At 29.5% G+C, this 56,363-nt stretch carries 71 protein-coding genes and 3 riboswitches (2 of these 74 running past the window's edge); of the genes, 61 read left to right on the top strand and 10 right to left on the bottom strand.

Annotated features, from left to right (window positions below; all coding sequences use genetic code 11):
* The 31 genes from KQI86_RS05665 to KQI86_RS05520 form a co-directional block, all read left to right on the top strand.
* A protein-coding gene (locus tag KQI86_RS05665) for a YlbE family protein (protein ID WP_216438179.1) crosses the window boundary here: on the top strand, positions 1-706 show its 3' portion. It extends 545 nt beyond the left edge of the window; 706 of the gene's 1,251 nt are visible here — the last part of the coding sequence; the start codon falls outside the window, past its left edge; it ends in the stop codon at positions 704-706.
* A 164-nt stretch (positions 707-870) separates the two neighbouring features.
* Positions 871-1,812, top strand: a complete 942-nt coding sequence (gene arcC, locus KQI86_RS05660; RefSeq protein WP_216438177.1) for a carbamate kinase — start codon at positions 871-873, stop codon at positions 1,810-1,812.
* 68 nt (positions 1,813-1,880) lie between these two features.
* Positions 1,881-3,248, top strand: coding sequence for a hypothetical protein (locus KQI86_RS05655; RefSeq protein ID WP_216438175.1), 1,368 nt, complete (start codon positions 1,881-1,883; stop codon positions 3,246-3,248).
* Positions 3,249-3,350: 102 nt separating this feature from the next.
* A complete protein-coding gene (locus KQI86_RS05650; protein WP_216438174.1) occupies positions 3,351-4,574 on the top strand; it encodes an amidohydrolase family protein in 1,224 nt (407 codons plus the stop codon).
* A gap of 135 nt (positions 4,575-4,709) precedes the next feature.
* Positions 4,710-5,948, top strand: coding sequence for an amidohydrolase (locus KQI86_RS05645; RefSeq protein ID WP_216438173.1), 1,239 nt, complete (start codon positions 4,710-4,712; stop codon positions 5,946-5,948).
* A gap of 410 nt (positions 5,949-6,358) precedes the next feature.
* A complete protein-coding gene (locus KQI86_RS05640) occupies positions 6,359-7,096 on the top strand; it encodes a flavodoxin family protein (protein WP_216438172.1) in 738 nt (245 codons plus the stop codon).
* Between the two features lie 89 nt (positions 7,097-7,185).
* Positions 7,186-7,767: a hypothetical protein gene (locus tag KQI86_RS05635; protein ID WP_216438170.1), complete on the top strand. Its 582-nt coding sequence runs from the start codon at positions 7,186-7,188 to the stop codon at positions 7,765-7,767.
* Between the two features lie 113 nt (positions 7,768-7,880).
* Positions 7,881-8,003: a hypothetical protein gene (locus KQI86_RS20345; RefSeq protein ID WP_281417208.1), complete on the top strand. Its 123-nt coding sequence runs from the start codon at positions 7,881-7,883 to the stop codon at positions 8,001-8,003.
* Positions 8,004-8,412: 409 nt separating this feature from the next.
* Entirely contained in the window at positions 8,413-8,871 is a 459-nt protein-coding gene (locus KQI86_RS05630; RefSeq protein WP_216438169.1) for a PIN domain-containing protein, read from the top strand.
* A 33-nt stretch (positions 8,872-8,904) separates the two neighbouring features.
* Positions 8,905-9,783 carry an SPL family radical SAM protein gene (locus KQI86_RS05625; protein ID WP_216438167.1) on the top strand — a complete coding sequence of 293 codons (879 nt, stop codon included), beginning with the start codon at positions 8,905-8,907 and terminating at the stop codon, positions 9,781-9,783.
* Positions 9,784-9,846: 63 nt separating this feature from the next.
* Positions 9,847-10,281 carry a dUTP diphosphatase gene (dut, locus tag KQI86_RS05620; RefSeq protein ID WP_216438165.1) on the top strand — a complete coding sequence of 145 codons (435 nt, stop codon included), beginning with the start codon at positions 9,847-9,849 and terminating at the stop codon, positions 10,279-10,281.
* Between the two features lie 100 nt (positions 10,282-10,381).
* Positions 10,382-10,606 (top strand): DUF2164 domain-containing protein, encoded by a 225-nt coding sequence (locus KQI86_RS05615; RefSeq protein WP_216438163.1) that lies wholly within the window; start codon positions 10,382-10,384, stop codon positions 10,604-10,606.
* 137 nt (positions 10,607-10,743) lie between these two features.
* Positions 10,744-11,238, top strand: coding sequence for a prolyl-tRNA synthetase associated domain-containing protein (locus KQI86_RS05610; protein ID WP_216438162.1), 495 nt, complete (start codon positions 10,744-10,746; stop codon positions 11,236-11,238).
* Positions 11,239-11,348: 110 nt separating this feature from the next.
* Positions 11,349-11,512, top strand: a riboswitch (Lysine riboswitch).
* A 99-nt stretch (positions 11,513-11,611) separates the two neighbouring features.
* Positions 11,612-11,775: riboswitch (Lysine riboswitch) on the top strand.
* Between the two features lie 114 nt (positions 11,776-11,889).
* Positions 11,890-13,095, top strand: coding sequence for an aspartate kinase (locus KQI86_RS05605; protein WP_216438160.1), 1,206 nt, complete (start codon positions 11,890-11,892; stop codon positions 13,093-13,095).
* A gap of 31 nt (positions 13,096-13,126) precedes the next feature.
* Positions 13,127-14,116, top strand: a complete 990-nt coding sequence (locus tag KQI86_RS05600) for an aspartate-semialdehyde dehydrogenase (protein ID WP_216438158.1) — start codon at positions 13,127-13,129, stop codon at positions 14,114-14,116.
* 279 nt (positions 14,117-14,395) lie between these two features.
* Complete coding sequence (locus tag KQI86_RS05595; protein WP_216438156.1) at positions 14,396-15,823, top strand: amidohydrolase family protein; 1,428 nt, start codon at positions 14,396-14,398, stop codon at positions 15,821-15,823.
* A gap of 11 nt (positions 15,824-15,834) precedes the next feature.
* The gene (locus tag KQI86_RS05590; protein WP_216438154.1) at positions 15,835-17,085 is read left to right on the top strand and encodes a M20/M25/M40 family metallo-hydrolase; all 1,251 of its coding nucleotides are present in this window, start codon (positions 15,835-15,837) and stop codon (positions 17,083-17,085) included.
* Positions 17,086-17,124: 39 nt separating this feature from the next.
* Positions 17,125-18,483 carry a C4-dicarboxylate transporter DcuC gene (dcuC, locus tag KQI86_RS05585; protein ID WP_216438152.1) on the top strand — a complete coding sequence of 453 codons (1,359 nt, stop codon included), beginning with the start codon at positions 17,125-17,127 and terminating at the stop codon, positions 18,481-18,483.
* Between the two features lie 51 nt (positions 18,484-18,534).
* Positions 18,535-19,122 (top strand): NUDIX domain-containing protein, encoded by a 588-nt coding sequence (locus tag KQI86_RS05580; RefSeq protein WP_246582658.1) that lies wholly within the window; start codon positions 18,535-18,537, stop codon positions 19,120-19,122.
* Between the two features lie 169 nt (positions 19,123-19,291).
* Positions 19,292-20,356 (top strand): bifunctional GNAT family N-acetyltransferase/class I SAM-dependent methyltransferase, encoded by a 1,065-nt coding sequence (locus KQI86_RS05575; RefSeq protein WP_216438150.1) that lies wholly within the window; start codon positions 19,292-19,294, stop codon positions 20,354-20,356.
* On the top strand, positions 20,356-20,922 hold the full coding sequence (locus KQI86_RS05570; RefSeq protein WP_246582657.1) for a nucleotidyltransferase family protein: 567 nt from the start codon (positions 20,356-20,358) through the stop codon (positions 20,920-20,922). Before KQI86_RS05575 ends, KQI86_RS05570 begins: the two co-directional genes overlap by 1 nt.
* An 88-nt stretch (positions 20,923-21,010) precedes the next feature.
* Positions 21,011-21,466, top strand: a complete 456-nt coding sequence (locus tag KQI86_RS05565; protein ID WP_216438148.1) for a DIP1984 family protein — start codon at positions 21,011-21,013, stop codon at positions 21,464-21,466.
* A 340-nt stretch (positions 21,467-21,806) separates the two neighbouring features.
* Positions 21,807-22,343, top strand: a complete 537-nt coding sequence (locus KQI86_RS05560; RefSeq protein ID WP_216438146.1) for a GNAT family N-acetyltransferase — start codon at positions 21,807-21,809, stop codon at positions 22,341-22,343.
* 152 nt (positions 22,344-22,495) lie between these two features.
* Positions 22,496-22,954 carry a GNAT family N-acetyltransferase gene (locus tag KQI86_RS05555; RefSeq protein ID WP_216438144.1) on the top strand — a complete coding sequence of 153 codons (459 nt, stop codon included), beginning with the start codon at positions 22,496-22,498 and terminating at the stop codon, positions 22,952-22,954.
* 68 nt (positions 22,955-23,022) lie between these two features.
* Entirely contained in the window at positions 23,023-23,610 is a 588-nt protein-coding gene (locus KQI86_RS05550) for an AAA family ATPase (RefSeq protein WP_216438143.1), read from the top strand.
* A gap of 215 nt (positions 23,611-23,825) precedes the next feature.
* Positions 23,826-24,281 carry a peptide-methionine (R)-S-oxide reductase MsrB gene (gene msrB, locus KQI86_RS05545; protein ID WP_216438141.1) on the top strand — a complete coding sequence of 152 codons (456 nt, stop codon included), beginning with the start codon at positions 23,826-23,828 and terminating at the stop codon, positions 24,279-24,281.
* Positions 24,282-24,303: 22 nt separating this feature from the next.
* On the top strand, positions 24,304-25,008 hold the full coding sequence (locus KQI86_RS05540) for a hypothetical protein (RefSeq protein WP_216438139.1): 705 nt from the start codon (positions 24,304-24,306) through the stop codon (positions 25,006-25,008).
* Positions 25,009-25,116: 108 nt separating this feature from the next.
* The gene (locus KQI86_RS05535) at positions 25,117-25,707 is read left to right on the top strand and encodes a DUF5673 domain-containing protein (protein WP_216438138.1); all 591 of its coding nucleotides are present in this window, start codon (positions 25,117-25,119) and stop codon (positions 25,705-25,707) included.
* Between the two features lie 145 nt (positions 25,708-25,852).
* Entirely contained in the window at positions 25,853-26,827 is a 975-nt protein-coding gene (locus KQI86_RS05530; RefSeq protein ID WP_216438137.1) for a S66 family peptidase, read from the top strand.
* Between the two features lie 155 nt (positions 26,828-26,982).
* Positions 26,983-27,303: a putative heavy metal-binding protein gene (locus KQI86_RS05525; protein ID WP_216438136.1), complete on the top strand. Its 321-nt coding sequence runs from the start codon at positions 26,983-26,985 to the stop codon at positions 27,301-27,303.
* A gap of 273 nt (positions 27,304-27,576) precedes the next feature.
* Positions 27,577-27,999, top strand: a complete 423-nt coding sequence (locus KQI86_RS05520; RefSeq protein ID WP_216438135.1) for an NUDIX hydrolase — start codon at positions 27,577-27,579, stop codon at positions 27,997-27,999.
* Between the two features lie 38 nt (positions 28,000-28,037).
* Here the strand turns inward: KQI86_RS05520 and KQI86_RS05515 are convergent, their stop codons facing one another.
* Complete coding sequence (locus tag KQI86_RS05515; protein ID WP_216438134.1) at positions 28,038-28,367, bottom strand: L,D-transpeptidase; 330 nt, start codon at positions 28,365-28,367, stop codon at positions 28,038-28,040.
* Positions 28,368-28,557: 190 nt separating this feature from the next.
* Between KQI86_RS05515 and KQI86_RS05510 the strand changes: the two genes are divergently transcribed.
* Positions 28,558-28,881: a thioredoxin family protein gene (locus tag KQI86_RS05510; RefSeq protein ID WP_216438133.1), complete on the top strand. Its 324-nt coding sequence runs from the start codon at positions 28,558-28,560 to the stop codon at positions 28,879-28,881.
* 18 nt (positions 28,882-28,899) lie between these two features.
* A complete protein-coding gene (locus KQI86_RS05505; protein ID WP_216438132.1) occupies positions 28,900-29,289 on the top strand; it encodes a hypothetical protein in 390 nt (129 codons plus the stop codon).
* 203 nt (positions 29,290-29,492) lie between these two features.
* On the opposite strand, the gene KQI86_RS05500 is transcribed toward KQI86_RS05505, so the two are convergent.
* The 4 genes from KQI86_RS05500 to KQI86_RS05485 all read right to left on the bottom strand — a co-directional run bounded on the left by KQI86_RS05500 (position 29,493) and on the right by KQI86_RS05485 (position 32,761).
* Positions 29,493-30,116, bottom strand: a complete 624-nt coding sequence (locus KQI86_RS05500) for a hypothetical protein (RefSeq protein ID WP_216438131.1) — start codon at positions 30,114-30,116, stop codon at positions 29,493-29,495.
* A gap of 31 nt (positions 30,117-30,147) precedes the next feature.
* Positions 30,148-30,501 (bottom strand): helix-turn-helix domain-containing protein, encoded by a 354-nt coding sequence (locus KQI86_RS05495; RefSeq protein WP_216438130.1) that lies wholly within the window; start codon positions 30,499-30,501, stop codon positions 30,148-30,150.
* Between the two features lie 106 nt (positions 30,502-30,607).
* Positions 30,608-32,035 (bottom strand): sensor histidine kinase, encoded by a 1,428-nt coding sequence (locus KQI86_RS05490; RefSeq protein WP_216438129.1) that lies wholly within the window; start codon positions 32,033-32,035, stop codon positions 30,608-30,610.
* A 9-nt stretch (positions 32,036-32,044) separates the two neighbouring features.
* A complete protein-coding gene (locus KQI86_RS05485; protein ID WP_216438128.1) occupies positions 32,045-32,761 on the bottom strand; it encodes a response regulator transcription factor in 717 nt (238 codons plus the stop codon).
* A 183-nt stretch (positions 32,762-32,944) separates the two neighbouring features.
* On the opposite strand from KQI86_RS05485, the gene KQI86_RS05480 reads away from it, so the two are divergent.
* The 7 genes from KQI86_RS05480 (at position 32,945) to KQI86_RS05450 (ending at position 38,343) form a co-directional block, all read left to right on the top strand.
* Positions 32,945-33,856 carry an ABC transporter ATP-binding protein gene (locus tag KQI86_RS05480; RefSeq protein ID WP_216438127.1) on the top strand — a complete coding sequence of 304 codons (912 nt, stop codon included), beginning with the start codon at positions 32,945-32,947 and terminating at the stop codon, positions 33,854-33,856.
* A complete protein-coding gene (locus KQI86_RS05475) occupies positions 33,853-34,617 on the top strand; it encodes an ABC transporter permease (RefSeq protein WP_216438126.1) in 765 nt (254 codons plus the stop codon). The genes KQI86_RS05480 and KQI86_RS05475 overlap by 4 nt, the downstream gene beginning before the upstream one ends.
* Before the next feature lie 18 nt (positions 34,618-34,635).
* Positions 34,636-35,370, top strand: coding sequence for an ABC transporter permease (locus KQI86_RS05470; RefSeq protein WP_216438125.1), 735 nt, complete (start codon positions 34,636-34,638; stop codon positions 35,368-35,370).
* 317 nt (positions 35,371-35,687) lie between these two features.
* Positions 35,688-36,065, top strand: a complete 378-nt coding sequence (locus KQI86_RS05465) for a hypothetical protein (protein ID WP_216438124.1) — start codon at positions 35,688-35,690, stop codon at positions 36,063-36,065.
* A 103-nt stretch (positions 36,066-36,168) separates the two neighbouring features.
* The gene (locus KQI86_RS05460) at positions 36,169-37,095 is read left to right on the top strand and encodes a DUF2268 domain-containing putative Zn-dependent protease (protein ID WP_216438123.1); all 927 of its coding nucleotides are present in this window, start codon (positions 36,169-36,171) and stop codon (positions 37,093-37,095) included.
* Between the two features lie 144 nt (positions 37,096-37,239).
* Positions 37,240-37,938 (top strand): hypothetical protein, encoded by a 699-nt coding sequence (locus KQI86_RS05455; RefSeq protein WP_216438122.1) that lies wholly within the window; start codon positions 37,240-37,242, stop codon positions 37,936-37,938.
* A gap of 36 nt (positions 37,939-37,974) precedes the next feature.
* Entirely contained in the window at positions 37,975-38,343 is a 369-nt protein-coding gene (locus KQI86_RS05450; RefSeq protein ID WP_216438353.1) for an ACT domain-containing protein, read from the top strand.
* Between the two features lie 125 nt (positions 38,344-38,468).
* Here the strand turns inward: KQI86_RS05450 and KQI86_RS05445 are convergent, their stop codons facing one another.
* Positions 38,469-39,098, bottom strand: coding sequence for a hypothetical protein (locus tag KQI86_RS05445; protein WP_216438121.1), 630 nt, complete (start codon positions 39,096-39,098; stop codon positions 38,469-38,471).
* Positions 39,099-39,342: 244 nt separating this feature from the next.
* Between KQI86_RS05445 and KQI86_RS05440 the strand changes: the two genes are divergently transcribed.
* The 5 genes from KQI86_RS05440 (at position 39,343) to KQI86_RS05420 (ending at position 42,764) form a co-directional block, all read left to right on the top strand.
* Complete coding sequence (locus KQI86_RS05440; protein WP_216438120.1) at positions 39,343-40,023, top strand: FlxA-like family protein; 681 nt, start codon at positions 39,343-39,345, stop codon at positions 40,021-40,023.
* A 154-nt stretch (positions 40,024-40,177) separates the two neighbouring features.
* Positions 40,178-41,008: a PhzF family phenazine biosynthesis protein gene (locus KQI86_RS05435; protein WP_216438119.1), complete on the top strand. Its 831-nt coding sequence runs from the start codon at positions 40,178-40,180 to the stop codon at positions 41,006-41,008.
* Between the two features lie 11 nt (positions 41,009-41,019).
* Complete coding sequence (locus tag KQI86_RS05430; RefSeq protein ID WP_216438118.1) at positions 41,020-41,484, top strand: pyridoxamine 5'-phosphate oxidase family protein; 465 nt, start codon at positions 41,020-41,022, stop codon at positions 41,482-41,484.
* A 91-nt stretch (positions 41,485-41,575) separates the two neighbouring features.
* On the top strand, positions 41,576-42,271 hold the full coding sequence (locus KQI86_RS05425; RefSeq protein ID WP_216438117.1) for an alpha/beta hydrolase: 696 nt from the start codon (positions 41,576-41,578) through the stop codon (positions 42,269-42,271).
* Between the two features lie 73 nt (positions 42,272-42,344).
* A complete protein-coding gene (locus KQI86_RS05420; protein WP_216438116.1) occupies positions 42,345-42,764 on the top strand; it encodes a PPC domain-containing DNA-binding protein in 420 nt (139 codons plus the stop codon).
* Positions 42,765-42,828: 64 nt separating this feature from the next.
* Here the strand turns inward: KQI86_RS05420 and KQI86_RS05415 are convergent, their stop codons facing one another.
* Complete coding sequence (locus KQI86_RS05415; protein ID WP_246582656.1) at positions 42,829-42,942, bottom strand: YjbQ family protein; 114 nt, start codon at positions 42,940-42,942, stop codon at positions 42,829-42,831.
* A 225-nt stretch (positions 42,943-43,167) separates the two neighbouring features.
* On the opposite strand from KQI86_RS05415, the gene KQI86_RS05410 reads away from it, so the two are divergent.
* A complete protein-coding gene (locus KQI86_RS05410; RefSeq protein WP_216438115.1) occupies positions 43,168-43,725 on the top strand; it encodes a hypothetical protein in 558 nt (185 codons plus the stop codon).
* Positions 43,726-43,827: 102 nt separating this feature from the next.
* Positions 43,828-43,992 (top strand): hypothetical protein, encoded by a 165-nt coding sequence (locus KQI86_RS05405; protein ID WP_216438114.1) that lies wholly within the window; start codon positions 43,828-43,830, stop codon positions 43,990-43,992.
* 52 nt (positions 43,993-44,044) lie between these two features.
* Here KQI86_RS05405 and KQI86_RS05400 read toward each other — a convergent pair whose 3' ends face one another.
* Entirely contained in the window at positions 44,045-44,449 is a 405-nt protein-coding gene (locus KQI86_RS05400; protein WP_216438113.1) for a secondary thiamine-phosphate synthase enzyme YjbQ, read from the bottom strand.
* Between the two features lie 185 nt (positions 44,450-44,634).
* Between KQI86_RS05400 and KQI86_RS05395 the strand changes: the two genes are divergently transcribed.
* The gene (locus KQI86_RS05395) at positions 44,635-45,879 is read left to right on the top strand and encodes an SH3 domain-containing protein (RefSeq protein ID WP_216438112.1); all 1,245 of its coding nucleotides are present in this window, start codon (positions 44,635-44,637) and stop codon (positions 45,877-45,879) included.
* A 248-nt stretch (positions 45,880-46,127) separates the two neighbouring features.
* Here the strand turns inward: KQI86_RS05395 and KQI86_RS05390 are convergent, their stop codons facing one another.
* On the bottom strand, positions 46,128-46,910 hold the full coding sequence (locus tag KQI86_RS05390; RefSeq protein ID WP_216438111.1) for a LysM peptidoglycan-binding domain-containing protein: 783 nt from the start codon (positions 46,908-46,910) through the stop codon (positions 46,128-46,130).
* Positions 46,911-46,914: 4 nt separating this feature from the next.
* A riboswitch (cyclic di-AMP (ydaO/yuaA leader) is annotated at positions 46,915-47,042 on the bottom strand.
* 169 nt (positions 47,043-47,211) lie between these two features.
* Here KQI86_RS05390 and KQI86_RS05385 point away from each other — a divergent pair.
* From KQI86_RS05385 to KQI86_RS05345, 9 genes are all read left to right on the top strand, one after another.
* Complete coding sequence (locus KQI86_RS05385) at positions 47,212-47,625, top strand: hypothetical protein (RefSeq protein WP_216438110.1); 414 nt, start codon at positions 47,212-47,214, stop codon at positions 47,623-47,625.
* A 51-nt stretch (positions 47,626-47,676) separates the two neighbouring features.
* Positions 47,677-47,871 (top strand): YwbE family protein, encoded by a 195-nt coding sequence (locus tag KQI86_RS05380; protein ID WP_216438109.1) that lies wholly within the window; start codon positions 47,677-47,679, stop codon positions 47,869-47,871.
* 22 nt (positions 47,872-47,893) lie between these two features.
* Positions 47,894-49,075 (top strand): S41 family peptidase, encoded by a 1,182-nt coding sequence (locus tag KQI86_RS05375; protein ID WP_216438108.1) that lies wholly within the window; start codon positions 47,894-47,896, stop codon positions 49,073-49,075.
* A gap of 191 nt (positions 49,076-49,266) precedes the next feature.
* On the top strand, positions 49,267-49,971 hold the full coding sequence (locus tag KQI86_RS05370; RefSeq protein WP_216438107.1) for an MBL fold metallo-hydrolase: 705 nt from the start codon (positions 49,267-49,269) through the stop codon (positions 49,969-49,971).
* Positions 49,972-50,060: 89 nt separating this feature from the next.
* The gene (locus tag KQI86_RS05365; RefSeq protein WP_216438106.1) at positions 50,061-50,615 is read left to right on the top strand and encodes an SMI1/KNR4 family protein; all 555 of its coding nucleotides are present in this window, start codon (positions 50,061-50,063) and stop codon (positions 50,613-50,615) included.
* Between the two features lie 100 nt (positions 50,616-50,715).
* Positions 50,716-51,180 carry an acetyltransferase gene (locus tag KQI86_RS05360; protein WP_216438105.1) on the top strand — a complete coding sequence of 155 codons (465 nt, stop codon included), beginning with the start codon at positions 50,716-50,718 and terminating at the stop codon, positions 51,178-51,180.
* Between the two features lie 102 nt (positions 51,181-51,282).
* Complete coding sequence (locus KQI86_RS05355) at positions 51,283-51,663, top strand: ankyrin repeat domain-containing protein (RefSeq protein WP_216438104.1); 381 nt, start codon at positions 51,283-51,285, stop codon at positions 51,661-51,663.
* Positions 51,664-51,941: 278 nt separating this feature from the next.
* The gene (locus KQI86_RS05350; RefSeq protein ID WP_216438103.1) at positions 51,942-52,583 is read left to right on the top strand and encodes an MBL fold metallo-hydrolase; all 642 of its coding nucleotides are present in this window, start codon (positions 51,942-51,944) and stop codon (positions 52,581-52,583) included.
* Positions 52,584-52,796: 213 nt separating this feature from the next.
* Positions 52,797-52,961: a hypothetical protein gene (locus KQI86_RS05345; protein ID WP_216438102.1), complete on the top strand. Its 165-nt coding sequence runs from the start codon at positions 52,797-52,799 to the stop codon at positions 52,959-52,961.
* A 65-nt stretch (positions 52,962-53,026) separates the two neighbouring features.
* On the opposite strand, the gene KQI86_RS05340 is transcribed toward KQI86_RS05345, so the two are convergent.
* Positions 53,027-53,449, bottom strand: a complete 423-nt coding sequence (locus KQI86_RS05340; protein ID WP_216438101.1) for a GNAT family N-acetyltransferase — start codon at positions 53,447-53,449, stop codon at positions 53,027-53,029.
* A 169-nt stretch (positions 53,450-53,618) separates the two neighbouring features.
* Here KQI86_RS05340 and KQI86_RS20340 point away from each other — a divergent pair, with 169 nt between their 5' ends.
* The 4 genes from KQI86_RS20340 to KQI86_RS05325 all read left to right on the top strand — a co-directional run.
* A complete protein-coding gene (locus tag KQI86_RS20340; RefSeq protein WP_281417207.1) occupies positions 53,619-53,750 on the top strand; it encodes a hypothetical protein in 132 nt (43 codons plus the stop codon).
* Positions 53,751-54,040: 290 nt separating this feature from the next.
* A complete protein-coding gene (locus tag KQI86_RS05335) occupies positions 54,041-55,237 on the top strand; it encodes a hypothetical protein (RefSeq protein WP_216438100.1) in 1,197 nt (398 codons plus the stop codon).
* A gap of 103 nt (positions 55,238-55,340) precedes the next feature.
* Positions 55,341-56,141, top strand: a complete 801-nt coding sequence (locus KQI86_RS05330; protein WP_216438099.1) for a hypothetical protein — start codon at positions 55,341-55,343, stop codon at positions 56,139-56,141.
* Positions 56,142-56,173: 32 nt separating this feature from the next.
* A protein-coding gene (locus KQI86_RS05325) for a DUF4272 domain-containing protein (RefSeq protein ID WP_216438098.1) crosses the window boundary here: on the top strand, positions 56,174-56,363 show its start. The gene runs 989 nt beyond the window's last position; only the first 190 of its 1,179 coding nucleotides appear in the window; its start codon is at positions 56,174-56,176; the stop codon falls past the right edge of the window.

Here is a 56,363-nt window from a genome sequence, read left to right as displayed (position 1 = left end):
TGAAATGCATCAAAGAAATATAGCAGCATCTTCAATATTTGTTAGAACAATAATGCCTCATTTAGTAAGAGTAGTAGAAAATAAGGAAGAACTTGAGCAAATAACAGACTTTATCACTGGTAATGAACAGTTTTTCTTAAACATTGCCATGGCAAATGCTAAAGCTACTATGGACCCAGTTAAAAATATAGAAGGTTGTACTATTGTAACTGCAATGAGCAGAAATGGTACTAACTTTGGAATTAAGGTTAGTGGATTAGGTGAACAATGGTTTGAAGCTCCAGTTAATATGCCAGAAGGATTGTATTTCCCAGGATATAGTGAAAAGGACGCAAACCCAGATATGGGGGACAGTGCTATCGTTGAATGTATAGGACTAGGCGGATTTGCTATGGGAGCTGCTCCAGCTGTAGTTCAATTTGTAGGTGCAGCATCAGTACAAGCGGCAATACAATACACAATGGATATGGAGGAGATTACAGAAGGAACAAACCAAGCATATCAAATGCCAAACTTAAATTTCCAAGGAGTACCTACTGGAATTGACATAAGAAAAGTTGCAGAAACAGGAATATTACCTGTAATCAATACAGGAATGGCTCATAAGGAACCAGGAGTTGGACAAATAGGAGCTGGTATTGTAACAGCACCACTAGATTGTTTTGTAAAGGCAGTAATGGCCTTTGGTGAGCTAATAGAAGAATAAATTAACTAAAAATAAATCAATATAAATTCTCTAATCTTAAAATATTACTATGGGAGCCTTTGCAAATAAAGGCTCCACCTAACACATAAAGAGAAAATTTATTTTACGAAAAATTGTATGAATATTTACAAAAATAATCGCTGAATATATTGGAGGAAAAAACTATGAAAGAAAAAATAGTATTAGCCATTGGGGGTAATGCAATACTAAAAGAAGGTCAAAAAGGCAGTATAGAAGAACAAAAAGAAAATATCAATGACAGCTGTGATGCTATTTTAGATCTAATGGAAAAGGATTACACCCTTATAATAACTCACGGAAATGGACCACAAGTTGGAAATACATTAATAAAAACTGAACTGGCTGCAAGTGTGGTACCTAAATATCCACTTGATGTGTGTAATGCAGAAACACAGGGAAACATAGGTTACCTTATTCAACAGGCGTTCTACAATAAAATGAAAGATAAAGGAATAAAAAAGGATATTGCTACTGTTGTTACTCAAGTTGTGGTAGATAAAGAAGATTCAGCATTTAATAATCCAACAAAGCCAATTGGACCATTTTATACTAAGGAAGAAGCAGATAAACAGGCAGCAGAAAAAAATATATCCTTTGTTGAAGACAGTGGTAGAGGATATAGAAGAATTGTACCATCACCTATGCCAAAGAAAATAGTAGAAAAGAATACTATAGAAGCATTAATAGAAAAAGACATGTTAGTTATAACAGCTGGTGGTGGAGGAATTCCTGTAGTTGAAGAAGAGAATGGAAAACTTCAAGGAGTAGAAGCGGTTATAGATAAAGATTTTGCAAGTGCATTACTTGCTGCTGAGATAAAGGCAGATTACTTCTTTATATTAACAGGAGTAGAGCAGGTAGCAATAAACTTCGGCAAACCAAACCAAGAAAATTTATTAGAGCTTAAAATTGAGGATGCTCTAAGATACATGGAAGAAGGACAATTTCCAAAAGGCAGCATGAGTCCTAAAATTCATGCAGCAATATACTTCCTAAAAAAGGGAGGAAAAAATGTAATAATAACTTCAATTGATAAACTAGAACAGGCTTTAAAAGGACAAACGGGCACAAGGCTTATTTTATAAAGTTCCACAGTAAATACTCGAGTATTATTTAAAAATTATATGAAAAAATAATGAATGGGAGTGAGAATATGAATATAAATAAGAAAAAGAATTTCTTACAAGGCATTTTTGCATTAATGGTGATGCTTTTTATAACACAAACTCCAGTATTAGCGGCAGAAGTGACAAAGCAGGCAGCTGCACCAGAAGGTTTTAAAGCAGTATTGACAGTTATTCCTTTGATTGTAATCTTAATATTATTATTTAAGAAGGTAGACATGTTGGTAGCAGGCTTGATTGGTGGAGTAATGGCAATGATAATAGGCGGAATCACTCTTGCTCAAGCAAATGACTTCTTTTTAAAAGCCATACCTTCCATGCTTACAATAACTGTCCCTATAATTAACTCAGCAGTAGCTATGGCAGTATTTAAGTCTGGTGGTTACACATCAGCTCTAACTCTTGTTAGACGTGGAATCAAAGGAAGAGTTGAATTTTTCGCAGCATTTATAGTAATACTACAAGCAGCAGCTACTTATATGTCAGGTATAGGTGGAGGAAGTGCCATGGTTATAGCGCCACTTGCCTTTGCTGCAGTTGGAGCAATTCCAGAGCTTATAGCTGCAATGGCAATTGCCGCAGCAGTTTCATTTACAACATCACCGGCATCTTTGGAATCAGGAGTTGTATCACAACTTGGAAATATACCAGTAGCACAATACGTTGATTCAATGAGAATATACTGGATAGGGTTCGTAATTTTAGCAATCATTATAGGATACTACGGAGCAAAAAAGAGAAATGCAATATTTACAGGGGAAGAAAATGAAGAAGTTAAGAATATGACAAATAAAGAATTATTCAAAAGTACAATACCAGTAATATTCTTATTATTCGCAGTAATTTTTGGACCTTTCGTAAACAAAGCAGTAGGAGTACCAATTCTTTCCCCATTAGTTTATACAGTAGTTACAGTAGCTTTAATATTTATATGCACTAAGTTTAGTTTATCTGAATCTGTTAATGCTATGGTAGATGGATCAAACTATATACTTGTAAAATTGTTTAGCGTTGGTATATTCTTAGCATTTATAAATATGATTGGTGAAACTGGAGCCTTTACAGCAATAGTTAGTGTAGCTAAACTTGCACCACCAGCTTTAGTTGTTCCGGCAACAGTACTTGCAGGATTCCTAGTTGGGGTACCAGCAGGAGCATATGTTGGATCAGTATTAACACTAGTATTACCAGTAGCAGTTTCTCTTGGATTTACACCAATGGAATTAGGATTTGTAGCCATGGGGGTCGGCTTAGGCAGTCAAATGAGCTTTGTTAATATCACAATGCAAGCATTATCCTCAGGATTTCAAATTCCGATTATTGATGTGGTTAAAGGTAATACAAAATGGGTTGGAGGTTGTGTAGCATTATTATTGATAATATCGTTTATATTCTAGAACAGAATCTATTTTAAATATAAATTGGTTTAAATATAATCTATTAATCAAAATGTAATCTAATTTCTAAATATAAGACTCATTAAAAAGGGAGGTATTTCTATGGATATAATTTTAAGAAAAGTTAGGATTAAAGATGGAGAAGAGCTACAAGATGTGGCTATAGAAGGTGGTAAGATAGTAGCTATTGCTCCACACATAGAAGGAAATGCTAAAAGGGAAATAGAAGGTGAAGGAAGAGTGCTTATTCCAGGGCTTGTAGATGCCCATATACATCTTGATAAGGCATTGATTGCAGATAGATTACCAAATAAATCAGGTACTTTATGGGAAGCAATACAGGTTACAGGGCAGTTAAAGCCGACTTTTACTAAGGAAGATGTAGAAAATAGAGCAAGAAAAGCATTGATGATGTTAATAAAAAATGGAACAACTCACATAAGAACTCATTCAGAGTTTGATCCATCACAGGGATTTACAGGTTTTGAAACTGTTATGAAACTAAAACATGAATTTAAAGATGTGATAGATATTCAAGTAACCGCTTTTCCACAGGAAGGTATATTTAAATCACCTGGTACTGAAGAAATGATGTTCCAAGCTATGGAAATGGGTGCAGATGTAGTTGGAGGTATACCATATAATGATGCTCCAGCTATGGATCACATAGATCTAGTATTTGAAATAGCTAAAAAGTATAATAAGCCAATTGATTTTCATCAGGATTTCAAAGATGATGCAGAAGGAATAACAATAGAATATATATGTGATAAAACTATAAAAGAAGGATATCAAGGCAGGGTTTCAGTAGGTCACTTAACAAGTTTAGGAGCGTTATCAAAAGAAAAATTAGCACCAATTGTAGAAAAGATGCGTGAAGCTCAAATCAGTGTAATGAGTTTACCTGCTACAGATCTTCATCTTGGAGGAAGAAAAGACGAATATAATGTAAGAAGAGCATTAACTCCAGTACGTACATTGCGCGATGGCGGTGTTAATATGTGCATAGCTACAAACAATATAAGAAATGCATTTACACCATATGGAAATGGAGATTTAATTCAAATTGCTATGCTTGCTATACCTACAGCACATCTTGGAGGAGCAGATGACCTTCCAACTGTATTACCAATGATTACAACAAATCCTGCTAAGGCTTTAGGACTTAAAGATTATGGTTTGGAAGTTGGTAAAAAAGCGGACATGGTACTTTTAGACACAAAAGTTATTAATGATGCGATAATAGATATTCCAGATAGATTATATGTAATCAAAAATGGTAAAATAACAGTGGAGACAGAAAAGAAAGTTAAGCTTAATTTTTAGTTAATATCATAATATTTCTCTAAAAATTAATAAAAAAGAGTTGAGGCTTTGAAGTGCACCCCAAATGTTAGATAAAAAACTAACATTTGGAGGTGTATTTTTGCTATGAACATTTAAAAAGTGAGGGTGTTAGGAATGAATAAAAAATTTTGGTTAACTAATGTTTTGCTTGAAGATGGTTTTACTTATAATGAAAATGCGGTTAGTACAAACAGTGGAGAGGTAACTAGTACAAAAACTAGCATATATCATATTTTAATTGAAGGTGGAAAGATAATAAAAATTAAAAAAGGCGAGAAGGAGCAGGATGAAAATCCAGTTGTAGATGCAAAGGGACTTTTAGCATTACCATCCTTTACAGAGAAGCATATACATCTTGATAAAGGTCATCTTGGAGGGCCGTGGAAGGCAAGTACACCTTTTAAAAGTGTTACTCACAGAATCAAAGAGGAAGAAGAATTTCTACCTAAATTTTTGCCCATTACAACAAAAAGAGCTGAGAAATTGTTAGATTTAATTACATCTAATGGAGTAACTCATGCTAGAGTGCAATGCAATGTTGATCCTGTTGTAGGTTTGGGCAATTTAGAAAAAGTAATTGCAGCTCTAGAAAATTATAAAGATAAACTAACTTATGAATTAGTAGCTTTTCCTCAACATGGCTTACTAAGAAGTAATTCAGTACCAATAATGAAGGAAGCTATGAGAAATGGTGTTAATGTAGTGGGAGGACTTGACCCTGCGACTATAGATAATGATATTGAAAAATCTCTTCATACTATGATGGACATTGCTGTAGAATTTAATTCTGATGTGGATATTCATATACATGACGGTGGAAAATTAGGAATGTATACTATAAATAGGCTAGCTCAAATGGTGGAAGATGCTAAATGGCAAGGAAGGGTAAATATAAGTCACGCATATTGTATGGGGGACAGTCATATTGAAGAAGTAAGGGATTTAGCAGATAAACTTGCATCTCTAAATATAAGTATCGCTACTACAGTACCTATTGATATACCATCACCTCCTGTTCCGCTTCTTCATGAAAGAGGAGTTAGGGTATATGTGGTAAATGACAATATTAACGATCACTGGAGCCCCTTTGGTACAGGAGATATGCTACAAAAGGCTAGTAGAATGGCAGAAAGATTTGGCTGGATAGATGAATACTTACTCACCAGAGCTTTAAATTTTATAACCAATGGAGTAACTCCACTAGATAATAAAGGTAATAAAACATGGCCCAAAGTAGGAGATGAAGCTAATATAGTATTTACAGAAGCATCTTGCTCTGCGGAAGCTGTAGCAAGAAGAACTAAGAAAAATGCAGTTATGTTTAGAGGAAAAATCGTTTCGGGCGAATTATAAGATAATAACTGTCACTTAACTATACTAACTCCTATAAACTATAATAACTGTCCCCTAACCATCCTTTGATTTTCCAATTAAAGGATGGTTTTGTTGTTTTAATTGGAAATATAATGTAAAATTAACTTAAAACGTCTATTCATAAATATTAAAAGAGATATTAAGCTTATAAAACAAAATTAGATTTCTACTATTCTAATAAAAAATATTACAAGATATAAAAAACAATTTGATTTATTTTTATATAAAACTTTAAAATTTGTGCCAATGTTTTCTTAGGTAAACTATGAATATATTTTATATAAAATATACGAAAAAAGAATTGGTATTACTAAAGAAAATAATTGACAGTAAAACAATGGACTACATGGTATATTAGTATTTCAAATAAAAGTAGGGGGAGTGGGGATATGAAAATAACAATATTCAATGGAAGTCCAAAAGGAAAGTTTAGCGCTACTAATATTATGGTGGAAGAATTTTTAGCAGATGTAAAAAACAACTTTAAAAGTTTTGAGAATATATTTTTAACAGAAAAAAATATAAACACCTGCAAGGGATGTTTTTCATGTTGGGTAAAAACTCCAGGAAAATGTATCATTAAAGATGACATGGAGGAATTATTAAATAAATATATTTCATCAGATTATGTAGTATTTGCAAGCCCACTTTATGTAGATAACGTTACAGGTATTATGAAGAAATTCTTTGATAGACTTATACCTTTAATAAATCCACATATAGAGGAGGATTTTAAGGGTGAGAGTATACATAGAAAGCGTTATGAAAAATATCCTAAAATAATAGTGATTTCAAACTGTGGATTTAGTGAGCAAAGTCATTTTCAGGTAGTTAGTTTAATGTATAAGAGAATATCTAGAAACATGCATTCAAAACTTATAGCAGAAATTTATAGAGGGGAGGGACCTCTATTAGTTATGGACAATGAAACTTTACATCCCTATATTGATAACTATAAAAGATTGTTAAGAAAAGCAGGAACTGAACTATTTGAAGGAAATAAAATTTCAGATAAAACCATGTGTGAACTAGAAAAACCTATTATTTCACATGAGGTGTACAAATCAATAATTAATCAGAATTGGGAGAGCCGTCTGTTACTTAAAAGGAGAGAAATTTCAGATTGAATTATGATGAAATTAAAAGAAGTAATAAAAAAATTGAGAGATTTAATAAGGGTGAGCTATGCACTGCTCATAATTAGGAGTTGAAAAATATGGACCATAATATTGAGCAAAGGAAAGATAATGAATTTATCAAAGTTTATTTCAAGAGTTTAAGAATAAAGTGGATATTATTATGGGGAGTTCTGTGCTTTATACGAACGTTGATAACTACAGGGAAGAATAATGTAGTTATAGATTTTATAATATTAATTACAGTTAGTATACTGATATATTTTCTAACACCAAAATATCTATATAAAGGAACAAAAGTAAAAGTTGATAAATTTTATGAGGATTTAAAGAATTATGATAAAAAGATGAATTTATTGATGTTTATATGCAACCTTAAAAAATTAGATGGGCCAACCTTTGGAGTTTTATATGTTTCAAAGGAAGAAATAAAATTTACTCCCTTTAGAGAAAACCTAAAGAGTGAAAGTATAATAATTAAAAATAATGATATGAAAGATATAGATATATCTAATGAAATTAATAAATTCTCCTTATTTGATAGAGTATTTTTTAAGGAATTATGTAAAGGAATAAAAATTTCATATAAAGGTAAAAATAAAGTTTTTCAATTAGCCCAGGCTAATTATGCTATGGAAAAAATAGATGAAACTTTAAAGTAAATATTAAAATATATTTTCTAGGAGTATTAACTTAACCTTTCATAAGTTAACTTGTTGTGATAAATAAAAATAAGTTAAGTGTGTTAATATTATAAAATATTTGGAGGGACAGTATGGGGGATATGGGTGATACAGGAGATAGGGGAAAAAGAAGATCTATAATAAAAAACATATTGATATTTTTTATAGGCTTTATAGTTGGCTTTCTTATAAATATAATTTCTAGAAGGAGATAATATATATTTATTTTTACACATAGAGGGACAACCATAGAAATCAATAAAATCTAAGGGACAGTCATTTGAAAATTATAGAAATTATATATAGGAAATTTAAATTGTATAAATTGGAGACAGTTATATAAAACGCATTAAAGGATCCTCATTTGGAGTAATTACAGACATATATTAAGAATATAAAGACATGTAATGAATATTTAGCATTACATGTCTTAACTTTATAAAAATTAGAGTATAATTTACCATCACATATAGTAATAAAATATGTTTTTCTGTGTTATATGTATACAATATCTTACCATTAGGAATACATAAAATACCTTAATAAATTTTATAATATAATGTATTTTACATATTATAAAAAGCAAATGATATAGTAGTATATAAACACAGAAGGAGAAAATATATGATTAATAAAGTGTATATTTTAGATTCAAATATTATTATAAAAATATGGAATGAATGTCCAGAGATATTAGAAAATATAGAAAAAGCTGAGGGGATAGATTTTAAGATATCTAATAATGTAGCAGGAGAGTTATCACAAAAGGAATTTAAAGATTTTAATGGAGTTCCTGTACTAACCAATAAATTTATGAAGCTATTAGACCATATAATTGATGAAAATTCATATGGGTTGCAATGCGAGATTGATAAACCGTTTTATTCTATAGAAGGAAATAAAATATCTAAAAATGATTATGAATTAATTTGCATTTGTCAAAACAATGAAAATTATATTTTGGTTACTGAAGATAAAAGATTATTTAATAGTGGTAGATTTTTATTAGAAAACTCTAAAATAATAGGGTTTAATGAATTTTTAGATGAGCTATATAAAGTTAATATTGGGGGACAGTTATAAAGTATTATATAATATATTATGGGTGAAAAATAAATGATTAAAGAAATATATGCTAAAACTATACTTTCTACAATAAAAAATGGTCCTGATAAATATTTTGGTTTAAGTTATAATATGAATTTATATCGTGGTTGTCAACATGGTTGTATCTATTGTGATTCAAGGAGTAGCTGCTATGGTATAGAAAAATTTTCAGATATTCTAATAAAGAAAAATGCAATAGAATTATTACAAAAAGAATTAAAATCCAAGAGAAATATAGGAACCATAGGCACAGGAAGTATGAATGATCCTTACATGCAAATTGAAAAAGAATTGTGTATCACAAGAAAAGCTTTAGAGGTTATAAATCTATATAAATTTCCTATTCACATTATTACTAAAGGAAATTTAATTACAAGGGACAGTGATATTATAAAAGAGATAAGTAAGATATATGCTGCGGCATCTATAACTATAACAACAGCGGATGATAGTTTAGCCTCAATTATAGAACCAAATGCACCATCCCCTTCAAAGAGATTCAAGGCTATAGAGAAGCTTTCAAAAGATGGAATTTATACAGGAATAATGTTAACTCCTATGCTTCCGTATATTACTGATAAATATTATAACATTGAAGAAATAGTTAAAAGAGGAAAGGATGCAGGAGCAAAATATATAATAGCTTGGTTTGGAATGACTATAAGAGAAGGTCAAAGAGAATATTATTTTAGCCATCTAAATAAAAACTTTCCAGGACTTAAGGAAAAGTACGTGAATAATTATAAGAATTCATATTTTTGTCCTGCTCCTAATTATGAAGGTTTATATAGTAAATTTAAAGAGTTATGCTATAAAGAAAATATAATGACAAGGATGAATTTTTATAAACAAGTTAAGCCTGTACAATTATCTATGTTTAATGATTAAAAAGTGTTATGTTATAATTATTAAAATTTAATTTACAGTTGAAATAAGGGAGGAAACAATAAGATGAAATATACATTGAAAGTAAAATTATTAAATAAAGATGCAAAGTTGCCAGAATATGCTCATATAGGAGATGCTGGGTTAGATCTTTTTTCTACCGTTGAATTGACAATCAACCCAGGAGAAAGTAAGTTAGTTTCAACAGGAATAAGTATACAACTTCCACCCCATACGGAAGCACAAGTTAGACCTAGAAGTGGACTAGCTTTAAAAAATGGAATAACTGTTTTAAATACTCCAGGAACTATAGATGAAGGTTACCGTGGGGAAGTGGGAGTAATACTTATTAATCATGGTAAGGAACAATTCAAGATAGAGATAGGTATGAAAATTGCTCAAATGGTGGTAAAACCAGTTATACCAGTAGATGTTATAAAGGTTGAAGAATTAACTGAAACTGAGAGAAATGCAGGAGGGTTCGGTTCTACTGGTGTGTAGAAATTGAAGAGATTTAAGACTTTAAAAACTAGTGGCAAGTTCAAATCATTATATGTAAAATGCTAATTTTATATATTTATAATGTAAAGGAGATAATTTTATGAAGAAAATAGTGTTAGATAAAGATAAGAAAAAAGAAATGATAGAATCAATAAAAGAATATTTTTCAGAAGAAAGAGATGAAGAAATTGGCGACTTAGCGGCGACCCTACTACTAAACTTCATAATAGAAGAATTAGCAGGAGAATTTTATAATCAAGGAATTGAGGATGCATATAGATATATGAATGACAGAGTTGAAGATATGCTAGGCCTCCAAAAGTAATTATAGAATGTTTCATAAATTCGTTGAAGTTTTATAAATAATAGTGTAGTATAGATGATAAAAATCAAATTGGGTATTACAGAATATACTTTTAATTAAAAGACTAAAATTTATAATTACAATGGAGGATATGGGGCATGAATAAAGAACAGGAAAAAAGGGTATACGATGTTTTAGCAGAATTAAATATACCATATACAAGATATGAACATGAGGCAGTTTTTACTATTGAAGAGGCAGATAAACTGGATATAGATATTAAAGGAGAGCACTGTAAAAACTTATTTATTAGAAATAGAAAAGGAAATACACATTACCTTTTAGTTATACAAGAGTGGAAAAAGGTAGATTTAAAAAAACTTGCAGATCAAATAGAAAGTACAAGTTTAAGTTTTGCATCAGAGGAAAGATTAAACAAATATTTAGGATTAACACCGGGCTCTGTAACTCCTTTTGGATTAATAAATGATGAAGAAAAAGAAGTACAAGTGTTGCTAGATAAAGATATAACTAATCTAGGAAATATTAGTTTTCATCCTAATGTAAATACAGCAACTATAACAATAAGTTATAATGATTTTGAGAAATTTCTTCAATGGTGTGGAAATAAAGTTTCCCATGTAAATATATAAAAAGTAATAAAACTACATAAAAAGTAAATAATAGTTGACTTAATATTGTTCATCTGATAATATTTTAATAATGATATTAAAAAGTATAAAAATAAATAACGGAATAAACAACGTGGTATAGAGGCCGCGGTTGCTATTAGTACCTTATATTTATTTGTAAGGGAGGGGAGTAATCGCCGAAACACATAAAGAAAATGTGTTGGGACTATGCTAAATAAGTATAGTACTGTTTTTAAAAGGTTGCCCGACTTTTTAAAGAAGTGCTTATCATGTTGGGGCAAAAGGTTTTATTGTTATATAACAGTCATAGCTCCTTTTGCTTATGGCTGTTTTTGTTTTTCTCTTAATTTTAAAATTTAATATTCTTGTAAACAACGTGGTATAGAGGCGCGGTTGCTATTAGTACCTTACATTTATTTGTAAGGGAGGGGGGTAATCGCCGAAACATATAAATGAAATGTGTTGGGACTATGCTGAATAAGTATAGTACTGTCTTTAAAGGATTGCCCAATTTTTTAAAGAGGTGCTTGCCATGTTGGGGCAAAAGGTTTTAGTATACTATTATACAGTCATAAGCCCTTTTGCTTATGACTGTTTTTTTAATACTTAAAATACAAAGAATTTTTGGAAATTTAAAAGGAGGTAATTAGTTTGGCTTTAATTGTGCAAAAGTATGGCGGATCATCAGTAGGTACAACTGATAAAATAAGGGCTGTTGCAAAAAGGATAGTAGAGCGAAAAGAAAAAGGAGACGGGGTAGTAGTTGTAGTATCTGCTATGGGAAAAACCACAGATCAACTTATAGGGATGGCAAAGGAAATTTCACAAAATCCAAATAAGAGAGAGCTAGATATGTTGATGTCCACAGGTGAGCAAATATCAATTGCATTATTATCTATGGCGCTTCAAGAACTTGGGTATCCTTCCATATCCCTTACAGGTTTTCAAGCAGGTATAACTACAGAAGGTGCTCATACTAAAAACCGTATTAAAGATATTAATATTGAAAATGTAAAAAAACACTTGGAAGATGGAAAGGTAGTAATTGTAGCAGGATTTCAAGGAATAAATGAAGATGGAGATATAACAACTTTAGGAAGAGGTGGGTCAGATACGAGCGCTGTAGCTTTAGCGGCCAAGCTTAACTGCACTTGTGAAATATATACTGACGTTGATGGTATATATAATGTAGATCCAAGAATGTACCCAAATGCTAAGAAATTAGACTCTATAAGCTATGAAGAAATGATGGAGATGGCAAGCTTAGGAGCAGGAGTAATGGAGGCAAGGGCTGTTGAGATAGCCTGCAAATATAACATACCTATTTATGTAGCATTAAATAATGGGGAAAAATTAGGAACATATATAAAGGAGTATGATGAAACTATGGAAGATAGAATAATTACAGGACTTACTGCCAGTGATGACGTTTTAATGGTAACTATTAATAATGTGCCTTACAAAGCTAAAAACATAGCAACTATATTTGATAGAATAGCGAAGCATAATGTAAATATTGATATGATTAGCCAAACAGCATCTTTAGATGGATATGTGAATGTATCTTTTACAACTTCTAAAGAGGATATGTATACTATTGATGAAATAACTAAAGAATTGAAAAAGGAAATTAGAACCATTGAGGTTTATAAAGAAGAAAACATAACGAAAATATCTGTAGTTGGAATAGGTATGATGAAACAATCTGGTGTGGCAGCAAAAGTATTTTGCATATTTTCGAATAATGATATAGAATTTAAACAGGTAACTACTTCAGAAATAAGCATATCATATACTATAGATTCAAAGGACAAGCAGAAAGCTGTAGCTGCCTTAGCTAAAGAATTAAATTTATAACAAAAAAATAAGTTTTTAGGAGGAATTTATTATGAAATATAATGTTGCCCTTGTAGGATGCACTGGAATGGTAGGAAGAAAGTTTCTAGAAATACTAGAAGAAAGAAATTTTCCTGTTAATGAACTATATCTGTTTGCTTCAGCTAGATCAGCTGGTAAAGAAATGACCTTCAGTGGAGCTAACTATACCGTTGAAGAACTAAAAGAAGATAACATAAAAAATAAAAAAATAGATTTCGCCTTATTCTCAGCAGGTGGAAGTATTAGCTTAGAATATGCACCTATATTTGCAAGATATGGTGCAGTAGTAATTGACAATAGTAGTGCTTGGAGAATGGACCCAGAAGTTCCACTAGTGGTTCCAGAAGTAAATCCTGAGGATGTAAAAAAACATAAAGGAATAATTGCTAATCCAAACTGCTCAACTATTCAAGCTGTAGCAGCTCTAAAGCCATTACATGATAAGTATGGAATTAAGAGAATAGTTTACTCAACTTACCAAGCAGTATCAGGAGCAGGAGCATCTGGATACAATGATTTAGTTGAAGGTTATAAAGGGGAAGCACCTAAAAAGTTCCCTTACCCAATAGCAGGAAATTTACTTCCTCACATTGATTCTTTCTTAGACAATGGATATACAAAAGAAGAAATGAAAATGGTAAATGAAACAAGAAAAATACTTCACGATGATTCAATAAAAATAACAGCAACTACTGTAAGAGTTCCTGTTTTAAATTCTCATAGTGAAAGCATAAATGTAGAATTAAATAATAGCTTTGAATTAGAAGATATATTTGAGCTTTATAAAAATGCTGAAGGAATTATACTAGAAGATGATGTAAACAACCTAGTATACCCTATGCCTCTTGATGCTTCAGGAAAAGATGGAGTATATGTTGGCAGAATCAGAAGAGACTTTAGTTTAGATAATGGGTTAAACTTATGGGTTGTAGCAGATAACATTAGAAAAGGTGCAGCACTAAATACAATTCAAATTGCAGAGTGTATGATAAATAAATAAAGTTAAAAATAAATATAAAAATAGGGACAGTTATTTCAAATAGCTGTCCCTATTTTGTTTATTATAAAAAAATTATTGGGGACAGTTATATAAGTTATATATATAAAATTGAGGGACAGTTATATGTAATTATTATAAGTTTATATACATAAATTTCTTTATTTTGTAAGAACAGAGAATATTTATAAATAAAAAAGGGATTTTTAAAATTTGGTTGAATACACTATGTTAAGGTCATAGCCTGAATATATCTGTTAGTAAAAGCGAAGGGGAGATAATATGAAATATGACATTATATTAAGGGGCGGAACTGTTGTAGATTCTTTAAATAATATAGAGGGAGTTTACGATATTGGTATAAAGGATGGGAAAATTATTAGCATTGAAAAAGAAAATTACACTAATAATTCCGATCAAGTTATTGATGTAAGAGGAAAGATAGTTATACCAGGATTGGTAGATTCACATGTTCATATGGTAAGACCTAATTCAGGAGTTGCGGGATATAGAATGCTTATAAGGGCAGGTGTTACAACAGCCGTTGACTTTAGAGGGCCAGTAGAAAGAATAGGTAAAGAAATTGGGAAAATGGGATATGGTCTTAATGCAGCGGTTCTTGATTGTATTAGCCCTGATTATGATAAAAGTAGTGCTTCAAGATTAGAATTGAATGAAAAAATATCAGAAAGTATTAATAAAGGAGCATTAGGGGTAAAAATTATGGGAGGGCATTTTCCTCTTACCCCAGAAACTACAAGAGATATAATAGAGATAGCCAATGAAAAAAGAATATATGTTGCATTTCACGCAGGAACTATTAATTGTGGTAGTGATATTGAAGGAATGATAGAAGCAATGGAACTTTCCAATAAACTTTCCCTTCACCTAGCTCATATAAACTCTTACTGCAGAGGATTAATAGAAACCCCACTAGAAGAAGCACTTATAGCAATAAATTTACTTAAAGCAAACCCTAATATAGTGTCTGAATCCTATTTATCATCCCTGAATGGAACTAGTGGTGAATTTAATAGTGATGGGCTACCTAAAAGTCACGTAACAAGAAACTGTTTAAAAAAATTTGGATATGAAGTAAGTCAGTCAGGCATGAAAAAAGCTTTCTTAGATAAAAAAGTAGCTGTGTATGAAAAAATAGGAGAAGAAATGGAACTTATATGGGGTGAAGAGGCATTTGAATTATGGAATAAGTCAGATACAAGAGTAAATATAAGTTTTACTATTAACTCTAGAATGGTAGCTACTTTATGTGCTGGAGAAAAAGATGATAAAGGAAGATTTGTTATAGATGCGCTAAGCACAGACGGTGGAGCTATACCTAGAAATACTACAATAGAATGTGGTTTGCCCCTTGTTAGGTTTGGCATATTCACATTAAAGGAATTTGTATGGAAAGCCTGTTATGCTCCTGCTCAAATGTTTGGATTTAAAAATAAGGGACATTTAAGTTATGGTGCCGATGCAGATATAACTGTAATTGACCCCAAGGATGAATCAGCAGTAATCACTATTTGTAACGGAAAATTATCTATGATAAATGGATATCTTATAAATAATTCAGGCAAACTTATGACTACAGAAATGGGTGCAGACTATCTAAGGGATAGGTTCATACCTTATGAAATCGTAGACTTAGAGGAGAGTACATTCTATTCTGGAAGGGATAGATTATATAAAAACATAAAATAGAGGGGGTAAAAATGAATAATAATTATTATGTTTCTGATGTTGTAAAGAGTGTACTAGAGAACATTATGAAAAGTGAAAAAGTAAACAAGGGTATAGAGTTTATAAAAAGAGATCATAAAAACACTATAGAAGAACAAAAGGAAATTTGTGAAATACCAGCTCCATCATTCAAGGAAAGTAAACGTTCACAAGAGATGATGAAAAGAATAAAAGAACTTGGATTAAAAGAAGTTTATATAGATGAAGTAGGAAATGTTATTGCAAAAAGATTGGGGGGAGGACATGGTCCTAAGCTTGTAATTGCAGCTCATTTAGATACAGTATTTCCTGAAACTGTTGATACTAGAGTGGTAGAGAAGGAGGATAAACTCTACGCTCCAGGAATAGCAGACGACACAAGGGGACTTGCTGAAATTTTATCTTTAATCAGAGCTTTTAATCACACAGCCATTGAAACCATAGGAGATATTATTTTTGTTGCCAATGTATGTGAGGAGGGCATAGGAGACTTAAAAGGTACAAAACATCTATTTGAAGAGAATAAGGATATAGATGGTTTTATATCAATAGATGGAACAGGAGTTTCCTCCATAACCTATTTAGCAACAGGAAGCCATAGATACAAAATTACTTATAAAGGATCAGGAGGACATAGCTATGCAGAATTTGGAACTCCTAGTGCCATTCATGCTATGGGAAGAGCAATAGCTAAAATATCTGATTTAAAATGTCCAGAAGATCCAAAAACTACTTTTACTGTAGGTACTGTAGAAGGAGGAACCTCAGTAAATTCTATAGCAGCTGAGGCCAGTATGCTAATAGATATTCGTTCAAATAATGAAGAGGAGATTATAAAGCTTGAAAAACAAATAATTGATAAAATTAAGGAAGGAGCAGAGGAAGAAAATAATAGATGGAAATCAGATAAAAAAATATCTGTAGAAATTGACCTAATTGGAAATAGGCCAGCAGGAACTCAATCAAAAGAGTCTATAATTATTCAATCCATTTGTGCTTCAACAGAAGTAATAGGATTAGTTCCTGAACTATCAAACCCAGGAAGCACTGATGCTAACATACCAATAAGTATGGGAATTCCAGGCGTAGCTGTTGGTAGAGGAGGAAAGTCAGGAAAAATTCACTCTCTAGAAGAATGGTTTGATCCAAAAGAAGCATATTTAGGACCTCAAAAAGTTTTCTTATCCGCATTAGCTTTAGTGGGGATAAAAGATTTAATAAATCCACTATTAGAAATTAGATAAAAATAAAGAGAAAGATAAGGTGGAAATGGGGGGAGTTATATGTTGAAGGTTTTAGCAGCTTTACTGGTTACATTGCTAATAGGATACCTTATATTTAAAAGTTACAAAACACAAACGGTACTATTTTTAGGTGGTATTTTACTTATGTCACTGAGTATAATTTTTAAAACAGGGGAAATCATGCCACAAAAGTCTTCCACAGGTTTTGTTTGGTTCGACATGTTTGAATATATACGAAGTACTTTTAGTAGTAATAATGCAGGGATAGGTTTAAGCATAATGGCTGTAGGTGGGTTTGCAAAATACATGAGTAGTATCGGAGCTAGTGAGGCTCTTGTAAAGATTGCCATAAAGCCACTTAGAAAACTAAATGCTCCATATCTTGTATTAGCTTTAGGATACGCTGTAGGACAATTTTTAAATATATTCATACCAAGTGCTACTGGATTAGGTATATTACTTATGGTAACTATGTATCCAATTTTAGTAAGTCTAGGGGTAAGTCCCTTAGCGGCTACGGCTATGATAGGGACAAGTGCATGTCTTGACCTTGGTCCAGCTTCAGGGAATTCTATACTTGCGGCAGACACTGCAAAATTAAATGTATCCCTATATTTCATTAAGTATCAAATACCTGTGGCAATAGCGGTGGTAATAACTATATCTATATTACATTATTTCGTACAAAAATGGTTTGATAAAAAAAGTGGACATATAGTTGTTCAATCAGAAATGGCTGCATCAAAGGAAGGAGAAAAAGTTCCTAAAATATATGCAATACTTCCACTGATACCATTAATAATATTATTAATATTTAGCCAGTTTCTTATATCTACCATAAAGTTAGATGTTGTAACTGCAATGCTTATGAGTACAGCTCTAAGTATGATTTTTGAATTAATAAGATATAAAGATGTGAAAAAGGTTTTTGCAAGTATACAGGTGTTTTTTGATGAAATGGGAGTTCAATTTGCCAAGGTTGTAAGTCTTATTGTTGCAGGGCAAACCTTTGCCCATGGGCTAAAAACCATAGGAGCAATTGATGTGATTATTTCTTCTGCGCAATCTTCAGGATTTGGAACAAATGTTATGGTAGTAATAATGGTTTTAATAATTACCGTATGTGCAATTATAATGGGATCTGGTAATGCACCCTTCTTTGCATTTGCTTCTCTTGCACCAGAAGTAGCGCTAAAAGCGGGAATACCTTCTGTTATAATGTTGATGCCTATGCAATTAGCAGCAGGAATTGCCAGAAGTATGTCTCCTATAACCAGTGTAATTGTTGGGGTTTCAGGTATCTCAGAGGTTTCACCTTTTGAGGTGGCAAAACGTACACTGATTCCAATGTTAGGAGCTCTTATTGTTACTGTAATATCTACATTTATATTATTTTAGAAGTTAACTAATTAAGCTGTTGATAAAATCTTATTTATCAACAGCTTTAATATGTATATAATTAAATTAAGAATAAAAGAGCATGTAAATATTGAGTTGGAAAGGAATTTTAAAATGAACTTATTAAAAGAAATTTATGAAAAACACATTGGAATAAGTAAAAAAATAGATGATATAAATTATAAAATTAGAAAAGCAGCAAGAACAATTTTACTTGATGAATCAGGTAAAATAGCAATATTATATGTATCAAAAGATAATTATCACAAGTTGCCAGGTGGAGGAATAGAAGAAGAGGAGAATATAATAGAAGCATTAAAAAGGGAAGTATCAGAAGAAGTGGGGACGGATATAGAAGTCTTAGGAGAGGTTGGTACTATTATAGAATATAGAGATGAATTTAAACAACTTCAGATATCCTATTGCTACTACTCAAAGGTGAAAGGAGAAATAGGAAAACCTAATTATACTGAAGAAGAAATAAATAGTGGTTTTAAATTAAATTGGATGAGTATAGAAGAAGCAATTGATTCTCTAGAAAAAGATGAGCCTTATAATTATATGGGTAAATTTATAAAAGAAAGAGACAAAACTTTCCTAAAGGAATTTATAGACAAAGGGATAAAATTAAATAATTAGAGAGAAATCAATTAATTTAAATGGTAAATAGGGACAGTCATACGGTTTTACGTTTTTAGGGGATAGGTATTAATAGTTTGGAGGACTGTTATTGATAGTTATTGGTGGGGACAGTTATATATTTTTATGGTAAAATATTAGTAAAATATTAGCAAAGGAAATTAATAAAATGATTAGAAAATTGGATATAGAAGATAAATATATAGTAGAGAAAATATTAGATATACAAAAGGCTTCTTATTTAGTAGAGGCAGAAATTATAGGGTTTTATGATATACCAACATTAAAAGATACCATAGAAACAATAAAAGAAAGTGAAGAGACTTTTTATGGGTACTATATAGATAATATTTTAGCAGGGATAATTTCATATAAGTATGAAGAAAAGATTTTAGATATTCACAGAGTTGCAATACATCCTAATTTTTTTAGAATGGGTATTGGGAAAAAGTTATTAAATTTTATACAGGACATCCAGAAAGACGCTAATAAAATAATAGTTACTACTGGGAAACAAAATATGCCCGCAGTAAATCTTTATATAAAAAATGGTTTTAAAAAAGTAGAAGATATAGAAATTAAAGAGGGTGTTTACCTGACAACATTTGAAAAAATGAAAAGTAATTATAGTAGTATAAAAGAAAACTTAAAAGAGTCATATGATAATTATGCTTATGAAAGAGAAAAAAGTGAAATACAACAATGGAAAATTGCACCTAGACAAAACTTTTTAGAACTATTAAACAAAGAAAACAAAAAAACTTTATTAGAAATAGGCGCTGGCACAGGAAAGGATAGTATATTTTTTAAAAACAATGGATTAGAGGTCGTCGCAGTAGACTTATCCAGTGAAATGGTGAACATATGCAAAGATAAAGGACTGGAAGCATATGAATTAGATTTTTATAATATAGGAAAATTAAATAAAAAATTTCACTCTGTATGGGCGATGAACTGCTTACTTCATGTTCCAAAGGAAAATCTTCCTAAAGTTTTAAATGAAATAGAAAAGATATTAGAACCAGGAGGAATATTTTTCATGGGTGTCTATGGGGGGGAAGATTCTGAAGGGGTATGGGAAGAGGACGTATACAATCCACCAAGATTCTTCTCTTTTTATACAGATGAAAGAATAAAAGAAGTAGTTTCAAAACATTTCTCAATAGTTAGTTTTGAAAGAGTGGAAACAGGAGAAAAATTTCATTTTCAATCTATAATTTTAAGAAAGGTCTGATGAGTATAATGTTTGAAACATTAAGATATATAGGAGAAAAGCTTAACCATGAAGGAGTGAAGTGGGCAGTAGGAGCTTCTATATTGTTAAACCATTATGGGTTAGTAGATAGTCCTAGCGATATAGATATTCTCATAGACTTAGAGCATAAGGAAAAAGTAGATAATATATTTAAAAGTCTAGGAGTAGGAGAAGAAAAGGGGAAAACTACTACATATCTTACGAAATATTTTGGTGAATATAAAGTAAATAATGTAGATGTAGACATTATGGGTGGTTTTATAATTAATCATGAAAATGGACAATATGAATATGTTTTTGATGAAAATTCAATAACGTCATCCATGGAATTAGATGGCATAAATATTCCATTAGCTTCATTAGAGGATTGGTATGTTGCATATCAACTAATTCCTAATAGAGATTACAAGGTGGAAATTATAGAAAATTATTTATTAAAACATGGTACAAAACATATAGATCTATTAAAGAGAGCAATGAAGCAAGAATTACCTGACCATGTGAAGGATAGAATAAGCAAATTAGTTGATTATCTTTCAAAATAATGTTAATATAGTTGAAATTTATATAAGTGAAAATTTTTTAGAAATGAAAGTTTTTTTAAAAATAAAAGTTAAAAATAGGGGTGATATTATGAAGCTTGCTGAAGCTTTAATTTTAAGATCAGATTATCAAAAAAGAATAGAGCAGCTTAAAAATAGGCTTACGAATAATGCTAAAGTTCAAGAAGGGGACGAGCCTATGGAATCTCCTGATTTATTACTTCAGGAGCTAGATAGATGCTTATATGAAGTGACAGATATAATAAAAAGAATAAATAAAACAAATTCACAAACAAAATTTAATGATAGTATGAGTTTGGCAGATGCCTTAGCAGAAAGAGAGAGGATTTGGGACAAAAGACTCATACTTACTCATCTAGTAGAGGCTGCTACAGTAAGACAAGATAGATACAGTAGATCAGAGGTGAAGTTTTCCATCACAATAAATGTTAGAGAAATTCAAAAGAAAATAGATGAATTATCAAAAGAATTTAGATTATTGGATACAAAAATTCAAGGAATGAATTGGAATATAGATTTGCTGTAACGAATGAAGATAAAATAGTTATGCATTAACACATAGGAATATTAGAAATAGTTAGTTAGGAGATTATTAATAGAAGTATAGAAGAACTTTTAAGAAGGTAGCTAAAATTTATAAGGTGAGTACAAACCCGCCAACAGGGAAAGTTGGATAGTGGCGGCATGGGGGCAGTGCCAGTGGTTCGAATCCACAGTTAACAAATTAGGCCCATAAATGTAACATGAGTACAAATAGAATGTAAATGTAACTACCATGTACTAATTATAATTTTAGTGAGGGTGGGAATGGGGATATTTTCAAATTAAGAGTTCTTTACTTAACTAACAAAAGGGGGCAAATTGCAATGTATACAGGTGAGAAAGTAAGATTAAGAGAATATAGGAAAGAGGATATAAAAGCTGCACAAAATTATGTTAATGATTCAGAAGTAAAAAGACTTTTAAATCCAGGGATACCTTATCCTATAACATTAGAAGATGAGGAGAAATGGGTTGAAAGTATTTCTTCTACAAAGAATGAATATAGTTTTGCAATAGAGACTTTAGAAGATAGTAAATACATCGGCGGATGTGGAATCAATTCTATAGATTGGAAAAATAGTGTGACAGTGATTGGAATATTTATTGGGGATAAGGATTATTGGGGAAAAGGCTATGGTACAGATGCCATAAAAATCCTTGTGAAGTTTATATTTGAACAAATTAATATAAATAAAGTTAAGTTAAATGTATTTTCCTTTAATGAAAGAGCTATGAAAAGTTATAAAAAATGTGGCTTTAAAGTGGAGGGTGTTTTGAGACAAGAATTATATAGAGACGGAAAATACTATGATGATATTTTAATGGGAATTTTAAGAGAAGATTGGGAACAGACTAAATAAAAAAATAGCACTTCCTTTCATTTATTAGGAAGTGCTATTTTTATTTAAATTAATGCTAAATTATAGATATAAATGAAAATATAGTATAATAGTTTTAAGACTACAGATAAATAATTGAAAAATATATGAAATGTAAAAAGAGGAGATTATATATGAATATATATTTTAAGAATATTACAGAAAAAAATTTAAAAGAATGTATTGATTTAAAAATATCAAAAGAACAAGAAAAATATTTACCACATAGTAATGCAGCATCTATTGCAGAATCAAAGTTTCATCCTGAATGGGTAACTATTGGCATGTATATAGATGATAAAATGGTAGGGTTTGCAATGTATGGAGAAGATGGTGAAGAAATTGATTGTACATGGCTGATTCGCTTTATGATTGATGAACAATATCAAGGAAAAGGATATGGAAAACACGGTTTAGAGCTTTTACTAAATAGAATAAAGGAAGAAGCAAAACCGAGTAAAATATATTTAAGTTTTCATCCAGATAGTATAGTAGCAAAGAAGTTATACTTAAGCTTTGGATTCAAACAGTTCATAACTGGATTTGAAGCCGAAGATGAGGTGTTTTATGAGATTAATTATAAATATATGTAAAAAAAGAAAAGTTATTTTATAGTTGTTAAAAATAATTAAATTATATAAATTAGAGCGAGGTAATAGCTATGATAATATGGATAAATGGTGCATTTGGCTCTGGAAAATCACAAACGGCTTTTGAACTGCATAGAAGAATTCCTAATTCATTTGTATATGATCCAGAGAAGACAGGGTTTTTCATTAGAAAAAACATACCAAAAAATTTGAATAGCAATGATTTTCAGGATTGCCCAATGTGGAGGGAATTTAATTTTTCTATGCTAAAATATATTGCTCAGGAATATGGAGGTACAATAATTGTGCCTATGACCATAGTTAATCCACAATATTTTAAAGAAATTATTTTAAAACTAAGGAATGATGGAGTTGAAGTAAAGCATTTTGTTTTATCATCTTCAAAAGAAACTTTACTTAAAAGATTAAGAAGTCGTGGGGAAGGTAAAAATTCATGGGCAGCCAAGCAAATAGACAGATGTATAGAAGGATTGTCAAATGAAATCTTTAAACAATATATAGATACAGAAAACCTATCAATTCAAGATGTTGCTGAAAAAGTAGCTTTATTATGTAACATAGAATTATTACCTGACAATAGAACTAAATTTAAAAAGGTATATGACCGAATCATAACACAATTAAGGCAAATTAGGTAAGGAAATAAATTATGAATTTACAATTAACTCTAATATAGGATAGCAATCTATGTCATGGAAGCTTTGGATGAGCACATATCTTTGGAGTTCTGATATAAATATAATCAATGATAACTTAAAATAAGTAGCAAATGGAGAAAAATATAGTATTGTAAATATTATGTAGGATATTTACGCAAACTATCTCTAAAATTAAATTATTTGAGGTGAATTTTATGGAAAATAAAAAGCGTATGAAATTAAAAAACGAGGAATTAAGGAAAAAGCTTACTCCACTTCAATACAAGGTAACACAGGAAAATGCTACAGAAAAACCTTTTGAAAATGAATATTGGAACAATAAAAAAGAAGGGATATATGTTGATGTATGCAGCGGGGAGCCTTTATTTACATCAAAGGATAAGTTTGATTCTGGCTGTGGTTGGCCAAGTTTTACTAAACCTATAGATAAATCTTCAATTAAAGAGAAGGAGGATTTTACCTATAATATGAATAGAATAGAAGTAAGAACCAAACGTTCAGATTCTCATTTAGGTCATGTATTTAATGATGGCCCAAGGGAGAAAGGTGGATTAAGATATTGCATAAATAGTGCAGCATTGAAGTTCATACCTGTTGAAAAATTAGAGGAAGAGGGTTATGGAGAGTATTTAAGTATTTTCAGTGAGTAATTAAATATTTAAGGGGGATATGATGGGGAATAGTGTAAAAGAGTTTTATTATAACAATAAAAAAACTTATAATATTATAGCTATACTATCATTATGTCTAATAGCATGGTATTTCAGTATTTTCTTTCAGAAAGGTATTTATTTTAGAGAAAGCTTTTACAAAGAAAGTATTGAAGGGGACAGTTATGTATATAAATCATCTGAATACAACTATTTTACTGTAAATAAGAATGATGACATATATACATTTGAAATAAAGACTTTAAAAGATTATGGCACTATAAAGATTAGAGAAGCTGATGGAATATATTATTTATATTACCCAGATAATGAAGTATATAAAGTTGAATATAAAAGTGGGCGTTTACTTAACGAAGATGGTACCATAGAGGTTAATAATTATTTTGCTGATAAAAATGTACTAAATGGATCATTTGAAGAAAAATATCCTAAAGGATTCATAATAAAAACAATACTGAGAGAAGATATAAAAATTAGGGGGCATTTAGGTGGTTTGCTTATAGCAATTATCTTTCTTTTTATAGGGATTTTAGTATTAAAATATTCTAAAAACATGAAATTTTTTGGCGAGCGCTGGATGTTTAAAAACTATGATAAAGTGGAATTTTCGGAAGAATATATTTTTTTCTATAAATTTGGATATATAGTATTAAGTATAATGGCTTTAGTAATATCCTTTATGGTTTTTATTGCATCCGTAAAATAATTGGTAAATATTATTATTTAAAAAATAACATGGATATTCAATAAATTAAGTAATGAATGGTTAATGCTGTAATAATATGGAATTAGGGATATGGGGGGAAATAAGAGCATGATAAATTATTATATTATTTTAAATATAATAATGAGTTGTTTTTTGTTATACGGTTTATATGAAAAAATTTCTGCTGGTAAATTTATTATTCAAACAAGAAGAAAAAAAATTTCAATTTTATATGTTGTGATATTAGTATTATGGATATGTATAACAAGCGTTCATATATTATTTTATATAAAAAACAAGAGTATTGATATAAAAGAAATTTTACAAGGGTTTACTTGGATACAGATAGGTATTTTAAATCTTTTAAGTAGGCAAGCGTTAGGAGTAACTAAAGGTGGCACATACTCAAGTACTTCTAATTCTTGTCGTTTTATTAAATGGAATAAAATCAAAAGTTATACATGGATATCTGAGAATAAAATTCAACTTGAAACCTTGGGAAGAAGAAATAAAATTATTGAAAGAGAATTAGAAGTAGATGAAGAGCAGAAGGAAGAAGTAGATAAATTATTGAATGAGTTTATAAATAAAAAAGATAATGAAATTAATGAAAAAAGAAACTTTAGGGCAATAGCATATGTTGTTTTAATTGGTATTGTAATGTTTATAGGATACGCAAATTTAATTAGAATAAGTTAGACCATATATGAGTTATAAGAAAAAAAGCTTTTTTATAAAGGATCATAATGGCCATTGGATACTAAATGATATAACAGGAGTACAAAGTATTGGGCGTTAGTAAATGTAAGAAAGTTTTTAGTTAAAAACTAAGGGGGCGATAAAAATGATTCCAAACAAATTAAAATCAGGAGATGAAATAAGAGTAATTTCACCTTCAAGAAGTCTAGGAATTATAGATTTAGAGCAAAGGAAAATATCCATAGAAGCTTTAGGGAAATTAGGACTCAAAGTAACATTTTCAAAGAATGCTGAAAAAATAGATGAGTTTTCATCTTCCAGCATAGAGGATAGAATAGAAGATTTACATGAGGCTTTTAGGGATAGTAATGTAAAAGGGATTCTAACCACTATAGGTGGATATAACTCCAATCAATTATTAAAATATATTGATTATGAAATTATTAAGGACAATCCTAAAATATTTTGTGGGTTTTCAGACATTACTGCTCTTCAAAATGCAATATATAAAAAGAGCGGTTTAGTTACCTATTCAGGACCTCATTTTTCTACGTTTGGTATGATAAAAGGCAATGAATACACAGAAGAATATTTTAAAAAATGCCTTATGGCAGAGGAGGAATTTATAGTAGAAAATTCTACTCATTGGAGTGTTGATCTTTGGTTTTTAGATCAACATAACAGAAAATTTATTGAGGATGAAGGTGTATTAATAATCAACAAAGGAACAAGTGAAGGTAAAATCTTAGGAGGAAATTTATGTACTTTTAATCTTTTACAAGGTACAGAGTTTATGCCAAATCTAACTAATTCTATATTATTTATTGAAGATGATTTAGAAAGCAACGCAGAAACTTTTGATAGAGACTTACAATCACTAATCCACCAACCTAATTTTAATAAAGTGAAAGGTATATTGATTGGTAGATTCCAAAAAGAATCTAATGTTTCAAAGGAAATATTAATCAAAATAATAAAAACTAAAAAAGAATTAGATGATATTCCAGTAGTAGCAAACTTAAATTTTGGACACACAGATCCAAGATTTACATTTCCTATAGGTGGAACAGTTAAAATCCATGTGCAAGACAGGGCTGTTATTAAAATAGTTGGTCATTAGTTTTCATATTATATATTTACGGCACTTGAAAATAAAAAATATGATATATATGGTAGATTATACATAAATTTAAGGAAAAATTAATGTATTTAATAAATTTAAAGATTTATAATAGTAGTAGAGACTTATATTAAGAAAAGTTGGAGGAATAAACTATGATAGTTACAACTACAAACGCAATTGAAGGAAGAAAGATACTTGAATACAAAGGAATAGCTTTCGGAGAAGTAATCTCAGGTGTAAATTTTTTAAAGGATTTTGCAGCTGGATTGTCTAACTTTTTTGGAGGACGCTCAGGATCTTATGAAGGAGAACTGATTCAAGCTAGGGAAAACGCTTTAAGAGAGCTTGAAAACAGAGCTAGGTCTATGGGAGCTAACGCAGTTGTTGGAGTGGACATAGATTATGAAGTGTTAGGTCAAGGTGGAAATATGTTGATGGTTACAGCTTCTGGTACTGCAGTAGTTATAGAATAAAAATATAAACATTTTTAAATAATAAGCCTTAAATATATATATATACAAAACCTAATCAAGGGCCCGTTTCAAAAATATTTTTAAATAATTTTGAGACAGGCTCTTCTTTACAGTTGAAAATTTGTAAATTACATAGTTGATTATAAACCTTTAATGTATAATTAAATAAGAATAAATAATAATTTTCAAAGCATAAATAACCACATTAATAATATAGGTCTAATATTTCGAGAACTATGGATGGAATAAAAGAGGAAAAAGGAAGTGAAACACATGAAAATAGATTTTTATGAAATTGGTAAAGTTGAAGATGAAAACTTAGAATTTGCCATAATTAGTAGCAGATATAAGAATGAATGGATATTAGCAAAGCATAAAGAAAGGACTACTTGGGAAATACCTGGAGGGCATAGAGAAAAAGGGGAGGACATAAATTATACCGCTAAAAGAGAACTTTATGAAGAAACAGGAGCTTTAAAATATAATATAGAGCCTGTTTTTGATTATTCAGTAACCATAGACAATGTTAAAAGTTATGGACGAATGTTTTATGCAGAAGTTTTTGAATTGGGGAAGCTTCCAGAGTTAGAAATAGAAAAAATACAGTTATTTAATGAACTTCCTTCGAGCTTAACATATCCGCTTATTCAGCCATATCTTCAAGAAAAGGTCATAGAGTACTTAAAAAAATACTAGAAGAAATTGCTGGGCAGTTTCTTCTAGTATTTTGATTTTTATACAATCCTAACAGGAGTACCAATAGGTACAAGATTAAATAACTCAATTACATTTCTATTATGCATCCTAATGCACCCATTAGAAATAGCCTTCCCAATGGATGATGGATTATTTGTGCCATGTATACCATATCCTCTAATTGAAAGTCCAAGCCATCTTGCACCAAAAGGGCCACCAGGATTAACTGCTTTATTTATTATTCTAAAGTTTCCTACGGGAGTAGGGGTAGAAGGTTTACCAATTGCAACGGTGTATTGTCTAAAAAACTTTCCGTCTTTATACAAGGTAAGCTTTCTAGCAGCTCTATTAATTAAAATACTATACATTATACCTCCAAATGTTAGTGGTTACTTAATGTATACTATGCTAAGTATTGTAATAGTGTTTTAAAATAAATTATCAACCCTATAAATCACATACAATATTATGGTAAAATATAGGTAGCTAATTATAGGAATAAAAATAGGAATAGAATTATAATGAGTTGATTACAGTCTTTCACAAAGGAGAAAAATTATGATAACTTTAAATTCAACAGAAGAAATTAAGGATTTTATAAAAGAAAATGATTTAGCATTTATATATTTTTCATCTAATAATTGTAGTGTATGTCATGCCTTGTTGTCTAAAATAGAAGAATTATTAAAGTCATACCCTAAAATTAAAATGGTGAAGGTAGAAATAGATAATGTAACCATGGCGGCAGGGGAATTTTCAGTATTTACACTACCTTGCATTCTTATGTTCGCTCAGGGTAAAGAAATAATTAGAGAAGCAAGATTTATAAGTATTATGGAGTTAGAAGGGAAGATTCAGAAGTATTATAATCTTTTAAATTAAGTTTTAAAGGAGGTAAATATGTTAAAAAAGCTTCAAATAGGAGTGATGTCATTTTTAATTATAATAATATTGTTACACTTTAAGACAGAAAACTTTAATCTTATTGTACCAATAATAATAGCCATAATCATAAATACTGTGATAGATATTTATATGATCATAAAAGAAAAAAAGTATAAAAGCTATAAATGCATTTCTGGTGTTAATTTACTGTTTGCAATTATATGGATAAGAATCTTAGTATTGTATTTTTTAAAAGCACAAAAGTTATATAGTGAAATAAGAAGTAATTACTCTAGGGATATTTTTATAAGCTCTATGGTACTTGGTATATTGGTTATGGTAAGAAGTTATTTAATGAGTGAGAAATTTAAATTTCCAAGTAAATTTAAAAGTAAAGATCTTTAGAAATCTTAGCTACGAGTAGAGGTAATTCAATAAATCTGTTTCAAGTATTATTAGGATATACTGTGATAACAAGTTTTTATAAAGATAGTGTTTTACATCACTCTCAGAAACTCTAGCCTGTTTTATACAATGGTACAAAGTGGTTAAAAATGGCGGCTTTGCTCGTGCTTCAAAACCGCCGTCTAGTCATTTGTTGTACAATTTTAGAGAAAGAAGTCTAGCTGCCATTTTGGGAGCGTACCACCGCAGATAGCATTTGCAAATTCTTTGCTCATGTTAATTTTCCAACCTTTATCTTGTTTTTTAAGTAAAAGATCCACTTCAAATTGCAATAATTTATCAGTATCATTTATTAAGTCAATTAAAGAAACCTCTTGATTTGTAGCAGTTTCCGCAAGTGAAGCCGATGTTAATCTTTCATATATATCTGATAAATCACGATTTGTAAGTAGTATTTTTACTGTTGCTTCATTTTCATTTTCTTTAGTTTCAATTACCTCATAAGAAAATTTAGAAACCATGCTTCCCACAAGTTCCTTACCTTCTTCATCTAAATTATCACCGAATAGTTTATTGCCCTTAACAACTATCAGATTGTTGGTCTTTTTAACATCGTAGTTAATATACTTATTGAAATTTTTGGTGTCCAAGGAAATTAAAGAGTTTAAAGCCGTCTCTACTGTATCTTCGGGTGACAAATTGTCTACCGAGACAATGTTTTGAGTTCTAGTATTTGCTTCATTGGACTTTCTAGGGGCACCGCATGCAGCAAAAGATAATGATATGATTATACTTAATACTAATAAAATACTTTTTTTACTTGTCATTTCGGTAACATCCCTCCTTTTATTTTTCATTCTACCATGCACCAGCTATACGACCTAATGTGGAAATAAATAGGACAGAAACAATTGCTGTGGCAGCAATTATTGCAATTATCACTGATGCTATTTTAAATGGCTGGCTATATTCTTTCTTTTTGGAATTACTTTCTTCCAGCTGATTACTATTATTCTCCTTTCCTATCAAAATGTAATCCGTACTAACATTATAAATCTCGCTTAATTTAATGATATTATTAATATCTGGATTGCTTTGACCGCTTTCCCATTTTGAAATCGCTTGTCGAGATATACAAAGCATTTCTGCCAATTGCTCTTGGGAATAATTAGCAAGTTTTCTGAGCTGCTGTAATCTTTCGGACAATTCCATTCTTTAGGCCTCCTTCTTTCTATGAATAATCTACCATATGAGAGTGGTTGCACACTACCAACAAGTGGTTAAATACTGTCAACCATTGGTTGCTTATGAGATTTTGTTATATATTTTTCGTAAAACTTATTTTTATTTCAGTTCCACTGCCTATTTTACTTTGTATAGAAACATTCCCACCATGCTTAATAATTATCTCTTTAGCTATGGCCATTCCAAGTCCAGAACCTTCTTTTGAAGAAGAAGTATTAGTTCCTCTATAATACCTTTCAAAAATATAAGGTAAGTCTTTGGATGAGATTCCTTTACCATTATCTTTAATATTTAAATAGATATCATTTTCATCTTCATGAACAGAAATTAAAACTTTAACATCAGTGTTGTTATGAACTATAGAATTAATGATTAAATTTGAAAAAGCTCTTTTTAATAAGGCTTCATCACCAAAATAATATATGGTTTCATTAGAAGTTTCAAAATTTATATTTCTAGTACTATATATAGGGTCATTTAAAATTTCTATGATTGTATTTTGCATAAGAAAGACTATATTTAATTTTGACTTACTAGGCTCTGTAGAATTATTTTTCAACTTATAAGTTAAATTTAAATCTTCGATTAAGGTTTCTATATAACAGGATTTATTCCATATTATATCTGAGTAATCTAGCATTTCTTCTTTAGAAAAGTCATAGTCTTTGTCTTTCATAATTTCAGCAAAACCTTTTATGGAAGAGAGAGGAGTTTTTATGTCATGAGATATAGATGAAATCCAATCTTCCCGCATTGTATCTAATTCTTCTCTTTTTATTTTACTTTCTTTAAGCTTTAAGTTTAAATTATTTAGATTAGAAAACACATTTTTATATATTCCATATTCTTTGTAGGATCTTTCATAATTGCCTTGGGACAATTCATCTATTCCTTCTACAATTTTATCTAAAGGTTTTCCCATCTTTCTTCCAAAGAAAAGATATGCACCGATTATTGCAATAATTATATTTGATATTATTATAACTAAAAATCCACTCATAATTTTATATACTGTGGATGGATTAAACTCTAATGTGTACTTTGATACATGATTTGCTGGAAAACCTATTAAATAACTTAAAGTTCTATTATCAACCACTTTTTCTCCTATATATACTGAGTAGTCTAGCATATCATATTTATGAGCATGGACAATGGATATTGGGGTATAGGTTTTAGGTATGCCTTTAGGAGAATTAAAGGTGTAAATTTCAGTAAAATCCTCATTTAATATTTGTATCCAACCATTATTTTTAATCAACAAATTTGTTCCCTTTTCATCTATGGTTATATTATCTTCACCATTAAAGTTTATATAATTAGAAAAAGAACGGGTGAATTCAATTGGACTAGATGTAAAAAATTGAGAACTAGATACTCTTGTAGTCATAAAGGAGGTACTTATAATGGCTATATCTACAAAAAAAACTATAATAAAGATAAGTATTAAAGCTATTAAAAAATTTGTTGTAATTTTAAATTTATTTTTCAATCTAAACATAATACACTCCTACATTGAAGTATTGAGTTTATAGCCCAGTCCTTTAACTGTAATTATATATTTAGGATGGGATGGATCATCTTCTAATTTTTCACGTAATTTTCTTATATGAACCATTATAGTATTATCATAACCGTAATAATCATCTCCCCAAACATTATCACAAATCATTTGTTTGTTTAGTATTCTATTAGGATTTTGAGCCATATAGCAAAGAAGGGCATATTCTTTTGCTGTAAAATTTAAGAGATCATTTCCTTTAAAAACTTCTCCACTAGTAAAATTAATCCCTATATCTCCAAATTGAAGCTGTTTTTTCTCACATAAGAGGGCATTTTTTATATACATATTTCTCCTAAGATGAGCTTTGATTCTATAAGCTACTTCCTTAGGACTAAAAGGTTTTGTAACATAATCATCTCCACCAAGACCAAGGGCTAGAATTTTATCTACATCTTCAGACTTTGCAGAAAGAAAGATTATCGGGCATATAGAAAACTCTCTAATTATTTTACACACCTCAAAACCTTCAATATCAGGTAACATAATATCTAAAACTATAATATCTGGCTTTTCTGTTTTGCAAAGATTAATGCCTTCAGCGCCGTTAGTAGCCTTAAAAATCCTTCTAAAACCTTCTTTTTTTAAAACTGCCTCTAAAAGTTTTAAGAGTTCTAGTTCATCATCTATAAGTAATATTTTTCTATCTAAAATGTCTTCATTCATATTTAACACCTCATATTTTATATGATTTCACTTAGATTATAGCATTTATTTACATGCTTTTTAATAATAGCTATGGATTGCAGAAAACTTTAAGGTTCCATTAAGGTTCACATTAAGAAGAATTAAAGTACAAAAGTTAAACTTAAAACAACTTAGATAAAGTTTAATTTAGGAGGAAAGTATATGTCAGATATAATTGTTGAAACAAAAAATTTAAGTAAAAAATTTGGAGATTTTAAAGCTGTTGATAATATCAATCTTCAGGTAAAAAAAGGGAGGATATATGGATTTTTAGGGCCTAATGGAGCAGGAAAATCCACTACCATAAGAATACTTTTAGGACTTATGAAGCCTACAAAAGGCAAAGTAAAAATATTTAATAAGGATTTAAAAGAAAATAGAATGGATATTTTAAAAAGAACAGGTTCTATGGTTGAATCCCCTTCATATTATGGAAACTTAACTGCCTATGAAAATTTAGAAGTAATAGCAAAACTATTAGATGCAGATCTGAAGTGTATCGATGAAGCATTGGATATTGTAAGACTTAGTCAATGGAAAAATAAGCAGGTTAAAAAGTTCTCACTTGGAATGAAACAAAGACTTGGAATTGCAGGAGCACTCCTTGGTAAGCCAGAGCTTTTAATATTAGATGAGCCTACTAATGGACTAGATCCTTCTGGAATACATGAAATAAGAAAATTGATTAAAGATTTACCAAAGCTTTATGATATGACAGTGATTATATCAAGTCACATATTAAATGAAATAGATCTTATGGCAGATGATATCGGAATTATAAATAATGGGGAACTTCTATTTCAAGGAACTTTAGATGAACTTCATAAAAAAAGTGCAGGAGAAATTTGTATCGGCTCCAGAGAAATTGGCGAAACAGTAAAAAACTTAAGGGGACTAGGCTATGTTCCAGACATTAAAGACAAAGAAATCTTCGTAAAAATTGGGGATAAAAGAAGTGAAGAATTGTTAAAGGATTTAATAATGAAGGGAGATAGAATATTTAAATTTATAGAAAAACAAAAAACTTTAGAAGAAATATTCTTAGATATTACGAAGGAAGGAGTGAGTTTATGAGGTTTCCATCCATTTTAAAATCAGAATTTCTAAAATACAAAAAGGGAGCTCTTTGGAAAATATCTTTTATAGTACCCTTAATTTCATTTTTGATGTTATTTGGGGACTGGTATTATAGAGCAGATTATTTAACAAGTGCAAAAGTGCTAAAAAAGCTAAATGACATAGGAGTAGAAAACAAATGGCAGTTAATACTTTTTGAAAATCATATGGGTATGCAATGGAACCTGCTGTTGATTTTAATTATATCTTTAATTGCAGCAATAGTGAATCATGTAGAATACAGTGAAAATTCATGGAAGACCATATTATCTAAACCTGCTAAAAGATATAAAATATATATGTCCAAATGGGTAGTCATATTTATAGTTACGCTGATATCCATATTATTAAATTCACTAGGAATTATAGCTGTAGGAAAAATATTAAAGATAGAGGAAACGTTAAATCTTAACCTATTTATAAAATATATAGTTCTTCAAACTATAGGAGCGATGGCCATAATAAGTCTACAACAATTTATAAGTTGTTTTATGAAAAATTCCATAGTTGCAGCCTGTATAGGGTTTTGCGGAGGAATATCGGCTTACATGTTCTATCAAGGGAAAATAATTTCTAAAATGGTTCCATACACGTATACCTTTGATGCTCTTCCATTTTTAGATGCAAGTGAATTGACAACTTTTGTAGTTATATCTTTTATCGCAGCAGCATTTTGGATGGCTTTGGGAATCATTAAATTTAAGAGAGTAGAAGTTTAATAAGGGAGAGTGAAGAGAGTGAGGAAAGCTATAGAAGTAGAATTAATAAAATTGAGACATTCAAAACTGTTATGGACTATAACCCTTGTGCCTATATTTTTTGTAAGCATAGGATTTATAAATTTTTTAAGATATGAAGATATTTTTACCTCTAAAGGACAAAATGTATGGCAACAGCTATATACCCAAAGTGCAATTTTTTATGGAATGATACTTTTGCCAGTGTTTGTTACCGTAGTAATGGCTATACTGGCAAAGATAGAAAATGCTCAAAATGGTTGGAAAAAAATTTGTGCGTTGCCAGTAAAAAGAATGCATATGTATGTATCAAAGTTAATTATAGGAAGTGGTTTTATACTACTAAACCTACTAGTATTTATGTTTACTGTAATTGTTGGAGGATTTTTTATAACGGGTAATACATATATACCACCTAACATTATATACGCACCTTTATTGACTTTTATATCATTAATACCGGTAATGGTGATACAGTTTTTTTTAAGCATTAGATTTTCAAATATAGGGATTCCTTTAGGAGTAGGAGTAGCCTTTTCTATACCATCCCTTTTAATATCCAACACAAAATTTTGGGTGTTATTTCCCTGGACATACCCCGGCAGAGCATTACTAAATGGAAGTTCAATGAATTTCTTCGACATGGGAGCTAATATGTACATTATAGGAATTATAATAGCTACAATATTTATTGTAATTGGGATTAATGAGTTTAATAATAGGGATATAGTGTAGAGAGAGTGTAGCACAAAACTATTCATACCAAATTGATTTGGCAATTATAAATTTCTACAAGAATAATTAAGTATCCAAAAGCAGAACTAAGTACATAATGACGTCGCTTCACAAAAAGGCTCTCCTACCATTATATACTTAGTTCCTTTAAGTTTCACAAATATTTATTTTCATAAAGATCTATAATTGCAAGACAATTTTTCTTAATCCCTTATACCCCACAAATTCTCTGCAAAATATTGTATAATTAATATAAGGAATTAAAATACATTCTATATTGTTAGAAAAATTATGTTAATTAAATATGGGAGAGGGATATGGGGAAAAAATTTAAATTTAATAAAAATATTTTTGTTGAGATATTAGTGGCTTTTGTTTTTATAAGCATTATGTTTTTAGTGAGAAGAATTGAAAACATTAGGGTATTAATATCCTTGAGTATATTGTATGTTATCGCTATTCTTTTAAAAACATTAAAGGATATAATTGATAAAAAATATAAAGTTTTTAGTACTGAGGCTATTAGCGGCTTTGCTACTATAATTAGCCTTTGTATTTTAATATATTGTGCCATAAAAATACAAAAAGGAGTAAGTGTAAATGAATATCTAAAATTAAGTAGAATAGAACTTATAGGCATATCATTAATGAGTGTACCAGTAATTCTTCATATATTTAAATTGAGCGATAGTTAGGGGGACTAATATGATAAGATTAGAATTCCTAGAGGAAAAAGATTTTGAAAAAATAGTAGAGTGGAATAGCCTAAAATGAATTAAATAAAGGGCGGTTTTAGTCATGAACAAGCATAAAATAAACATAATATGCCTTATTGCTATTTTAGTAAGTATGTTTTTTGTAGGCGGGTGTAAAAGTACTAGTAGTCAAACTTCTAATGTAAAACTTAAAAATGAATGGACAATTACTTTTTTAGATGATTATGTAGAAGATTACATAAAAAAATCTAATGAAGAAAAGGAATATAGTGAAAAAATATTTAAAGATAAAATGGTAAATCCCATTGCAGATAAGCACTACTATAATATAGAAAATTTATATTTCCCATATGGAATCAAAGATATAAAAGCTTTTGAAGAGCAATTAAAGAGCTTAAAGAAAAATAAAGGTGTTTTAATAGAAACTGTAGAGGAAAGTTTAGAAAAGGCTCATAGCGTATTACCTAATAATAATATAAATATTTATATACTACCTGAAGATCCAGAAGTTACAAAAATATTCAATACTGGGGTAAGGGCTGTATCACCAGATGAGAAAAATATATTTATGGTTGTAAACACTAAGGTGAATGGATGGGAAAGTGAAATTAAGTTAACTACGGTTCATGAATATTATCATTCTGTAGAAAAGAAAATATCTAATAATGCAAGAAAAAATAATCTATTAAATATGCTTATCTCAGATGGGAAGGCAGAGGTTTTTACTAGTATTGTATATCCAGAGGAAAAATCTAAGATATCTTATGCTTTAAATAAAGAAGAGGAAATTCAAGTATGGAATAAAATAAAAAATAATCTTTATAGTGAAGAAAACATAAATAAAATAATGAATGGGGATGGAAAAGAGTTTCCTCTGTTTAGCGGTTATACTATTGGCTTTAATATAGTAAGAAGATTTATAGACTTCAATCCTAATATTACTATTAATGAGTGGACAAAGATAGAAGAGGAAGAAATATTCAAACATAGTAATTACAACCCTAATTAAAAAACTATTATTAGTAGATGATAAATAGAAAAAATTAAATAATATAGTATAAGCACTCCTTTATTAGAAAGAAGTGCTATTTTTTTATTATAATTAATGGTAGAATAAAAATATAGAATAATTTGTGAATTTGAGGAGGAGAATATGAAGAAGAAAATTATATGGAGTTTATTTGTTGCAATATTTTTAGGTTTTACAATGCTTGGATGTTCTAAATCAAAGCCAACGAACGCAGAAAGCGACGCGCTTGAAGAAAAAATAGAAATTTTAACAGAAAGAAATGCTAATTTACAGGAAACTGTAAATGATTTAGATAAAAAATATAGAGCCTTAGAAGGTAAAGTAAAGGATCAAGTATCAATAATAGAGATGTTTAAAGAAAATAAACAGAATAATAAATATGAACTACTTCCTGCTTATACTGCTAATATAGATACTTATAAAGAAGAAGTAGGATTTTACATGGTTATACCAAAAGATAAAACTTTAATTCAAAAGTTAAATATGATAGCAGGAGAATTGTCTAAGTATTATTTTAGCGATCTTCCTATAGAAGTAGTAAGAATAGATGAAGTGAAGGGAAAGAAAATAGCGGTAGTTAATATCAAAGAATCTAAGGATAATCAAGGAATTAAAGATGCTTCACTATTAAAGTCCCCTGCTTGGGTAACAGAATTTCTTCAGGGTTCCGCAGGAGGAATAATAACAGAAGACAGACTTATAGAATCATTCCTACAAAAAGAATATAAAGGTGAATGGATTGATGGAGTAAAATTTTTATATAATAATGAACCTATAAACTTTCAACATACACCAACTCTTGCAGATACAAGTTATAGATAAAGAGGTGCGGTTACTGTGAATAATATAGAATTAAACATGAGCCTACTAAAACAGAACTTTGGAGTCTGTAGATTAGAAAAAGATGAAATTATTCCTCAGTGGTGTAAAAATAGTGAGTTTTATTCCATTACTAAAACCATGGACGAACTATCAATTGTATGTAATTTACAGAGCATTCCTGAAGGAATAAAGTGTGAAAAACCATGGAAGGCTTTAAAAGTAGAAGGACCTTTAGATTTTTCTCTTATTGGAATATTAGCTTCTATAAGTAGATTACTAGCGCAAGAGGGGATAAGCATATTTGCTATATCTACTTATGATACTGATTATATTTTAGTTAAAGAAAAGGATATCAATAAGGCTATAGATGCCTTATCTAGTGAAGGACATAAAATAACATTATAAATTTAACACAAAAAAGAACTAAGTATATAGTGGTGACCTTTGAAAAAAAGTTGTTCTATCTCTATACGCTTAGTTCTTTTGTTTTTACAATTAATCATTATAGTAAATATTTTACAAGTGTAATATCATAATATATCAAAATCTTTCACTAAATTTACAATTCTCCACTTACCATTTTCTTTTGCAACTTCAAGGGTTGCGTTCCAGATATATTTGTCTTTAGCGGAGGTTGTAGCATTAAAAACTATTTTATATTTAAATTTAAAAGGTGATATCTCCTCTTTTTCTATTTTATAGTCTTCAACCCAAGGACTTGAGAATCCTGTTACCCAAGAATTACGGTTTTCTGCTAATCTTTTAAACTCATTTCTTAAAGCTTTGTTATAGGTTACATATTGAAATACTCCATTTCTATCTTTTATACCTTTTGCCCAAAGTTCAGCTATCTCATCTGGGCTTTTAGGATCATATAGATTTGCAAACTCTTCAAACATTTTACATCTAGCTTGTAGTTCAATTTTATTCGTATCATATAATCTTAATCTGTTTTCATCTTTATCATAGAATATATTAATGTTAAAATCTCTAGTTAAAGCTTCATCTTTTACATAAATTTTATCATCTTTTATTAAATAGTCCCCATTATTAGGTACTTCTTTATCGTTAACTAATACTCTAAGAGGGGATTTAGAATAAACTATACTTGTGATAAAAAATAGTAAAAATAGTGAAATGCATAATGTTTTCTTTTTCATTTAGTTCACTCCTCAAGAAAATAATTTATTACATATACACAAAGGGCATATAAAATAAAGGATTATATTATAGGCTTATTTTGTGTATTAGATTATAAAAATATAACTTGTATATCTTTTTATATAATCACTTATTTTTATCGGAGAAATAAATTAATATTTATTAATATTGTTTATAAATTAAAGTAAATGGAAGATATACCGATGATAATATAAATAAGTAAAATTATGGAGGTAACTAAATATGAATATATCTTCAGTAGGTGGAAGAGGCTCTAGTGATTTTGCCATTAAAAGTAATGGAATAGATAATGAAATTAAGTCGCTAGAAAAGGAAAAAATGAAAATACAGGAACAAATACAAAGGATAAATGGGGAAAAAATAGATGATAAAACAAAGTCTGAAATGATTAAACCCCTAAAGGAGCAAATAGAAAATATAAATACACTTATTCAACAAAAGCAAATGGAAAAGATTCAAGGAAATAAAAAAGAAGATACAAGTTCACAAAATAATAGCTCTAAGAATAATTCAATTGATAGTGATACTTATACTCCAGGGATGGATAATTTAATCAAAGTTAGTACAAGCTATAATGAGATGAAATCTATTAATGAAATAAAAACCAAACTAGATGGAAACTCTCGTATATTAAAAAAAGAAGCAGAATTAGATAGAGATAGAGGTAATATTAAAATAGCTGAAGGAAAAGAGAAAAAAGCTAGTGAATTTGAAAATAGATCTAATAATATAAGCTCAAAAATTGGTAAAATAGCTGAGAAAATTAATGCAGAAACTACTAAAAATGTTGAAGGAAATAATAAAGATAAAGATAATTCTAACCTAGTAGAAGATAATAAGAGCAATGAAACTCAGGTTAAGGATGAATATGTTACACCTAAAAAAATTGATACTTTAGCTTAAATTAAAATACACTACATTTATTTTTAATATGTAGTGTATTTTTTATGTATTTTACAGAAAATTAATAAAACTATGTAAAAACTATTGTCCATTACCTAAGGTTATAGGGTAAAATAATTATTAGAGATATAATTTTTAACCAGGAGGTAATATAATGGAAAAAAATAAATTGCCAATATATATAGTAGATGCCTTTGCAAAAGAAGCCTTTGGAGGAAATCCTGCTGGAGTATGTATTTTAAATCACTCTATTGAAGATAAAGAAATGCAACTTATAGCTAAAGAGATTAACTTATCAGAAACTGCTTTTGTTACTATAGACGAAAATAGTTTAAAAAATAATGAATTTAACCTAAGATGGTTTACACCAAAGGTTGAAGTTTCTATGTGCGGGCATGGCACTTTAGCAACTGCTCAAGTGTTATTTGAAGAAATTGGTGTAGAGGAAAATGAAATTAAATTTCAAACACAAAGTGGAGTTTTGGTAGCTAAAAAAGGTGAAAATGGAATTGTATTAGATTTCCCAATAGATAAATATGAAATGGTAGAAGTCCCAGTGGAGTTATTAAAAGCCATGGGAATTGAAAATTGCAAAGAGGCTGCATATGGAAAGAATACAAAGAAATTAATTCTACGAGTTGAAAAAGAAGAAGAAGTGTTAAAATTAACACCAAACTTTGAAGGAATGAAAAATTTAAACTTTAATATAGATGTTAAGGGAGTAGGAGTAACAACAAAGGGAAGAGAATATGATTTTATCACAAGATATTTCAACCCTTGGGCAGGAATAAATGAAGATCCAGTAACAGGTACAGTACATACAGCATTAGCTAAATATTGGGGAGATATATTAGGTAAAAGGGAATTTAAAGCATATCAAGCATCAGATAGGGGAGGAGAAATTATTATTAAAATAATTGAAAATGGTCGTATGGAGATGATAGGTAAAGGCATCATTATGTTAAAAGGAGAAATAAATTTTTAGGGGGATAAAAGATGTTTAGAGAAGTAAGAAGAAAAGATAGAAGTTTAGAAGAGAAAGGTGCTATTGAAGTACTAAAAAATGGTGAGTATGGAGTTCTATCTATGGTAGGGGAAAATGATTATGGCTATGGAGTGCCATTAAGTTATGTATATCTAGAAAATGCTATATATTTTCACTGTGCTAGAGAGGGGCAAAAATTAGATAGTATTGAAAAAAATAATAAGGTTTCTTTTTCTGTAGTTGGCAGAACTAAGCTACTTCCAGAAAAGTTTAGTACGGAATATGAAAGTACAATAATATTTGGCAAGGCAACAGAAGTAAATGATGAAGAAAAAGAAAGAGCCTTATTTGCTATTATTGAAAAATATTCACCTGAATATACTGAAAGCGGTATGGAATATATAAAAAGAGCTGCTAATAGGACAAGGGTAATAAAAGTATCCATTGAGAATATATGTGGTAAGACAAGAAAATAAAAAATCTAACGTTCAGCGTATAGGGATGATATAAACAAGAATTGGACAGAATTTATAAAGAATAAATACGCAGAATAGGAGATGTTATTAGATGGATGGAAGAATAGGGTGTGTAATAATACACGGTTTTGCAGGAAGTTTAGAAGAGATAGAGCCATTAAATAAATATTTAAATGATAAAGGGTATTTAACAACATGTCCAAAACTTGAAGGACACACTGGAATTAAAGAAGATTTAAAAAAAACAACATATGAAGAATGGATTTCTTCAGTGGAAAAGTGTTTAGTAGAGTTTAAAAATAAATGTGAAAAAATATTTATAATAGGATTTTCCATGGGGGGATTAATTGGAGTAAATCTTGCTTTAAAGTATAATATATTTGGATTAATAACCCTATGTAGTCCTATATATTATTGGGACATGAAAAGGGTGTATTTAAACATTGTAGATGATTTTAAACAAAGAGAGTACACAAATCTTAAAAGATACTACAATTCATCTGTTAGAATTCCTTTTAAAGCTATGGTGAATTTTAGAATACTTCTAGGGAAGACAAAACCACTAATAAAGGAAATTCAATGCCCTATATTTGTAGCTCAGGGTTTAGTTGATGATACAGTTCATCATAGAAGCGCTAAATATATTTATGATAACTCATCTTCTAAAACTAAAGTATTAAAATATTATAAGAACTCAAATCATATTATATGCTGCGGAGATGACCAAGAGAAACTTTTTAAAGATATAGAAGAGTTTATAAATAAAGTTTCAAAAAAGAACATTTAAGAAGGGGAATTAAAGCTTTAGACATATATATTTCTAAGAATGATGAAAAATTATAAGGAAAGAGGGTAATTAAGTGGATTATAGAAAGTTTGGCGAAAAATATATTATAAGATTAGATAAAGGGGATGAAATAATTACTTCTATTAAAGAGATTTGCAAAAAAGAAAAAATAAAATTAGCATCAGTAACAGGGATAGGTGCTACAGATAAAGTTACAATAGGAATATTTGAATTGAGCAAAAAAGTATATAATCAAAAAGAATTTTGCGAAGACTTTGAAATAACATCCTTAGTTGGAAATGTAATTATGTCAGGGGATGAATTGATACCTCACATACATATTAATTTAGGAGATAAAGATTCTAATGTTAAAGGTGGTCATTTAAATTCAGCAATTATAAGTGTAACTGGTGAGATAATTTTGGATGTAATAGATGGAGAAGTATCCAAAGAACTTAATGAAGATATAGGGATTAAATTAATTAAGTTTTAAACCTTTGTTGAATACTTTAAATAAAAATAGTGAAGTTTTTGTAAAAGAGCTAAGTTTAAAAAATCTATATACTTAGCTCTTTTTCATTTATGGTTATTCCAGCGGTGGTATGTGGGGAAAATATAAGTGCAGTACCACTCTCTACGCCACTTTCTTTTATACTTTTTTTAAAAGACAATTTATATTTATAAATTCTTCAGCCTTTAATTATGGTAGAGTGTAAACAAAAAGAGCCCAAGGGAAACAAATGATGAAAAGTAAGATGAGGTTATGTAGATTGAAAGGAGGGAGGTGAATTTTTTGTTTTTAGCATTATTTGCTATAATAATTCTTAATTGCCAAAATGAATTTGGGCAATTACCTCTATATTAATTGTAATGTAGAAAAAGGATGGATGGGTATAATGAAAAGAAAAATTTTAGCATTATTTCTAATGGGGAGCATATTGTTAACAGCATGTGGAAAAGAAACTTCATTATCTGAACAAAAATCAACTATAGAAAACAAAGTGAGTACCAACGAAGAAAAAACGACTACTGAAAACAAAGAGGGTACCACCAAACAAAAAGATACACAGGATATAAAAACACCTGTAGATAAAGAGGCTGGCTTAAAGTTAAGTGCCGTATCTGTAGTAAATTTGAGTAAATACACAAATAATGAGGAGTTATCCTTATCAGAATCTCCTACAGCAATATTTATTTTGACAACAGATAGTGTTCTAACAGATTTTAAAATCCAAAGTATTTCATATGATGGAGTCAAGTGTGAAGTGAACGAGGATTTATATAGTAAAAAAAGTTTTGATACTAGTATGTCGTTAAAGATAAAGGCCTATATACCAGAAACATTTTCAAACTTATTAATTAGTTATGAAAAAGATGGTAAGATATATCAGTACTATGTTGTTTCAAACTTAACAGGAGAAGGAGCTGACGCAGATTTACAACAGGCAAAATAGGAGGCTCTATATTGTGTGGAATCCATTAGATGATTTGTCTTGGGCATCAAGTGGTGAAAATCCAGTTAAGGTAATTGTTAAGAATCATTGTAGTTAATTATTATGCATAGTAGAAATACTATGTATAAAGCGCTAGGATTTAAGTATAAAGAAATATTAAGGGATTTTATCCGAAAGACATACGATGAATTGCATATGCCAAATCCTAAAAATAAAAAAGTAAAAAGTTTTAAATCTTTGTTGAATATTTTAAATAAAAATAGTTAAGTTTTTTAAAAGAGCTAAGTTTAAAAAATCTATATACTTAGCTCTTTTTCATTTATCCTTCAATTAATTTTATATGTACCTTTCTAGACCTAGGACCGTCAAATTCACAAAAATAAACTCCTTGCCATATGCCAAGTAAAGGTGACCCTTCATGAACTATAACATTGGCACTAGACCCCATAAGTGAAGTTTTTATATGAGCGTGAGAATTGCCTTCTATGTGCATATAATCTCCAACTATAGGGAAAACCCTATCTAAATTTACAAGTATATCTCTAACTACATCTGGATCGGAATTTTCATTTATGGTTATTCCAGCAGTGGTATGTGGGGAAAATATAATTGCAGTACCACTCTCTATGCCACTTTCTTTTATAGCTTTTCTTAAAAGACTATTTATATTTATAAATTCTTCAGTCTTTGAAGTATTGATAGAATAGGTAAAAAGTTTACTCATTTATGGCACCTCCCTCAATATTTCTATGGTTATATTTTACAATTAGTAATAAAAATTAGCAACAAAATGTGAATTTGTTAATAGTTTGTTGATAGTATATGAAAAATAATTTAATATATAGTTAATAGCTTAAAAAAATATGATAAATTTTGAAATGTATTTTTATAATCATGCGAGGTATTATTATGAAAAATAAGAAGATATATAATTTAATTTTTGCATTAGGTATAGTTTTTATAAGTTTTCACAACCCTAGTGTAAAAGCGTACGCTACAAAATCAGGTAGTGTAAATATGGAAAGCTTATTAAATGTTAGAGAGAGCGAAAGCATAGATTCAAAAGTAATTTATAAATTAGTAGGAAATGATAATGTGACAATAGTGGATGAAACAGAGGAGTGTTATAAGATTAGAGTGGGATATGACCTTTATGGATATGTGGATAAAGAACATATAACATTAAAAAAAGAAGCTTCTCAGCCTAGAATGGAAGATAAGACAATGGAAGATACTATAAAAGAAAATGATAAATATTATGTAGATAATAGGAAGACTTGGGTAATAACTTTTAATAAAAGACTTAAATTTGATGAAGATGATTTAAAAGGAGTTACAGTAGAAGATAAAGAAGGAAAAGAAGTGCCTGTATATGTAAAAGGTGACGAAAATAAGATATCAGTATTTCCAGAAGAAGATTCCTATCAATATGGAGAGAGCTATACACTTAATATTGGTGATAATATAAAAAGTTTTTATGGAGATAAATTGAAAGAAGAAAAAAAAGTAGAATTTAAGATAAAGAGTGAAAATGAATGTTTTGGCCTAGGGGAAAATGAAACTAAATATGTTACTAATGATAGACCTTATGATTGGTATACTTCTCAATATGATACTGGGAAATATAGCAATAATAATTCAAATGTAGCCTGTGCTACAATGGCTTTAAAATGGCTTAAGCCTGATTATAACAAAAGCGTGGAATATGCCCGTTCTACATATATTAATGATGGGAAGCCGTGGGATATGGACATGCTTCAGGCATACTTAGAGAAATTTGGAGTTAAGTCTAGAAGAGTTTGGATGTCTTCTTACGAAATATGGAATGATAAACCTATAATAGATGAATTAGACAAAGGAAATATATTGATTTTTGGTGTATGGGTAGATGATATTGAATATAATCCTAATACTGAAGAAAGAGTAGGAGATTTCCATTTAAGAAAAGGAAAAACTTTTTCCACTAACGCTATAATAGTTAAAGGGTATAAAATAGTTGATGGCAAAACTTATTTTGAAATATATGATCCAGCATGCGAGGATTATCAAAGATATTTAGATGGTACACCTAAAGGGGAAAATAGATATTATTCTTCAGAGCAGCTAAGTAAATCCTTACATTATAAATACTTTATTGTACCTGAAAATAAATAATTAAAACAAGTCTCCTCTCTTACTTTAAGAGAGGAGATTAATATCAAGTGATTCTTAGCTTCAGATGGAGTTTGCTTAAAAGGAATACTTGCTCCAACTGAAGCTTAGAAGAACTTATCCAGGGACGTAGCTCCGTTATGCACAGCATAAGAACTCTAAATCGCTGAAGCTCAAGAGTTCTAATATCCTCCACTTGTAGAAGATGGGAGTATTACAGATGGTAGTCATCGGATAAATTAAATAATTTTCTATTTAACGTAAACCATGTTACCTATTCTTGCTGTTATAGGCTTGGACCATAACCATTTATTGGTAGCACTATCATCAAAGTAGAATAGTGCACCTCTGCTTGGGTCAGCACCATATAAAGCTTCCTTAGCGGCTTTTTTAGCAGTTTCAGTAGCAGGTTTATTTATCCACCCGTTTAAAACAGGAGTAAATTGGTAATATCCATTGATTACCTGATGAATTACAGAGGAAATATTGTTTGGAAACGCTGAACTCTTTACCCTATTTACTACAACACTTGCCACAGCAACCTGAGCGTTATAAGGTTGGTTTTGTGCTTCAGCAGTTACAAGTCTAGCCAAAAGATCTAAATCAGATTCACTATAATTTATAACAGGCTTTTGAGTAGATTGGTTACTAGGAGTTGAATTTCCTGCATTAGAGTTCTTTCCTGGAATATTAAGAGATTGTCCAGGATAAATGGTATTATCCCATTTGTTATTTGCTTTTCTTAAATCATATAAATTTACACCATATTTTTTAGAAATTAGGTATAAACTATCACCAGTTTTCACGGTGTATGTATCACAAGGAACTTTCAATACTTGTCCAGGATAAATGGTACTTCCATTGATACCATTATTTTTTATTAATGTATCTGCAGAAGTATTGAAGAGCTTTCCAACTTTGTACAATGAGTCACCAGAAGCTACTGTATAGTTTCCTGCAAGAACTGTAGTAGATAAAGTTAAACTTAAAGTCAAAGTTGCTAAAAGTGTTTTTAAATGTTTTGATTTTATCATTCGCTAAACCCCTCCATTTTGCCTCCCAGGTTAGTTGACGGGTTCGGGTTAGAGGCACCCTACTCAATTATTAAGAGATTCACCCCAAAAATATCCCCGGTACTTCTCTTGAAGATTCGGCATAGTTAATTTATGAATTATTGCCATTTTAACAAGGAAATTGGAAACATGTCCATGGTAAAGCGTTGGGAAAAGAGGTTGAAATTAGTTGTTAAAGAAATAATTATATAAATATCGAGAGTAAATTTGGAAAATTTTAGAAAAGTGTCATTTTATATTATGAATATCATATTTCATAGGGATGATGTTCTTTATTTCTAAAGTAGGACTAAGATTTTTTACTTATTATATTGTAATGCATGCGAATATACCCGATAATGCTGATAATGGGACTGGCATTGTGTTAGTTGGAATAGCAGTAGGAATGTTATTTTTAATAGCAAATATTATATTTCTTATTTGTGTATCTACTAGAGCGTCAAAAAAGGAAATAAAGAAAATATATTTAAATGAATTCTTTGTAAATAGAAAGGATAATCTAGTTAAAAATATAGTAAGAGGAATTACTTATTTAATGATAATTTTTTTTATAATATTATCATTTAGGGAAAAGCGTAATATTATATCCTTTCAGTTTTATAGTTTTTCTATAATTTGTATAGTCATATATTCTATATGGATTAATAATATATTGAGAAAAAATGATAGCATTTAACATTTAATTATATAAAATATAATTAGAAAAATATGAGGGAGAATATATATTATGAATGGAAATAGTCGTGAAAATATTAAACCAGGCACAAAGGTTTTAATCATACAAAAACAAGACCAAACTACAGGAAAATTGACAGAAGGAGTGGTTAAAGATATTCTTACAAATTCCTCTACTCATCCCCATGGAATAAAGGTTCGTCTCAGTAATGGAATAGTAGGTAGAGTAAGTAAGATACTTCCTTAGGAAAAGCAAAGGAGCTAGAATTATGATAAAAGATAAGTGGATAGAAGATATAGATTTACTAGCATTAGAACTTCCTAAAAAGCATAAGAACTTATTTTTTCATAAGAAAGAAAGAGAATTTTATGAGGAAATAAAAGGATTAAAAAATAATATAGATTATTACGATAGTTATGAGATTGCAGTAAACTTAGGGAAAATTGTTGCATCCTTTAGAGACGCTCATACCTCTCTTAGCTTGCCGGTAAGGTTATTATATCCCATAGAATTATACTGGTTTAAGGATGGGATATATGTAATCCATACTCTTGAGGAATATAAAGAAATACTGAGTTGCAAAATAACCCATATAAATAATATAGATATAGAAGAGGTTATAAATATCTTAAGTGGAATTGTATCCTATGAAAATCAGTGGCTTTTAAAAGCTCAGTTACCTAAATACTTACCCGCTGTAGAAATTTTATATGGATTAGAAATTATAGACGATTTTGGAAGTTTAGAGTTTACATGTGAAGATCAAAATGGAAGTAAGAAAACACTAGAAATTAGCCCTCTAGCAATAAAAGAGGCTAGAGAAAAACTAAAATTAGAAGCTATTAATAAACTTAATAATAGCACCCTTTTATACAAAAAAAATGAGGAAAAATATTATTGGTTTGAATATTTACAGAATTTAAAAACAGTATATTTTAAATATAACGCCTGTAGAAATATGAATGATATTAACCTTAATAATTTCTGTGAACAGTTGATTAAATTCATAGAAGAAAATGATGTAGAAAAGCTTATTGTTGATTTTAGAAATAACTTTGGTGGCGATTCTAGATTATTAGAACCTTTTATTGAGTATGTAAAAAGTTCTAAAACAATAAACAATAAAAGTAATTTATTTGTAATAGTAGGGAGAGAAACATTTTCCTCAGCTTTATTAAATGTATTTATGTTAAAAGAAAATACAAACGCAATATTTATAGGAGAAGGTAGTGGAGGGAAACCAAACTGTTATGGAGAAGTAGAAAGGTTTAATTTGAAAAACTCTGGCCTTACAGTTTGCTATTCAACAAAGTATTACAAAATCATAGAGGATGATAGACTACTATCCTTTATGCCAGACATTAATATAGAATTAAGCATAGAAGATTATATAGAAAATATAGATCCATGTTTAGAGTTTATTTTAGATTATGAGCATCATCTTTCATAAGAGATGATGTATTTTATTTATAAAAATTAATAAAATACAAACAAATTGCACTAATAAGTATATTTTGGTTAATTATTGATAAAATATCCAAAATAATCTAATATATAATTAATTGATAAGAAGCAATTTGTCATGAATATTATCTGAAATACAATACTTTAACAGTAAGAATTGAAAAGGGGTAAAATAATATGGAAATAAAATTATTAGGAAATTGTTCTGTATTACTAAAGAGTAAAAAATCTCAAATAATGCTTGACCCATATTTCAGCAATAGTGGCAATTTACTATATAAGAGGACTACTAATGTTTCAACATATTATAAAGAAATTGAACATCTTGATGCTATATTGTTAAGTCATAGTCACTTCGATCATATGGATATTAAGTTTTTAAATAAATTTAAAGATAAATGTACAATATATTCTCCAAAATTGTCATTGAATACATTGATATTTAAAAGCAAATGGATTAAAAAGGGCCAGGAATTTGTTGTAGGGGATTTTTCTATAACTGTTGTACAAGCTAACCACATATGTCCAGCTGTAGGTTATATTATCAAATCAGAAGGTGTAACTCTGTATTTTGCTGGTGACACTTATTATGGAAAGTTCATGAAAGATATATCTAGAGAGCATGTAATTGATATTGCAATGTTACCTATAACATATTATTTACCGCCAATGACCATGGGAGAATCAGGAGCGCTAAAGTCCTTAAAGGATTTAACCCCTAAAATACTTATACCTATGCATCAAGATATTGCCACTCGCTTACCCTTTGCTCATACTAAAGTATCTATAAGTAGGCTTAGTGATAAAATTTTAGAGCAAAATTTACGAACTCAACTTATTCATTTAAAAAACGGTGAATGTTTTAATACAGATATTAATTAGATAAATATTTAATCCTTTATTTCTAATAATGAATGGACCTTAGATTACATTAGAATTGACGAATAAATAAATAGGAGGATTATAAATATATGAAGGAACAGTTGGATATTTTAGATAGTTACTTAAGGACAAAAAGGCCTGATTTTTATTCAATGCTCAATGAGCCATTAAAAGAAAATCAAATTAAAGCTTTAGAAGAAAAATTTAATATTACCCTACCTGAGGATTTAAAAGCACTTTATCAGTGGAAAAATGGACAAAGAAATGATTGTTATGACTCCTTTGTAAACAATTCAACGTTTATGCCGTTAGAAGAGGTGTTGGATTCAGGAAGTGAATTAACTTCAATGATTGGATATGATTTTGACATTGAAAATTGGTGGAATGAAAATTGGATACCAATATTGCATAATGGCGGTGGTGACTATATTTGTTATGACATAAGGGGGATCTTCACCAGTGAGCAAGGGCAGTTGATTGAGTTTTGGCATGCAGATAATGATAGAAACATTATTGCTCCCAATCTTCAATGTTTTATTGAGACTATAAATAAATTTTATGAAACAAAAGAAGAAAAGGATTTTGATGAATATTTTGAAATTGAGAATATAAAAGATTTTCCTAAAAGATTCTACGTGGATTAAAAGTTAACATAGGATTTTTAAATATATTTTTACTATTGTACTAATATGTAATAGCTACAGATTCATGAGTATTAAACAAATAAAAGGAGAGACAAGAATTATGAGTGATGAAATAAAAAATAATATAGATACTATAAAGCTTGAAGAATTTCCACAAGTAGTAGAAGTTTGGGAAGCATCGGTACGAGCAACCCATCATTTTTTAACGGAACAGGATATTCAATTTTTCAAACCTTTAATTCAAAATGAATTTTTGCATATGGTAGAATTGGCATGTATACGTGACGAGAAAGATAATATTGTAGGTTTTATAGGGGTAGAAAAAGAGAAAATAGAAATGCTATTTATTCATCCTTTAGTACGTGGAAAAGGAATTGGACAACAATTAATGATGTATGCCATAAATGTTCTTAATGCAAAATTTGTAGATGTGAATGAGCAGAATGAACAAGCAGTAGGCTTTTACAAACATATGGGGTTTGATGTTATTGGAAGGTCAGAGAGAGACGGGATGAATAAACCTTTTCCATTATTACATATGCAATTATCTGATGATAAAAAATAATGGTTGTATTTCTTAAAGAAAAAGTTATAGAACACATCTGAGATAATAGAATTATTTACACTTGAAGTAATGTGGCATTAAAAAATTAGGAGGAACTTTATTATGTATAATTTAGAAGATTTATATAAAGCAATAGCTATTTATCAAGATGTAGAATTATTAAGGAAAATAACAGAGGAGAATCCAAAGTTGCTACATGAAAAAGATAAATTTGGATTTTCTTCAATACATTATGCGGCAGATGGCGAAGAAGAAGAAATATTACAACTCCTTTTAGATAATGGTGTAGATGTAAATGATAAAAATGATGATGGAAATACTCCACTGCATTGTCTTGCAGCTAATGGAGAAGAGTCAGAGGAAATAATAACAATTCTATTAGAAAATGGTGCGGATAAAACCATAATCAATAATAATGTAGAAACAGCTTTAGATATAGCAAAAGCAAGAGAAGATATAGATAATATAAATTTATTAAAATAAAACAAAGGCAAATATTAGAAACGATATGAATACATTGCTTCTAACATTTGCTTTAATTGTTTTTATATTATAATGATTTAATTTTATAAAATAAACGATGCAATATTTACAAAAATATAAGTGCATATATTGCTATTCATAAAGAGTTCTATATTTTACAAATGCTTCATGGTAATATATAGCTAATAGTGAAAATACAGTATGATTGATTTTTTTGAAATAACTTTAAATAGTCTAGGGATTTGAGATTAAGTGGTTAAAACAGGAGGAATAGAGTAATGAGAATTGAAAAAATAAAAAATAGAGGGATTTTATTTACACATATTAATCCAGAGTGGAATCTAAATATTTATTTAATTATTGGGAAAAAACAAAATTACATTATTGATACGGGATTAGGTTCTTTAAGCATTGCTCCAATTAATGAATACTTAAAAAATCATAATAAACAAACAATTGTAATAAATTCACATCATCATTGGGATCATATTTGGGGAAATAATTCATTACGAAATAGTACAATTATATCTCATAAATTATGTAGTGAAATGATAGAATCAAAGTGGAAAGATATGATGCAGAAGAACAAGCAATATTGCTATGGTGAGGTTGAAATGTATCTTCCTAATTTGGTTTTTGAAAACGAACTATATTTTCCAGAAGATAAAATTAGGTTATTTCATACACCTGGACATACATTAGATTCAATAAGTGTTTTGGATGAAGAAGAAAAAGTACTTTTCGTTGGAGATAATATTGGCGACAGTATGGATGAAATTATTCCAAGTATTTATTGTGATAAGGATGTTTATATTAGTACAATGAAAAAATATAAGGAAATAGATTTTGATACCTGTATATCAGGACATAATATAGTTCTAAAAAAAGAAGTGATAGGTAAAATATTAAGTATGATGTAAGAAAAATTCATTTAAGTTTAGAGTATGATAAGGAGAAGCTATATGACAACAGTAGAATATAGATTTAATAGTACGGAATATATTTCAAACCTCAAAACATTGAACTAGTAAAAAATGATATTAATAGATCAAGAAGGAAGTAGAAAATTGTTTGGTAGCATTTGTATTAAGATACATTAATACTGAATACTATGTAAGGGGGGGATTTATTTTATGGAAACATTCGGACGAGGTTGTTTTTACTGCATTATGGGAGTTGTTGTTTTATTAGTAATTTCATTTATAATTCAAAGTACCATTAATATTCCATGGTTTATATTTATTCCTTTAGTAATACTAGCATTTTGGGTTGCAAGCAAAAAGAGTAAAAATAAATGATTGCTTTTGCGTAGAGTTGTAGAAAGCAGTAAGAATAAAAACCTTACTGCTTTTGTATTTAAAATCTATAAATCCTTTATCATATCTATATGAGGAATGCTTTTATAATCATAAGGTTCACCAATGCTCTTATATCCTAATTTTTTATAGAAATCCTCTACTGAAACTCTACCCATTAGAGCGGCTTTAGTGTAGCCTCTTTCTCTAGCTATGTTTTCTATAAAATCCATTAGGTATCTTCCAAGACCAGTTCCCCTATATTCTTTAAATATAGCCACATTTTTTATTCGAGCTGTTTCTTTATCATCTTCTGTTAAGAAAACTGTAGCAATCAATTTATCATCTAAGAAGGCACCATACATGTCCATGTTCTTGTCGGGACTTAAATCATCATTTTTAATATCCAGTCCCCAAGGTTTGCGAAAGACTTCATTTCTAAGATCAACAGTATCATCATACTCTTTTGATCCATATGCAATGTTTTTCATAATTATATTCATCATATATCCCCTCGCTTTTATTTAATGTTTAAAAGTTAATCTAATAATTTACATCAATATTATTACTATTCTAATTATATCAGCCTTAGACCGAACCAGACAAGGAATTAAATGATTTTTTATTGTATTGATTTTGATATAACAATATAATGATATTATGGATTATACTGTAATGAGAGATAAACCACCATATCACCTTTTAACTTATTCAGTTAATAAAGATGTTAGTGGAATAAATGAAAGAAATATTAGTATATTAAAATTTTTATCCGATGACTACCATCCGTAATACTCCCATCGCACTCTGTGAAAGCCATTCACGTAAAATCAAAGATTTTAGTTCTCTGCTTTTCTACAAGTGGGAGATATTAGAACTTTTGAGCTTCAGCGATTTAGAGTTCTTATACTGTGCATAACGGATGCTACGTCCCTTGATAAGTTCTTCCCCTAAAGGATAAGGATTTCTAAGAAGCAAAGCTTCTAAGAAATCTCTTAATAACCTTCAGTTGGAGTAAGTATTCTTTTTAAGCAAACTACATCTGAAGCTAAGAATCACTTGATATTGAAAGGAGATAAGGTATGACAACAGGAGAATATAGATTTAATAATACGGATTATATTGAAATTAATAAACCATTTATGGGTAACCTATATGCCTCTGCACTATACCCTATTAAGGGGAAGTATATATTAGAGATTTTAGCGCCAATTGATTTAATGAAATCTAGCATCACTTATGAGTATGAAGAATATGAAGAAACAAATTATAATATTGGGGAACGATGGTCGAAAAACATATCAGAATTATCGGCTTCAAAATGGCCATTGGAAAATGCTAATTATTATATTGAAGTAAATGGTATAAAAGTTGGCGATAATAATAAAACTGCCACTACTTATAGATATGAACCAGAAAATGTTATAGAAAATAAAGTAGAAATAAATATCAATCCAGAGGATATATCTAACTCAAATTTCATTGAAGATATTAATACAAATGAAATATCAAAGAATGGTATAGAGCTACCAGAAATTTCGCAAGAAGAAGCTACAAATAATATTCTTCAAGATGAAGATCTTAAGGAAATTTTGTCATCATTAATGAATTCATTATCATCCACACCATCCATTTATGATGAAGAAGAATATTTAAAACATAAAGAAGAACAAGAAAGAAAAGAAAGAGAATTTTTTAATAAATTTAGAAGCCTTATAAATATACCAGATTATTTTAAAAATCAATCTATAATTATTGCAGATTTAATTTATAGAAGTGAAGATATTATACCGATAAATAAAATACATAACCTAAAGTTTGTATTCAAAAATTATACAAAACATTACGTAACACGTATAAATTTAAAATTACCTTTTGGAAAATATCAAAAATCCGTTGAGATTCATTCTGAACAATGGGGAGAATTTACAGACAAAATCCTTATAGAGGGAGTTATTGAAGGGGGAAAAGGAGAGGACTATAGTGCTAACATACCTAATGGTAAAAAGGCCATATATGTAATTTATGAAACTATTAATAATGTATCAGTAAAGCCTTTGTTTTACCCAACAGAATATTTACAGTCTTATGATTCTTCAATTTCAATATATGATAATACACAACTATTAAAAGATAAAGGGAAAAATGGTTTTAATAAATATGCCACATTTGTTGGGTACATAGATGAAAATGCAGCTATAGCAGATTTGGAATTATTTCAATTAGTAGTAACTTATCAGTGCAATAAGGAATTTGTATTGTGGAACAAAGAACAATAATCCAACGGAGTATTATAATTCATTAAAAGAATTGCTAGAAAAGAGTTGATCAATATGAAAAGTTTTGTCACAATACTATGTATTTGATGAAGGGAGAATTTATATGGCAAGTCATTTTTCAAGTATAGGTTTAAACATAATTAAAAAGGAGGATTTCTCTAATTATTTTAATGAAGCTTATGAAAATGGAGAGGAAATTAGCACTGAACTAGGCACATATATTAAGTGGAGTATTGGAAATGGAGTAGAACTTTGGGGGCAAATAGATAAAAATAATAGGGCTATTGGTATGAATCCACATTTTACTGGAAAATCAAAAATGAGAGTGAGAATCACAGATAAAATTAAACGGGAGGATGATACTGTTCTAGATGGAGCTTTCTATTGTTGGGCTGATCCACAAGAAGGAGAAAGTCAAGGAGCATATCCATTTGTTTTTGATTTGCCCGATATGGAGATTTATAGAGAAATTAATACTCCTCAAATTGTAAACGCTCAAATAACTGGATTTGCACATAAAATATCTGTTTATAAAGATGATGAAGAATTTAGCAATTCACAAGAAAAAGAATTTAAACTTGCACCAGAGGCGTTTATTCCTGTTGGTTTATTTAATTCAACAGAAAAGGATAGAAATTCGTCTCAAGCTATGGCAATGTTTACAGGACATGTTGTAGATAGATGTAAATTGAGAAATTTTTATACCGATATTGAATTTATATGGGCAAAAGTAAGTACACTTGGTGGTGAATTTGATATTGTAGTTGACCCAGAAATATTAGAGGGAGATATTTGTGTTAATGATGTAGTGGAGGGAACGTTTTGGCTATCTGGAAGAATAATTGGGGAATATAATAAGAAAGACAAAAAAAGATCATTGCTTAATATATTTAGAAAAAAATAAAATTATAGTTTACTTTTCAAGAGGTGATAATATTGAGAAATTGTGCAATTTATAGTTCCTATTTTGATTTAGATGAACTCTATGAAATTATTAGTAACATTTATAAATCTAAAACTATAAGAATTAATGAGGACAAGAGCAAAATAAGTGTTATAAATAATAAGTTATTTAGTAAGTCAGCAAATAGCTTTAACATTATGATAAGCAAGACTGATCCGGATA

The organism is Clostridium mobile, assembly GCF_018918285.1.
Taxonomy (GTDB): Bacteria; Bacillota; Clostridia; order Clostridiales; family Clostridiaceae; genus Clostridium_AW; species Clostridium_AW mobile.
Note: the sequence above shows the minus strand (reverse complement) of the source record. Positions and strands in the feature narration are given on the sequence as shown.

What these genes read in the sequence shown, in the direction of transcription:
- arcC (WP_216438177.1), top strand. Translation starts at nt 871, where the DNA reads ATGAAAGAAAAAATAGTATTAGCCATTGGGGGTAATGCAATACTAAAA.
- KQI86_RS05655 (WP_216438175.1), top strand. Translation starts at nt 1,881, where the DNA reads ATGAATATAAATAAGAAAAAGAATTTCTTACAAGGCATTTTTGCATTA.
- KQI86_RS05650 (WP_216438174.1), top strand. Translation starts at nt 3,351, where the DNA reads ATGGATATAATTTTAAGAAAAGTTAGGATTAAAGATGGAGAAGAGCTA.
- KQI86_RS05645 (WP_216438173.1), top strand. Translation starts at nt 4,710, where the DNA reads ATGAATAAAAAATTTTGGTTAACTAATGTTTTGCTTGAAGATGGTTTT.
- KQI86_RS05640 (WP_216438172.1), top strand. Translation starts at nt 6,359, where the DNA reads ATGAAAATAACAATATTCAATGGAAGTCCAAAAGGAAAGTTTAGCGCT.
- KQI86_RS05635 (WP_216438170.1), top strand. Translation starts at nt 7,186, where the DNA reads ATGGACCATAATATTGAGCAAAGGAAAGATAATGAATTTATCAAAGTT.
- KQI86_RS20345 (WP_281417208.1), top strand. Translation starts at nt 7,881, where the DNA reads ATGGGGGATATGGGTGATACAGGAGATAGGGGAAAAAGAAGATCTATA.
- KQI86_RS05630 (WP_216438169.1), top strand. Translation starts at nt 8,413, where the DNA reads ATGATTAATAAAGTGTATATTTTAGATTCAAATATTATTATAAAAATA.
- KQI86_RS05625 (WP_216438167.1), top strand. Translation starts at nt 8,905, where the DNA reads ATGATTAAAGAAATATATGCTAAAACTATACTTTCTACAATAAAAAAT.
- dut (WP_216438165.1), top strand. Translation starts at nt 9,847, where the DNA reads ATGAAATATACATTGAAAGTAAAATTATTAAATAAAGATGCAAAGTTG.
- KQI86_RS05615 (WP_216438163.1), top strand. Translation starts at nt 10,382, where the DNA reads ATGAAGAAAATAGTGTTAGATAAAGATAAGAAAAAAGAAATGATAGAA.
- KQI86_RS05610 (WP_216438162.1), top strand. Translation starts at nt 10,744, where the DNA reads ATGAATAAAGAACAGGAAAAAAGGGTATACGATGTTTTAGCAGAATTA.
- KQI86_RS05600 (WP_216438158.1), top strand. Translation starts at nt 13,127, where the DNA reads ATGAAATATAATGTTGCCCTTGTAGGATGCACTGGAATGGTAGGAAGA.
- KQI86_RS05595 (WP_216438156.1), top strand. Translation starts at nt 14,396, where the DNA reads ATGAAATATGACATTATATTAAGGGGCGGAACTGTTGTAGATTCTTTA.
- KQI86_RS05590 (WP_216438154.1), top strand. Translation starts at nt 15,835, where the DNA reads ATGAATAATAATTATTATGTTTCTGATGTTGTAAAGAGTGTACTAGAG.
- dcuC (WP_216438152.1), top strand. Translation starts at nt 17,125, where the DNA reads ATGTTGAAGGTTTTAGCAGCTTTACTGGTTACATTGCTAATAGGATAC.
- KQI86_RS05580 (WP_246582658.1), top strand. Translation starts at nt 18,535, where the DNA reads ATGTATATAATTAAATTAAGAATAAAAGAGCATGTAAATATTGAGTTG.
- KQI86_RS05575 (WP_216438150.1), top strand. Translation starts at nt 19,292, where the DNA reads ATGATTAGAAAATTGGATATAGAAGATAAATATATAGTAGAGAAAATA.
- KQI86_RS05570 (WP_246582657.1), top strand. Translation starts at nt 20,356, where the DNA reads ATGAGTATAATGTTTGAAACATTAAGATATATAGGAGAAAAGCTTAAC.
- KQI86_RS05565 (WP_216438148.1), top strand. Translation starts at nt 21,011, where the DNA reads ATGAAGCTTGCTGAAGCTTTAATTTTAAGATCAGATTATCAAAAAAGA.
- KQI86_RS05560 (WP_216438146.1), top strand. Translation starts at nt 21,807, where the DNA reads ATGTATACAGGTGAGAAAGTAAGATTAAGAGAATATAGGAAAGAGGAT.
- KQI86_RS05555 (WP_216438144.1), top strand. Translation starts at nt 22,496, where the DNA reads ATGAATATATATTTTAAGAATATTACAGAAAAAAATTTAAAAGAATGT.
- KQI86_RS05550 (WP_216438143.1), top strand. Translation starts at nt 23,023, where the DNA reads ATGATAATATGGATAAATGGTGCATTTGGCTCTGGAAAATCACAAACG.
- msrB (WP_216438141.1), top strand. Translation starts at nt 23,826, where the DNA reads ATGGAAAATAAAAAGCGTATGAAATTAAAAAACGAGGAATTAAGGAAA.
- KQI86_RS05540 (WP_216438139.1), top strand. Translation starts at nt 24,304, where the DNA reads ATGGGGAATAGTGTAAAAGAGTTTTATTATAACAATAAAAAAACTTAT.
- KQI86_RS05535 (WP_216438138.1), top strand. Translation starts at nt 25,117, where the DNA reads ATGATAAATTATTATATTATTTTAAATATAATAATGAGTTGTTTTTTG.
- KQI86_RS05530 (WP_216438137.1), top strand. Translation starts at nt 25,853, where the DNA reads ATGATTCCAAACAAATTAAAATCAGGAGATGAAATAAGAGTAATTTCA.
- KQI86_RS05525 (WP_216438136.1), top strand. Translation starts at nt 26,983, where the DNA reads ATGATAGTTACAACTACAAACGCAATTGAAGGAAGAAAGATACTTGAA.
- KQI86_RS05520 (WP_216438135.1), top strand. Translation starts at nt 27,577, where the DNA reads ATGAAAATAGATTTTTATGAAATTGGTAAAGTTGAAGATGAAAACTTA.
- KQI86_RS05515 (WP_216438134.1), bottom strand. Translation starts at nt 28,367, where the DNA reads ATGTATAGTATTTTAATTAATAGAGCTGCTAGAAAGCTTACCTTGTAT.
- KQI86_RS05510 (WP_216438133.1), top strand. Translation starts at nt 28,558, where the DNA reads ATGATAACTTTAAATTCAACAGAAGAAATTAAGGATTTTATAAAAGAA.
- KQI86_RS05505 (WP_216438132.1), top strand. Translation starts at nt 28,900, where the DNA reads ATGTTAAAAAAGCTTCAAATAGGAGTGATGTCATTTTTAATTATAATA.
- KQI86_RS05500 (WP_216438131.1), bottom strand. Translation starts at nt 30,116, where the DNA reads ATGACAAGTAAAAAAAGTATTTTATTAGTATTAAGTATAATCATATCA.
- KQI86_RS05495 (WP_216438130.1), bottom strand. Translation starts at nt 30,501, where the DNA reads ATGGAATTGTCCGAAAGATTACAGCAGCTCAGAAAACTTGCTAATTAT.
- KQI86_RS05490 (WP_216438129.1), bottom strand. Translation starts at nt 32,035, where the DNA reads ATGTTTAGATTGAAAAATAAATTTAAAATTACAACAAATTTTTTAATA.
- KQI86_RS05485 (WP_216438128.1), bottom strand. Translation starts at nt 32,761, where the DNA reads ATGAATGAAGACATTTTAGATAGAAAAATATTACTTATAGATGATGAA.
- KQI86_RS05480 (WP_216438127.1), top strand. Translation starts at nt 32,945, where the DNA reads ATGTCAGATATAATTGTTGAAACAAAAAATTTAAGTAAAAAATTTGGA.
- KQI86_RS05475 (WP_216438126.1), top strand. Translation starts at nt 33,853, where the DNA reads ATGAGGTTTCCATCCATTTTAAAATCAGAATTTCTAAAATACAAAAAG.
- KQI86_RS05465 (WP_216438124.1), top strand. Translation starts at nt 35,688, where the DNA reads ATGGGGAAAAAATTTAAATTTAATAAAAATATTTTTGTTGAGATATTA.
- KQI86_RS05460 (WP_216438123.1), top strand. Translation starts at nt 36,169, where the DNA reads ATGAACAAGCATAAAATAAACATAATATGCCTTATTGCTATTTTAGTA.
- KQI86_RS05455 (WP_216438122.1), top strand. Translation starts at nt 37,240, where the DNA reads ATGAAGAAGAAAATTATATGGAGTTTATTTGTTGCAATATTTTTAGGT.
- KQI86_RS05450 (WP_216438353.1), top strand. Translation starts at nt 37,975, where the DNA reads ATGAGCCTACTAAAACAGAACTTTGGAGTCTGTAGATTAGAAAAAGAT.
- KQI86_RS05445 (WP_216438121.1), bottom strand. Translation starts at nt 39,098, where the DNA reads ATGAAAAAGAAAACATTATGCATTTCACTATTTTTACTATTTTTTATC.
- KQI86_RS05440 (WP_216438120.1), top strand. Translation starts at nt 39,343, where the DNA reads ATGAATATATCTTCAGTAGGTGGAAGAGGCTCTAGTGATTTTGCCATT.
- KQI86_RS05435 (WP_216438119.1), top strand. Translation starts at nt 40,178, where the DNA reads ATGGAAAAAAATAAATTGCCAATATATATAGTAGATGCCTTTGCAAAA.
- KQI86_RS05430 (WP_216438118.1), top strand. Translation starts at nt 41,020, where the DNA reads ATGTTTAGAGAAGTAAGAAGAAAAGATAGAAGTTTAGAAGAGAAAGGT.
- KQI86_RS05425 (WP_216438117.1), top strand. Translation starts at nt 41,576, where the DNA reads ATGGATGGAAGAATAGGGTGTGTAATAATACACGGTTTTGCAGGAAGT.
- KQI86_RS05410 (WP_216438115.1), top strand. Translation starts at nt 43,168, where the DNA reads ATGAAAAGAAAAATTTTAGCATTATTTCTAATGGGGAGCATATTGTTA.
- KQI86_RS05405 (WP_216438114.1), top strand. Translation starts at nt 43,828, where the DNA reads ATGCATAGTAGAAATACTATGTATAAAGCGCTAGGATTTAAGTATAAA.
- KQI86_RS05400 (WP_216438113.1), bottom strand. Translation starts at nt 44,449, where the DNA reads ATGAGTAAACTTTTTACCTATTCTATCAATACTTCAAAGACTGAAGAA.
- KQI86_RS05395 (WP_216438112.1), top strand. Translation starts at nt 44,635, where the DNA reads ATGAAAAATAAGAAGATATATAATTTAATTTTTGCATTAGGTATAGTT.
- KQI86_RS05390 (WP_216438111.1), bottom strand. Translation starts at nt 46,910, where the DNA reads ATGATAAAATCAAAACATTTAAAAACACTTTTAGCAACTTTGACTTTA.
- KQI86_RS05385 (WP_216438110.1), top strand. Translation starts at nt 47,212, where the DNA reads ATGATGTTCTTTATTTCTAAAGTAGGACTAAGATTTTTTACTTATTAT.
- KQI86_RS05380 (WP_216438109.1), top strand. Translation starts at nt 47,677, where the DNA reads ATGAATGGAAATAGTCGTGAAAATATTAAACCAGGCACAAAGGTTTTA.
- KQI86_RS05375 (WP_216438108.1), top strand. Translation starts at nt 47,894, where the DNA reads ATGATAAAAGATAAGTGGATAGAAGATATAGATTTACTAGCATTAGAA.
- KQI86_RS05370 (WP_216438107.1), top strand. Translation starts at nt 49,267, where the DNA reads ATGGAAATAAAATTATTAGGAAATTGTTCTGTATTACTAAAGAGTAAA.
- KQI86_RS05365 (WP_216438106.1), top strand. Translation starts at nt 50,061, where the DNA reads ATGAAGGAACAGTTGGATATTTTAGATAGTTACTTAAGGACAAAAAGG.
- KQI86_RS05360 (WP_216438105.1), top strand. Translation starts at nt 50,716, where the DNA reads ATGAGTGATGAAATAAAAAATAATATAGATACTATAAAGCTTGAAGAA.
- KQI86_RS05355 (WP_216438104.1), top strand. Translation starts at nt 51,283, where the DNA reads ATGTATAATTTAGAAGATTTATATAAAGCAATAGCTATTTATCAAGAT.
- KQI86_RS05350 (WP_216438103.1), top strand. Translation starts at nt 51,942, where the DNA reads ATGAGAATTGAAAAAATAAAAAATAGAGGGATTTTATTTACACATATT.
- KQI86_RS05345 (WP_216438102.1), top strand. Translation starts at nt 52,797, where the DNA reads ATGGAAACATTCGGACGAGGTTGTTTTTACTGCATTATGGGAGTTGTT.
- KQI86_RS05340 (WP_216438101.1), bottom strand. Translation starts at nt 53,449, where the DNA reads ATGAAAAACATTGCATATGGATCAAAAGAGTATGATGATACTGTTGAT.
- KQI86_RS20340 (WP_281417207.1), top strand. Translation starts at nt 53,619, where the DNA reads ATGGATTATACTGTAATGAGAGATAAACCACCATATCACCTTTTAACT.
- KQI86_RS05335 (WP_216438100.1), top strand. Translation starts at nt 54,041, where the DNA reads ATGACAACAGGAGAATATAGATTTAATAATACGGATTATATTGAAATT.
- KQI86_RS05330 (WP_216438099.1), top strand. Translation starts at nt 55,341, where the DNA reads ATGGCAAGTCATTTTTCAAGTATAGGTTTAAACATAATTAAAAAGGAG.